This is a genomic window from Methylosinus sp. LW4 (genome assembly GCF_000379125.1).
Classification (GTDB): Bacteria; Pseudomonadota; Alphaproteobacteria; order Rhizobiales; family Beijerinckiaceae; genus Methylosinus.
The window spans coordinates 3,891,926-3,945,585 of record NZ_KB900626.1 but is presented as its reverse complement, the minus strand read 5'-3'; the positions used below and the strand labels follow the sequence as shown (position 1 = coordinate 3,945,585).

The window sequence follows — 53,660 nt, the reverse complement described above, 5'->3', positions numbered from 1 at the left end:
CCCGACCAGACCAATGTCGTCGATCTCACCTCGACCTCGGACCAGATGAAGATCATCGACACTCTGGCCACGGCTCAGGTGAAGGTCAGCGTCGTCGACGTTCGCGCCGGCGGGCTGGAGCCGGCCCTGCAGGCGCTGCAGGACACGGGCTTTCTCGATGCTGTGGCGGAAGGTGAGGTCGGCTTCATTCTGTTCCATGTGCTCGGATCGTCCATCGCCTCGCTCGACGAAATCGCAGAAGTCGCGCCCTATGTCGAGGACGCGGACTATTTCCTCGTCAAGAACCATGTCAACGACACCACATTTTTCGAATGGGACCCGGTGACGCACCGCAAATATTTCGAGAAAGTGGTGACGGCGGGCGAGATCACCATCCCCAAGCTCAACGAATTGTCCTATGAGCAGGTGGAGATCGCCGGCGCGCCTTTTTCCACCTTCGTCGCCAATCGGACGGCGGAAGGGGAGCCGGCGGACCATTCCTTCGTCCTTCGCGGCTATGTCCGCACCTGGCAGAACAGGATCGCCGACGAGTTCGACCGCATCCATCTGCTGGATCGGATCGCCGGCAGGGAGGGCGCATAGCGCCGAACGTGGTTGAGCGGCAAAACAGAGAGCCTCGGGCGGCGCCGAGAGAGTGAGAGATGAGTCGACGCACTTTGGTGTTCGTCGCCTGTTCCCCGCATCCGCGTTCGGGCGTTTCGACGACCGCGCGGCTGCTGACGGACTTCTATCTCTCGCGCCTCACCGAGGTCGAAGGCTTCGACACCGATCCGCATGCGCCGCGCTACCACGAATGGTTCCCGGACCGCGCGCGCGTCATCGACACGGCCGACATACGCGGACAAATCTCCTTGTTCGATCGGTTGCTGATCGATGACGGGACGCCCAAGATCGTCGATGTCTGGCAGCGCGCCTATGACCGTTTCTTCAAGACGGTGAAGGAGATCGGCTTTGTCGAGGAGGCGCGGGCGCGCGGCGTCCAGCCGATCCTGCTGTTCCATGCCGACCACACCGACTCCGCTCTCGCCAGCGCGAAATCGCTGTCGGCGGCATGGCCCGATCTTCCCATGCTGATCGTGCAGAATGAAGGCGCCGCGCCGCTCGGCGCCTATGCCCATGAGACGCTGGGACAATATCCGACGACGCGCCGTTTCCTCATCGGCGCGCTGGACGGCGCGGTGGCGAAGACTCTGGACGAGCCGGATCTGTCGCTGAGCCGCATGCTGGTCTCGCCGCCGCCGGACATGTCGATCGTCATTCGCGCCGCGCTCAAAGCCTGGATCGCGCCGATCTTCACGCAGTTCCGCAGCTTCGAGCTGCGGCACGAGCTCGACGGCGCGCAGTTCTTGAAGTAAGCGCCACCCTGCCCCGACAAAAAGAAACGAGCCTGAAGGCTCACGGTCCGAGGCGAGCGCTGGACCGCGAGCCTTCAGGCTCGCATTGCACATAAGAGCGCGGCCGGCGCCTGGAGACAGGCTCCAGGCGCCGATTTGCGTCAGAGGCCGAGAGCGGCCTTCAGCTCCTGGAGCTGGCCCAGCTTCTCCGAGGCGAGGCGGCGCGCCTCGTCGGATTTGGCGTCGGCCACATCCTCGCTGGCGTCCTTGATATCGGCGTCGATCTTGGCGGCGTCGAGCTCGGCCACCGGAATGGCGTATTCGGCCAGAATGGTGAAGCCGCCGAGCCCGACATCGGCGAAGCCGCCGCGCACGAACAGCTTTTCTTTCTTGCCTGCCCCGTCGATCTCGACGACGCCGGGCTTCAGCACCGTCATCACCGGCGCATGGTCTTTGAGAACCGTGAACACGCCCTCGGCGCCGGGGGCGACGACGGCGTCCACCTCACCCGAGAACAGAAGCTTCTCGGGAGAGACGAGTTCGAAGTGGAACGTGGCCATGAAGGGCTCCGTCGTCTATGCAGGATTTCGGAAAAGCGGGAACCGGCTTTCCGAGAAAATCTGCAAAACCAAAAAGCTCTGGGCGGACAGGCGTCGGCGGGCCGACGCGCGTCCGCTCAGCGATTAACGGATCAAGCCGCTTCCTTGGCGAGCTTGGCGGCCTTCTCGACGGCTTCCTCGATCGTGCCGACCATGTAGAAGGCGGCCTCGGGGAGGTGGTCGTACTGGCCTTCGACCAGGCCCTTGAAGCCCTTGATCGTGTCGGCGAGCGCGACGAGCTTGCCCGGCGCGCCGGTGAAGACTTCGGCGACGTGGAAGGGCTGCGACAGGAAGCGCTCGATCTTGCGGGCGCGCGCCACTGTCAGCTTGTCCTCTTCCGACAGCTCGTCCATGCCCAGGATCGCGATGATGTCCTGCAGCGACTTATAGCGCTGCAGAGTGGACTGCACCTTGCGCGCGACCTCGTAATGCTCTTCGCCGACGATCGCCGGGGACAGCATGCGCGAGGTGGAGTCGAGCGGGTCGACGGCCGGATAAATGCCCTTTTCCGCGATCGAGCGGTTGAGCACGGTCGTCGCGTCGAGATGGGCGAAGGAGGCGGCCGGGGCCGGATCGGTCAGATCGTCGGCCGGCACGTAAATGGCCTGCACCGAGGTGATCGAGCCCTTGGTCGTCGTGGTGATGCGCTCCTGCAGCGCGCCCATGTCGGTGGCGAGCGTCGGCTGATAGCCCACCGCCGAGGGAATGCGGCCGAGCAGAGCCGACACTTCCGAGCCCGCCTGGGTGAAGCGGAAGATGTTGTCGACGAAGAAGAGCACGTCCTGGCCCTTGTCGCGGAAGTCCTCGGCGACGGTGAGGCCGGTCAGAGCGACGCGGGCGCGGGCTCCCGGAGGCTCGTTCATCTGGCCATAGACCAGGGCGGCCTTGGAGCCGGCGGCAGAGCCGTTCTCGGGCTTCTTGTTGACGCCGCCCTCGATCATCTCGTGATAGAGGTCGTTGCCCTCACGCGTGCGCTCGCCGACGCCGGCGAAGACGGAATAGCCGCCATGCGCCTTGGCGATATTGTTGATGAGCTCCATGATGATGACGGTCTTGCCGACGCCCGCGCCGCCGAACAGTCCGACCTTGCCGCCCTTGGCGTAGGGCGCGAGCAGGTCGACGACCTTGATGCCCGTCTCGAGGATCTGCGCCTCGGTCGCCTGCTCGGCGTAGGACGGAGCCGGCTGGTGAATGGCGCGCTTGGTCGCCGTCACGATGGGGCCGGCCTCGTCGACCGGCTCGCCGATGACATTGATGATGCGGCCGAGCATCTCGTCGCCGACCGGGACGGAGATGGGGGCGCCGGTGTCGGTCACGGGCGTGCCGCGCACGAGGCCTTCCGTCGAGTCCATGGCGATGGTGCGCACGGAGTTCTCGCCGAGATGCTGCGCCACTTCGAGGACGAGGCGCGCGCCCTGATTGGTGGTCTCCAGCGCGTTCAGGATTTCCGGCAGGTGATCGTCGAACTTCACGTCGACGACAGCGCCGATCACCTGCGTGATGTGACCCGTGGTCGTGGGGGTAGCCATTGTCTCGTCCTCTCGACTGTTGTTCCGATCAGAGCGCCTCGGCGCCCGAGATGATCTCGATGAGTTCCTTGGTGATGATCGCCTGGCGGGACCGATTGTAGAGCGTCGTCTGCTTCTTGATCATGTCGCCGGCGTTGCGCGTGGCGTTGTCCATCGCGCTCATGCGCGCGCCCTGCTCGGAAGCGGCGTTCTCGAGCAATGCGCGGAAAATCTGCACCGATATGTTGCGGGGCAGCAGCGTCGCCAGAATCTCGTCCTGGCCGGGCTCATATTCGTAATAGGCTTGCGGGCCGGCCGCGGCGGCCTCGTTCTCATTGGCGGAAATCTGCGCCGGAATGAGCTGCAGCGCCGTCGGAAACTGCTGAATCACCGATTTGAAGCGCGAGAAGAACAGCGTCGCCACATCGAACTCGCCGCTCTCGAACAGCTCGATGACCTTGCGGCCGATCGCGTCGCCCTGCTCGAAGCCGAGCTGGCGCACGCCGCGCAGCTCGATGAGCTCGATGATGTTCTTCTCGTAATTGCGGCGGAGCTGGTCGTAGCCCTTCTTGCCGACGCAGAGAATCTTGACCGTCTTGCCCTGGCCCTGCAGGCGCTGAATGTGCTCGCGGGCGAGGCGGACGATCGAGGAGTTGAACGCGCCGCAGAGGCCGCGCTCGGCGGTCGCCACGACGAGGAGATGCGTCTCGTCGCGGCCATTGCCGGAGAGCAGCACGGGCGCGCCGGAGGAGACGCCCCCGGCGAGATTGGCGAGCACTTTCTCGATGCGCTCTGCATAGGGACGCGCCGCCTCGGCCGCCGCCTGGGCGCGACGCAGCTTGGCCGCCGCGACCATCTGCATGGCCTTGGTGATCTTCTGCGTCGCCTTGACGGAAGATATGCGGTTTCGAAGATCCTTCAACGAAGGCATGAGAGAACCCGTCTCATTCTGACCAGAACCACGCCGCCGTCATCGCGCGGAGCGAAGCGACGAAGCGAGCCGGAGCCGTGAGGCGACCCCTGGATTGCTTCGCTTCGCTCGCAATGACGGAGGCATTGTCTCTAGTCCTCGAGGTTGCGCGCGTCAGGCGAAGGATTTCGAGAAGGCGTCGAGGACGCCCTTCAGCTCGGCGGCCGTCGCATCCGGCAGATCCTTGGTCGTGCGGATCGTCTCGAGGATGTTCGGATGCTGCGTGCGCAGCAGCGCCAGCAGACCATCCTCGAAGGCGCGCACGCGAGCGACCGGTAGCGGATCGAGATAGCCGTTGACGCCGGCGTAGATCACCACCGTCTGCTCTTCCATCTGCAGCGGCGAGAACTGCGGCTGCTTCAAGAGCTCGGTCAGGCGCGCGCCGCGATTGAGCAGACGCTGCGTCACCGCGTCGAGATCGGAGCCGAACTGAGCGAAGGCCGCCATCTCACGATACTGAGCGAGCTCGCCCTTGATCTTGCCGGCGACCTTCTTCGTCGCTTTCGTCTGCGCCGAGGAGCCGACGCGCGACACCGAAAGGCCAACGTTCACCGCCGGGCGGACGCCCTGATAGAAGAGGTCCGTCTCCAGGAAGATCTGGCCGTCGGTGATGGAGATGACGTTGGTCGGAATATAGGCCGACACGTCGTTGGCTTGCGTCTCGATGACCGGCAGAGCGGTGAGCGAGCCGGCGCCGCGCTCGTCATTGAGCTTGGCGGCGCGCTCGAGCAGGCGGGAGTGCAGATAGAACACGTCGCCCGGATAGGCCTCGCGTCCCGGAGGACGGCGCAGCAGCAGCGACATCTGGCGATAGGCGACGGCCTGCTTCGAAAGATCGTCATAGACGATCACGGCGTGCAGGCCGTTGTCACGGAAATACTCGCCCATGGCGCAGCCGGCGAAGGGCGCCAGGAACTGCATCGGAGCCGGATCGGAAGCGGTGGCGGCGACGACGATCGAATAGTCGAGCGCGCCGCGCTCCTCCAGCACCTTCACGAATTGCGCGACGGTGGAGCGCTTCTGACCCACGGCGACGTAGACGCAGTAGAGCTTGGCCTTCTCGTCGGTTCCGTCGTTCAGCGACTTCTGGTTCAGGATCGTGTCGAGCGCCACGGCGGTCTTGCCGGTCTGGCGGTCGCCGATGATCAGCTCGCGCTGGCCGCGGCCGATCGGGATCAGCGCGTCGATGGCCTTGAGGCCGGTCGCCATCGGCTCATGCACCGACTTGCGCGGAATGATGCCGGGAGCCTTCACATCGACGCGCGAGCGGCTCTCGTAGAAGATCGGGCCCTTGCCGTCGATCGGATTGCCGAGCGCGTCGACCACGCGGCCGAGCAGGCCCTTGCCGACCGGAACGTCGACGATGGCGCCGGTGCGCTTGACGGTCTGGCCTTCCTTGATGTCGCGGTCGGAGCCGAAGATCACGACGCCGACATTGTCGCTCTCGAGATTGAGCGCCATGCCGGTGAGGCCGTTCTCGAACAGCACCGTCTCGCCGGCCTGGACATTGTCCAGACCATAAACGCGGGCGATGCCGTCGCCGACGGACAGAACCTGACCGACCTCTGCGACTTCGGCCTCATTGCCGAAATTGGCGATCTCATTCTTGAGGATCGCGGAAATCTCTGCGGCGCGGATAGCCATCAGCCGACCTCTTTCATGCGTGTTCGAATGGAATTGAGCTTGGTCTTCAGCGACGCATCGAGCATGCGCGAGCCGATTTTGACGACGAGACCCCCGATGATCGCCGGGTCGACCTTCACCTCGAGGTCGACGGCCTTGCCGCCGGTGACGCCGGCGAGCGCCTCGCGCAGCGCGCTCTCGTGATGAGAGGCGAGCGGCGCGGCCACTGTGACGTCGGCGCGCACGACGCCCTTGGCGGCGTCATGCAGCTTGCCATAGGCCTCGATGATGGCGGGGAGAACGAAGAGGCGACGTTTTGTCGCGACGAGCTTCACGAAATTGGCCGCGACGCCCGTGACGCCGGCGGCGTCGAGAATGGGAGAGAGAGCCTTGATCTGCGTCTCGGCAGAATAGACCGGGCTCTCGATCAGGCGCTCGAGATCCTTGCTCTCCTGGATCAGCGCGGCGAAGCCGCGCAGCGCCGTCGCGATCTCCTCCGTGGAGCCTTGCTCCACTGCGAGATCATAAAGGGCCGAGGCGTATCGCCCCGCTACACCGGATAGATCGTCTCCGCCTGAAGCCACTTGCGTATCGCTCTCGGATCGCCGTCACTCGAGGCGCCTCGCGCGCAACGCAGGTCTGCGTGCGACGAAATCCGCAATGGCCTCGAACAACGTATTGTCGGGGGAAGGAGCCAAGGGCGACGCCCCAGCTCCAAGGCGATCGTCCCCTAACACAGCATATTTTGCGGCGCAACCCTGCGACGGCTGCGGAGAGGGCAGTTTCGACGATCGCACAAAAAAGCGTCACCTCCGTCTCGGCGCGTGGAAACCCTCGGCTTGGCCTTTGACGACATTGAATTTTTTAGCGCTTCGCGATTTTTCTGCGCAGGCCGGCGCATTGTCGCCGCTTGCGCCTCGCGCGAGGCCATGGCACTGCGAAATCCTATCCACAGTCGGAGACGAAAGATGACGCGAGCGGTGGTGGGCATCATCGGAGGATCGGGCGTCTATCATCTGCCCGGCCTGCAGGATTTGCGCGAGCAGCGCGTGACGACGCCTTGGGGCGATCCGTCCGACGCTCTGCATTTCGGCCGCATCGGCGAGACGCAGGTGGTTTTCCTGCCGCGTCACGGTCGCGGTCATGTGTTCTCGCCCTCGGGCATAAATTATCGCGCCAATATTTTCGCGCTGAAGCAGGCGGGCGTCACCGATCTCGTGTCCGTCTCCGCCTGCGGCTCGTTCAAATCGGAACTCTATCCCGGCCTCTTCGTGCTGCCGGATCAATTCGTCGATCGCACCTTCGGCCGGCAATCCTCCTTCTTCGGCAATGGCTGCGTCGCGCATGTGTCGATGGCGCATCCTGTGGCGCCCTTGCTGGCGAAGCGCATCGCCGCCGCGGCGAAAGCAGAAGGCATGGAGCATTCCGTCGGCGGAACCTATGTCTGCATGGAAGGTCCGCAATTTTCGTCCTACGCGGAATCGCTGACCTATAAGGCCGCGGGCTATGACGTCATCGGCATGACGGCGATGCCGGAAGCCAAGCTCGCGCGCGAGGCGGAGCTCTCTTACGCGACCATCGCAATGGTCACGGATTTCGATTGCTGGCATCCAGAGCACGACAATGTCGATGTCGCGGCGGTCATCGCCGTGGTGCGCGACAACGCCGACAAGGCGAGCCGTCTTCTCGCGCGTCTGCTCGCGGATTTCCCACAAGAGCACGAGCCCTGCCCCATCGGCTCCGACCGCGCGCTCGACAACGCCATTCTGACGGCGCCCGAGGCGCGCGATCCGGCGCTGATGGAGAAGCTCGGCGTCATCGTCGCGCGGACGCGCGGCGCGGCCGGGTGAGAGCGGCAGTGTGAGAATAGCGTTCAGCCGCCGTTAATGGCGAAGCGGCGAGCATGGGCTCCGATAGAAGGAGCATTTTCATGCGAATATTTTCAGTCTTCGCCATTTGCGCGCCGCTGCTCGTCGCCGCCTCCGCTCATGCGTCGGAGCGAACGCATTGGGACTTTCCCGTCGCCGACGTGCATGGGATGGCGACGCAGGAGGTCACGCCCGATCGCGCCGACATTCAGCTCGGCGTTTTCGCCGATGAGCCGACGGCCGCGCAAGCGACGAGCGAACTCGCGCGCCTGTCCTCGGCGCTGATGCAGGACATAGAAGCGGCGGGCGTCGCGCGCAAAGACATTCGGTCCAGAAACGTGCAGGTCGCGCCGGTCTATTCCGAGGAGCGCGACCCGAGCAATCGGCAAATCATCAAGCGCAGCTTGACTGGATTTCGCGCTTCGACCGATTTCGTCGTCACGACGGCGGAGGTCGACCATGTGGGCGACATCATCGGCCGGCTTCTCACCGCGCACGCCAATCGCCTGAACAATGTGCGCTTCCGAGTGACCGACAGGGCCGACCGTGAGGAGCTGCTGCTCGGCAAGGCGATCGCCAATGCGCGTCATCGCGCCGAGCTGCTGGCCGAGGGCGCATCGATGCGGCTCGGCGAGCTGGTTGCGCTGGAGCTCAATCCCGAATTCGCGATCGGCGAGGCCGATTTGCCGAGCGCACGCCTCGAGCCGGGCCCACGCGCCATCGCCGTCGCCGTTCAGCCCGGCCAGGAGCGCATAGACGCGCATGTGCGAGGCGTATGGCGGCTGCTGCCCAAGTAGATGTGAGGGCGCGTCAATCCGCGCAATCGTCCAGCCACGCATCGGCGAAGCCGCGCCGCGCGCAGAGGCCGGCGAGATATTTCTCGATGCGGCGCACGCGCTCGGCGTTGGCCTGCGTGCCCGGCGCGCGCTCCATCGTCTCATCGCCGGCGGCGACGAGGGCGAGAAACTCGTCGTCGTCCAATTCCGCGAGCGGCTTGCCGAACCATCGGCGCGAGGCGGAATCGAATCCGCCCACATCGATGAAAGCGGCGATCTGCGCGCTCTTGGAGGCCAGCGGGCCGACGGCGAATTGCGCGATCAACGTTTGACGAATCCTGCCGAAGCCCGGCTTGAAATCGGCGAAATAGAGTTTCTTCGTCACCGATTGCGCGACCGTGCTGGCGAGCGGCGCGCTCCAATCGACGCCGCCATGGATCCAGAAGCCGGGGTCATGCACGGCGAGCAGCGTTTCTATGCGCTCGCGCGAGAAGCCGGGCGGCAATTTCGCGCCATGATCCGTCTCCGCCTCATAGCGCGCGAACAGCGACGGCGTGGCGATCCGCGCCAATGCGACAGAGACCGCCTCATAGCCGATAACGGCGGCGAAGGCCGCGCCGGCGAAGGCGGCCAGCGCCGAGCCGGCCGTCGCCGCCGCGAATGAGCGCGCCCGCAATTTCGCTTCCCGCATCACACAAGCTCCCGCCGCAACCAACTCCCCGCCGCGCCTCCCTCTCGAGAAGCTTTGCGAGGAAAAAGGGCGGCGGCGCGACACGGAAGCGGCCATCTCGCGGCCGCTTCCGACGCGATTGCGGCGGGACGAGCCGCGGGTCATCCCCCGCAGCTCTCCAGCCACACATCGGAAAATCCGCGCCGCTCGCAGAGGCCGGCGAGATATTTCTCGATGCGGCGCACGCGCTCGGCGTTGGCCTGCGTGCCCGGCGCGTAATCCTTGGGATTGTTGTTGGTCGCGACCAGCGAGAGAAACTCTTCGTCGTCGAGCTCCGCCAGCGTCTTGCCGAACCATTTTTGCGATGCGGGCTCGAATCCGTTCACATCGATGAAAGCGGCGAGCTGCGCATTCTTGGACGTCAGCGGCGCGACCGCGAATCGCGCGATCAGCGTCTGCCGGATCTTCGAGAAGCCCTTTTGGAAATTCTCGAAATAGAGCCGCTTCACCACGGATTGCGTGACGGTGGTGGTGGTGAGCGGCGCGCTCCAATCGACTCCGTCATGCGTCCAGAAGCTCGGATCCTGCACTTTGAGCAGCGTCTCGATTCGCTCGCGGGACAGCCCGGCGGGCAGGGAGGCGCCATTGTCGGTCTCCGCCTCATAGCGTGCGAAAATCTCCGGCGTGGCGACGCGCGCGAACGCCACAGAGACCGCCTCATAGCCGAAGAGACCGAGAAACCCCGCGACGGCGACCGCCGCCGCGACGTAAAAAATTCTGCGCTTTATGTCAGCCATGTGAAGAAATCCTCTCGAAAACTTGAACATCCTGATCTTTGCAGGGAAAATGGGCGCTGGCTCGGCGATCCCACGGCCACTCTGAGGCGGGCGGCGAAGATGCGCTTTAGCCGAGAATGAGCTATGAACCGACGAGCAGAACCCATTCCGACGAGATCTCGAACATGACCCTCGCCTCCTCGATTCGCACGATTCCCGATTATCCCAAGCCGGGCATCATGTTCCGCGACATCACCACCCTGCTCGGCGACGCCAGGGCGTTTCGCCGCGCGGTGGACGAACTGGTGCAGCCCTGGGCCGGCACGAAGATCGACAAGGTGGCGGGCATGGAGGCGCGCGGCTTCATTCTGGGCGGCGCGGTGGCGCATCAATTGTCGGCAGGCTTCGTGCCCGTGCGCAAGAAGGGCAAGCTGCCGCATGCCACCGTCTCCATCGCCTATTCGCTGGAATATGGCGTGGACGAGATGGAGGTGCACGAGGACGCCGTGGTGAAGGGCGAGCGCGTCATTCTCGTCGACGATCTCATCGCCACCGGCGGCACAGCGGAAGGCGCCGTGAAGCTGCTGCAGAAGATCGGCGCCGAGGTCATCGCCGCCTGCTTCGTCATCGATCTGCCGGAGCTCGGCGGCGCAAAGAAGATCGAGGCGCTCGGCGTGCCGGTGCGTCGGCTCGTCACCTTCGAAGGGCATTGATTTTTCTGTGGCGGGGCGCGCTTTTGGCCGCGCCTCGGCCGTTCCTTCGCCAATATCGCGTTTCGTAATGCGTTTTCACTGATTCCGTAACGACCCATGCCGTCGAAACCGTCGCGCCCCCTCCTCCTCGCCGCCGCGCTGGCTCTGAGCCTCGTCGAGATCGGCGTTTTCGTCGCCTTCGCCTCGCGCGGCCCGGCGCGGCTGGCGGAGACGCGCGAGGCCGTCACGGCAAGACGCTCAAATCCCTTCGGCGCGCTGGTGCAAAATCTGCGCGGCGCCATTGTCGAGACCGCGCGGCAAGAGGAGCCGGCGCCGAGCGAGGAGCCGCCGCCGGCGATCGCCGCCGCGCCGAGCGCGCGCCCGCCCTCCTTCCTCGCGGCGCTGCCTCCCCTGCGTCCCGCGGAGCCGGAGGCGGTCCTCGCCTTGCCGCCTGTCGATGCGCCGCTGCCGCCGGCGCGGCCGCGCAATCTCGCCGGCGTCGAGCCCGTGGCCACAGCCGAGACGCCCGCGGGGACGACCGCGCTGCCGCCCGTCGCGGTCTCGCCTCCGACACAGGCGCTCGCCCTCGCCGCCGCGCCGCCCAATGAGCCGCCGCCGCTGACGAACCGCGACGACGGTAATTTCCGCATGGGCTCCGCGGTCTATGTCCGCATCTTCAAAAAGGAAGGCGAGCTCGAGCTCTGGCGTCGGCAGAGCGGGCGTTTCGCGCTCTACCGGACCTATCCCATCTGCAAATGGTCCGGCCATCTCGGACCCAAGCTGAAATCCGGCGATTATCAATCGCCCGAGGGCTTCTACAGCGTCTCGGCGCGCCAGCTCAATCCGAACTCCCATTACCACCGCGCCTTCGACGTCGGCTTTCCCAACGCCTACGACAAGCAGAACGGCCGCACTGGCGGCGCGCTGATGGTCCATGGCTCCTGCAAATCGGTCGGCTGCTTCGCCATGACCGACAGAGTGATCGAGGAAATCTACGGCATGGTGGAAGCCGCGCTGCGCGGCGGCCAGCATGAGGTGCCGGTCCATATCTTCCCGTTCCGCATGACCGATGCGGCCTTGGCCAAGGAGACGCAGGGCGATTGGACCAATCTCTGGTCGGCGCCGCCGGAGCACCAGCAATGGAGCGGCTTCTGGCAAAATTTGAAGGAAGGCTACGACCTCTTCGAGCAGACCGGCGAGCCGCCGACCGCCTATGCCTGCGGATCGCGCTACGCATTCGGCGCCGCCGGCGGCTCCTGCCGCCGCATCGCCGGCTGGTGATCGATCGAATAAATCGAACGATTCAAGAAATATAATGCGTTGGACCGAACGGTCCGCGGCTGCGATCTGAACCGAGCCCTAAAAAAGGAGTTCGGTCCGATGGAAGCCGTTTCGACCTCGGCGCCCGCTTTCCCGAAAGCGCCCCCCTTCCTCCGCGCCCCGGCGTTTCTCGCCATCCTCCCCGGCGTCGCCCTCACCGCGGCCATAGCGGCGGCGGCCTATGGGCTTTGTCTGCTCCTGGCGATCGGCGCGCTCAGCCCGATGATCCTCGCCATTCTGCTCGGCGTCGGCCTGCGCAATCTCTTCGGCGCGCCGGCCTGGGCGGCCCCCGGAATCGCCTTCTCGCTGCGCAAGATCCTGCGCTTCGCCATAGCGCTGCTCGGCCTGCAATTATCGGCGGCGCAGATCATCGATGTCGGCTTCACGGGCCTCGCGATCATCGCCGCCACGCTCGTCGCCACTTTCTGCTTCACCACACGTCTCGGCCGCTGGCTGGGCGTCGAGCCCGAGCTCGCCCGATTGATCGCCGCCGGCACGTCGATCTGCGGCGCCTCGGCCGTGGTGGCGGCCAACGCCATCACCCGCGCCCGCGATGAAGACGTCGCCTACGCCATCGCCTGCGTCACCGTTTTCGGCACGCTCGCAATGGTCTCCTATCCGGCGCTCGCCGATCTCGCGCGGCTCGGCCCGCGCGCCTATGGCCTATGGGCCGGCGCCTCGATCCATGAGGTCGCGCAAGTGATCGCCGCGAGCTTTCAGCACGGCCGCGAGGCCGGCGATTTCGGCGCCGTCGCCAAATTGTCGCGCGTCATGCTGCTGGCGCCGACGCTGCTGACGCTCGCTTTCATGGCAGGGCGCGGCGCGCGCGGCGCGGAAAAGTTTTCGCCGCCCTTCCCCTGGTTCGTGATAGGCTTTCTCGCTCTCGTCGGCGTCTCCAGCATTGTCGCCATTCCGCCGGACGCGAAGGCCGCCATCGCGACAACGACGACGATTCTGCTGTCGATGGCGCTCGCCGCCATGGGGCTCGAGACCGATATCGCCGCGCTGCGCGCCAAGGGGCTTCGGCCTCTGGCGCTGGGCCTGGCGGCCTCGGTCTTCGTCTCCGGCTTCAGCCTCGCGCTCATCGAGGCGTTCTTTCGCTGAGGCGTCATGACGCTCGAGCAATTGCGCATTTTCGTCGCCGTCGCCGAGCGCGAGCATGTGACGCAGGGCGCGCGCGAGCTCAATCTCACCCAATCGGCGACGAGCGCGGCCATCGCCGCGCTCGAGGCGCGCTATGCGACGAAACTGTTCGATCGCGTCGGCCGTCGCATCGCGCTCACCGAGGCGGGGCGCCTGTTTCTCGTCGAGGCCAAGGCCGTGCTGGCGCGCGCCGCGGCGGCGGAGGCGGTTCTCTTCGATCTCGCCGGGCTCGAATGCGGCGCGCTGAGCCTTTCCGCCAGCCAGACGGTCGGCAATTATTGGCTGCCGCCGATCCTGCATCGCTATCGCGCGCTCTATCCGAAGATCGCGATAGAGCTGAAAATCTGCAACACGCTGACCGCCGCCGATATGGCGCGCGAGGCCATTGTGGATTTCGCCATCGTCGAAGGGGAGATCGACGACAAATCCCTCGCAGTGGAGCCGGTGGCCTGGGACGAGCTGAAGCTCGTCGCCTTCCCCGGCCATCCCTGGACCACTGCGGCGCCGAAGCGCGTCGAAGATTATCGATCCGCGAGCTGGGTGCTGCGCGAGAAAGGCTCAGGCACGCGCGCCATTTTCGAGGCGGTTCTGCGCGAGAAGGGTCTCGACCCCGCCGAGCTGCGCATCGCGCTGGAGCTGCCGACGCATGAGGCGGTCGCCGCGGCCGTGGCGGCGGGCGCCGGCGTCGCCATGCTGCCGAGCCTCGTCGCCGGGGCCTCGGCCGGGGCGCTGGCGACGGTCGACATCGCTCTGCCCAAGCGGCGCTTTCTCGCTCTGCGCCGCGAGGGCCGCCACATCACCCATGCGGCGCAGGCGTTTTTGGCGCTGCTGCGCTGAGAGGCGCGTCGGCGCGCAGATGACACGCCGACGCGCTGCCGCCGGACTCTTCCCGGCGTCCGGCGGTCAACGGAACAATTGCGACAATTGGTGCATCACGATGAGGAAGAAGGCGAGCACTCCGCCAATTCCCATCAAAGCTTTCACGACGCCCGCGCTGCTCGTCTGCATGGATCGAGTTCCTCGTTCGGTTGCGACGAGAACGAGGCTAGCGGAGCGAAAAAGGCGTTAAACCGCCAAGATTCGCGCACTGACGGGTCCAAAGACGCGCGGCGGCCCCGTCACTTGACAGAGCCGGCGCGGCCGGAGGAAGCTGCCGCCGGCCCTACGAAAAGAGCAATAATGCCGAATGGAGGGGTCCAATGTCGCGACCCTTCGCCTATAGCCTGTCGCGCGAGATCGATCCGCGCCGCGGCGCGCCCCTCTATCTGCAGATCGTCCATGCGCTCATTCACGATGTGAGGAGCGGACGGCTCGCGCCGGGCGCGGCGCTGCCCAGCAGCCGCGAGCTCGCCGAATCGCTCGGCGTCAATCGCAAGACCATCGTGCTCGCCTATGACGAGCTGGTCGCCCAGGGCTGGTTCACCACCCATGGCACGCGCGGCACTTTCGTCTCCGCCGAGTTGCCGGAGACGCTGCCGGCGCCGCGCAAAGCCTCCGCCGATCCGCGCACGCCCGGCTTTCCCTTCCGCGCGACGCCCGACCCCGCCTTTGTGCCGGCCGGCGAGGGGCTGGCCATAGACGATGGGCTTCCCGATGCGCGGCTCTTCTCGATCGACACTCTGCTCGGCGCCTATCGCGACGCCGGACGGCGCGCCGCCCGCTACGGCGGACTCGGCTATGGCGATCCGCGCGGAACCGGCGAGCTGCGCCGCGCCATAGCGGCGATGCTGGCCTCGCATCGCGGGCTCATCGTGGACGCGGAGGATGTGTGCGTCACGCGCGGCAGCCAGATGGGCATTTTCCTCGCCGCGCGCATTCTCGTCGCGCCGGGCGACGTCGTGCTGGTGGAAGGCCTCGGCTATTCAGCGGCGCGCGCCGCCTTCGCCGCCGCCGGCGCCGAGGTGATCGGCGTGCGCCTGGACGAGGACGGCGTCGATGTCGAGGATGTCGAGCGCCTCTGCCACGGGCGGCCCGTGCGCGCGATCTATGTGACGCCGCACCACCAGTTTCCGACCACTGTTCCGCTGACGCCGGAACGGCGGCTGCGCCTCTTGGACCTTTCCGCCAAATATGAGTTCGCGATCATCGAGGACGATTACGATCACGAATATCATTTCGAGCGCCAGCCGCTGCTGCCCATGGCGAGCTATGCGCCGGGGCGCGTGATCTATGTCGGGTCCATGTCCAAGCTGCTGCTGCCGGGATTGCGCATCGGCTATGTCGTCGCGCCGCCGCCGGTAGTGAAATCCCTGGCCAACGCCGCCGCCGGCGTCGATCGCCAGGGCAATGCGCTGACCGAGCTCGCCGTGGCCGCTCTCGTCGATTCCGGCGAGCTGCGCCGCCATGTGCGCAAGGCGCGCCAAATCTATGCGCAGAGGCGCGACGCTTTCGGCGCGGCGCTCGCCCGCGCCTTCGGCGACGCCATCCGCTTCCGCACGCCTGCGGGCGGCCTCGCCTTTTGGACGACCTTCCGCGACGAGGCGACGCTCGACGCGCTGGAGCGCGACGCCGCCGCCAATGGCCTGCGCTTCTTGCCCTCCACCTGCTTCGCGGCGCCGCCGCAGCGCGGGCGCGGGCTGCGGCTCGGCTTCGGCAGCCTCGACGCCGGCGAGGCGGAGCGCGTCATCGGGCGGCTGCGCCGCGCCGCCGGCGCGCAAAGCGCGCGACCCTGCTGATCGCCGGGCCGAACTGGACGAAGCCGGCCGCTCGAGCCACATTGAGGGCCTTCGAAGCGAGGAGACGCCGATGGGAGCGACGCAGGACAATAGCCGCGCGATCGTCGCCGACGCCACGGGTCGCGACGCGCTGTGGGAGCATATCCTCCGCGAGGCCGAGGACATGCTGGCGCGCGAGCCGGCGATGGCGAGCCTGGCGCTGACCTTCGTCCTCAATCGCCGCTCCTTCGAGGATGCGGTGGCGCGGCGTTGCGCGGCGCGTCTCGGCGGCGCGGTGACGGAGGACCTGCTCTTCGATGCCTTCGCCCGCGCGCTGGACGCCGATCCTGCGATCGGCGACGCTTTTCGCGCCGACATAAAGGCCGTCGTCGAGCGCGACGCCGCCTGCGGACGGCTGATCGAGCCGCTGCTCTTCTTCAAAGGCTTTCACGCGATCGAGACGCATCGGCTGGCGCATTGGTTGTGGACCAATGGCCAGACCGATCTCGCGCTCTATCTGCAGAGCCGCTCGTCGGACGCGTTTCAAACCGACATTCATCCGGCGGCGCGCTTCGGCCGCGGCATATTCCTCGATCACGCCACCGGCCTCGTCGTCGGCGCGACGGCGGTGGTGGAGGACGACGTCTCCATTCTGCAGAGCGTGACGCTTGGCGGCACCGGCAAGGAGAGCGGCGACCGTCATCCCAAAGTGCGGCGCGGCGTGATGATCGCCGCCGGCGCGAAGATTCTCGGCAACATCGAAATCGGCGCCTGCTCGCGCGTCGCGGCCGGCTCTGTCGTACTGCACCCCGTGCCGCGCAACTCCACCGTGGCCGGCGTGCCGGCGAAGGTGGTGGGAACCGCCGGCTGCGCCGAGCCGGCGCGCGACATGGATCAGTTTCTGAACGGCCTGTCCTACGATTCGTTCAGCTATTCCATTTGAGCCTCACTGCGGCGGCGTCTCTTGACCGACGCGGCCGGCGAGCTGCGCGAAGGAGAAGCCTTCGCCCGCCGCCGATTCGCGCAGAGCGAGACGCAGCAGCCGCGCCGGAAAGCAGATCGCCTCCACATTGGAGTCGCGCATGTCGCGCGGCCGCAGCGGATCATTGGCGAGCGAAAGCTCGACATCGACGAGCAGCGCGTCGATCTCCTCCTGTGCGAGCGCGCCCTTGTCGCGCAATGCGCCGAACAGCGCCGCGAGTATGGCGTAGACGCCTTCCAGCTGAAGATTGGCCGTATTCATATGTCGCCTCCGGCGCCCCTTCAGCGTAACCGCCGGCGCGGGGATTCGATCCATCGGCGCGAGAATATTTCGCGCACGGCAGTCACAGCGAAGAGTGAAGCGACAAAGCGATCCAGGAAACCACGAGGCGTCATCACGCGCGCTCCTTCTCCCACTCGTGGGAGAAGATGGCCCGGCAAAGCCGGGTCGGATGAGGGCCGCTCGGCAAAATCTCTGCAGTGGATAGAGCCCTCATCCGACCCTCGCTGACGCGAGGGCCACCTTCTCCCGCAAGCGGGAGAAGGGCGCGCCCATATCTTCAGTGTCACCTTCAGTTTCGCAATCTCGGCGAAGTGAATCACGCAGCGCTCCAGCGCAGCACGGGCTTGCGCGCGGCGGCGGCCTCGTCGAGGCGGCGGCGCGGGGCGTGGCGCGGCGCCTGCGTGAAACGGCGCGTTTCGCCGCGCTTCGCGCTGGCGATGAGATCGCGCAATGTCGCGACGAAGAGATCGAGCGAGCGTTTCGATTCCGACTCCGTCGGCTCGATCAGCATGGCGCCGTGAACGACGAGCGGGAAATAGATCGTCATCGGATGATAGCCCTCGTCGATCATCGCCTTGGCGAAATCGAGCGTGGCGACTCCCGTCCCCTCGAGGAAACTATCGTCGAACAAGACCTCATGCATGCAGAGGCGATCGCCGAAAGGCTGCGTCATCACATCGCGCAGCGCTGCGCGCAGATAATTGGCCGAGAGCACGGCGTCGCGCGACGCCTGCGCGAGCCCGTCCGCGCCATGCGACAAAATATAGGCGAGCGCGCGCACGAAGGTTCCGAACTGACCATGAAAGGCGGTGAGCCGGCCGAAGCTCTGCGCTCCATCGCCATGCTCGACGAGACGCAAAGTCTCGCCCTCGCGCAGCAGAAACGGAACCGGCGCGAAAGGCGCGAGACGTTCGGAAAAGACGACAGGGCCAGAACCCGGCCCGCCGCCGCCATGCGGAGTCGAGAAGGTTTTGTGCAGATTGAGATGCATGGCGTCGACGCCCAAATCGCCGGGCCGCGCCACGCCGGCGATGGCGTTGAAATTGGCGCCGTCGCAATAGAAATAACCGCCCGCCTCATGCACGCGCCGCGCAATGGCGACGATATTGCGCTCGAACAATCCGCACGTATTGGGATTGGTGAGCATGATGGCCGCGACATCGGGACCGAGCGCTCTGGCGACAGCTTCCTCGCTCACCACGCCATCGGCGCCGGCCTCCATCACGCGCGGCTGAAAGCCGAGCAGAGCGGCGCTCGCGGGATTTGTGCCATGCGCCGATTGCGGAATGAGAACCACCTTGCGCGTCGCCGCTTCGCCGCGCGCTTCCAGCGCCGCCTCTATAGCCATGAGGCCGCAGAGCTCGCCATGCGCGCCGGCCTTGGGCGAGAGCGCTATGGCGCTCATTCCGGTGAGCGTCAGCAGCCAGCGCGACAGCTCCTCCATCAGCGCCAGCGCGCCCTGCGCCGTCGATTGCGGCTGCAGCGGATGCAGATCGGCGAAGCCCGCGAGCCGCGCGACTTTCTCATTGAGACGCGGATTATGCTTCATCGTGCAGGAGCCGAGCGGATAGAGGCCCGCGTCGATCGAATAATTCTTGCGCGACAGACGCACATAATGGCGCATCGCCTCCGGCTCCGAGAGGCCGGGCAGGCCGATCGGCCCTTTGCACTCGAGCGCGCCGAGACGCGGCTCCAAATGCGCCGGCTCTTCGATATCGACGCCGCTCGTATCCGTGCGGCCGATCTCGAAGATCGGCGGCTCCTCCTGATCGAGCCCGCGATTTCCCGAGAAGGTCTCGAAAGCAGAATCTTTCGGATGATCGAGCATCAGAGCGCTCCTCTCATTGCGGCGACGAAAGCCTCGCGATCTTCCACCGTATCGACCTCTGTGCTGGCGACGATGAGGAGATCATCGAGCCCCGCTTGCGGCAGCAGGCGCGAGACCGGAACGCCCGCGAGCACGCCCTGCTCCGCCATGGCTTCGACGAGACGCGCGGCGTCTCCCGGAACGCGCAAAGTGAATTCGTTGAAGAAGCTCTCATTGAGCGTCTCGACGCCGCGCACAGCGGCGAGGCGCTCCACGAGATCGATAGCGCTCGCATGATTGGCGCGCGCGAGACGGCGCAGGCCGGCTTCGCCGAGCAGGCTCAAATGAATGCTGAAGGCGAGCGCGCAGAGATTGGAGTTAGTGCATATGTTGGACGTCGCCTTGTCGCGGCGAATATGCTGCTCGCGCGCCGAGAGCGTTGCGACATAGCCACGGCGTCCATCGGCGTCGACGGTCTCGCCGATGAGACGCCCCGGCGTCTGCCGCAGATAGGATTGCCGCGTCGCGAGCAAGCCGAGATAAGGCCCGCCGAATGACAGCGGATTGCCGAGCGACTGACCCTCGCCGACGACAATATCCGCGCCCATCTCGCCGGGAGACTTCAGCAGGCCGAGCGAGACGACCTCGGTGAAGACGGCGACGAGCAGAGCGCCATGCCGATGGCAGGCCTCGGCTATGGGCGTGAGATCGCGCAGATTGCCGAAGACATCCGGCGTCTGCACGATGACGCAGGAGACGCTGTCGTCGATCGCCGACGCAATATTCTCCCGCGCGCGCACATCCGGCGCCAGCGCGACGATCTCATCGCCGGCGAAATGAGAGATGGTGCGCAGCACATCCGCATAATGCGGATGCAGTCCGCCGGAGAGAATCGCCTTGCGCCGCTTGGTGATTCGATGCGCCATCAGCGCCGCCTCGGCGCAGGCGGTGGAGCCGTCATACATAGACGCATTGGCGATCTCCATGCCGGTGAGCATGGCGACCTGCGTCTGAAACTCGAAGAGATATTGCAGCGTTCCCTGCGATATCTCCGGCTGATAGGGCGTGTAGCTCGTCAGAAATTCCGAGCGCTGAATCAGATGATCGACGCTCGCGGGAATATGATGGCGATAGGCGCCGGCGCCGATGAAGAAAGGCGCGCTCGCGGCCGAGAGATTGCGCTTCGCCATCTCCGACAGCAGACGCTCCACCTCCATCTCCGATTTCGCGCGCGGGAGATCGAGCGGGCGATCGAGCAGCAGCTCAGACGGCACATCGGCATACAGCGCCGCGAAATCGGCGACGCCGATCGCATCGCGCATGTCTTTGCGATCAGCATCCGTCAGGGGCAGATAGCGCATGGCTCATCCCTCGCTTTCCAGAAAGGCGCGATAGGCGTCCTCGTCCATCAGCTCGGCCAGCTCGGCGGCGTCGGCGACGCGCAATGTCAGCAGCCAGCCTTCGCCGAGCGGCTCCTTATTGACGAGATCGGGCGATGATTCGAGGCGGTCATTGACGGCCACCACCTCGCCGGAGATGGGCGCATAGATTTCGCTCGCCGCCTTCACGCTCTCGATCGTCGCCAGCTGCTCGCCCTTGGCGACGCGCTTGCCCGGCGACGGCAGCTCGACAAAGACGATGTCGCCGAGCTGCGACTGCGCGAAATCGGAGATGCCGATGATCGCAATGTCGCCTTCGACGCGCAGGAAATCATGGTCCTTGGTGTAGCGCTCGCCGCTCATGATCTGTCCTTTCCGGCTGTGCCGCGGAAAAAGCGATGGGGAACGAAAGGCAAAGGCGCGACCTCCACCGCGACTGGCCTGTCGCGAAGGCGGCTCTCCAGCATGACGCCGGGCGTGGCGAAGGATGTTTCGACATAGCCCATGGCGATGGGACGCGAGAGCGTCGGCGAATGGCCGCCGGATGTGATTCGGCCGATGATTCGGCCATCCGGCGCCGCCAGCGCCGCGCCCTCGCGCAAGGGCGCGCGGCCTTCCGGCAGCAGGCCGACGCGCAGGCGCGCGGGGCCGTGCTCCAGAGCGGCGCGGATGCGCTCATAGCCGGGGAAGCCGCCCTGCTCGCGCCGGCGCTTGCCGATGGACCAGGCGAGCCCCGCCTCGACCGGATCGGTCGTCGCGTCGAGATCATGGCCATAGAGGCAGAGGCCCGCCTCGAGCCGCAGCGAATCGCGGGCGGCGAAGCCGGCGGGCGCGACATCGGGATGCGCCAGCAGAGCTTCCGCCAGCGGCTCGGCGAGATGATTGGGGACTGAAATCTCGAAGCCGTCCTCGCCCGTGTAGCCGGAGCGCGAGACGAATAGGCCGGCGCCGCGAAACTCGGCGGCGCGCCAGCCCATGAAGGGCATGTCCTCGAGCTCCGGCAGGACCGTCGCGAGCGCGGCGGCGGCGCGCGGCCCTTGCAGCGCGATCAGCGCGCGGCCGGTGAGAACCGAAAGAGCGAGCTGCGGCAGCTCCTGGCGCAGAAGCGCGAAATCTTGGGCCTTGGCCGCGGCGTTGACGATGAGCAGCAGCCGCTCGTCGCGCCCCGGCAGGCGCGTGATCATCAGATCGTCGAGAACCCCGCCGTCCTCCGCAAGCAGCTGGCTATAGCGCGTGCGCTCGGGCGGCAGGTCTGCGATGGCGGCGGGGACGAGAGATTCGATGCGCTCCGCGGCGCCGCGGCCGGCGAGGATCGCCTGGCCCATATGCGAGACGTCGAAGAGGCTCGCCTTCTCGCGCGTGTGAGTATGCTCGGCGACGACGCCGGCCGGGTAATGCAGCGGCAGCTCATAGCCGGCGAAGGGCGTCATTCGCGCGCCGAGAGCGCGATGCAGCGCATCGAGCGGCGTCTTTTCGAGCGGCGTGGGAATGCGTGGGGCGAAGCTTTCGCTCAAAGGGCGCTCCCGACAGATCGGCGTTCCGCATTGGGCGGATCGCTCCGCCCGGCTCGCGCCCCCTCTGTCTGGAGACCTGAGAGATTTCCCTGCAGCGCAGGTTACGCCCTTCGGTGGGCGCGGATGGGCCGCGCCGCTTTCCAGAGTGTCTCTTTCCTCGCGGTCCTTTTGCCTGAGCGTTTCCGGGGCGGTTGCGCCTTCGGCTCCGGCGCGAGCGCCGGTCTCTCCCGCGAAGATCGTCGAGACACTTCAAAAGATGAGATCGAAACGCGCCGTCGTCAAGCCTTGCCGGCGACGAGGGCCTGCGTCGGTCGGTCGCGCCCCGAAAGGGGCGGCCTCATTCTTCGCAGTCGGTGGACAGGACGACCTCGTCGGGCAGTCCCGCCATGACGCTTTTTTCCAAATTCACCCCGACGAGACGGGCCAAGGCTCCGTCTCCCTCGAGGATCACCACGGCTTCGCTCGGCATGTCCTTCAGCACTTCGATCAATTGCGCGACCGTCATCGAACATCCTCGCGTCCATTTTCCGACGCGCCGACTCGCGGCGCGTCGGTCGCTCTCAGCCGAATTTGAACAGCACGCCGTAGCCGCCGCGCGGATAATTCCACACGATATCGCCCTGCGGCTCGCAGAGAACACGACAAGTGCCGCATTCCAGACAACCGTCCGGCGTGATCTCGACCTGGCCCGAGGCGTTCTGCTCATAGCAGCCGGCCGGGCAGATCTTGGTCATCGCCACGAGATTCTTGGACGGCGTCGTGTGCGGCTGCACGACGATATGGGGTTTTCCTTGGTCGACGAGATAGCGGTTCTGGAACAGCTTCTCCTCGACTCGCGCAGCTTGCGTCGACATCGCGATTCCTCCTCTCAGCGCCAGGCGCGCGCCAGACGCCATGCATCTCCGAACAATCCCGTCAGCGAGCGCTTCTCACGGAAAGCGCGGACCGACGCCTTTTCCTTCTCGATCTTCGGCGTGCCGTCGACGCGTAGGAAATTCTCCATCGCCTTCGACACGAGTGTCGGATAGGTGAGGAAGAAATTCTGCGCCTGCGTGTGCAGCAACGCCGGCATGTCCTTGTATTTCTTCAGATCCTTCATGACGAAGCTGTCATCGAGGAATTTTTTGTAGAGCGCCAGATTCTGCTTCGTCATCGGATCGCGGCGGGACTTCACTTGGAAAATCGCCTCGCCCGCGAGCCTGCCGGACGTCATAGCAAGATTCGAGCCTTCTCTATGGATCGCGTTGTTGAGCTGCGCCGCGTCGCCGACGACGACCCAGCCATCGCCGAACAGCTCGGGAATCGTGTTGAAGCCGCCCTCGGGAATGAGATGCGCGGCATATTCCTTCACTTCCGAGCCCTCGAGCAGCGGCGCGATCGACGGATGCTTCTTGAAGTTCTCCAGCATGCCGTAGGGCGTCTCCTGGTTTTCGGCGAAATCCGACACCAGGCAGCCAAAGCCGACAGAAATGCTCTCTTTGTTCGTGTAGACGAAGCCCATGCCGGTCATCCCCTTGGAGATGGTGCCGGCCGCCTCGATCACGACGCCCTCGTCGCCATGCAGATTGAAGCGGGCCTCGAGCGTCTCGCGCGGCAGGAAGTGCATTTCCTTCACCGCGAGCGCGACATGCTCGGGCCGAGGCGTCGGCCGCAGCCCGGCGCGCGCGCCGAGCAGGCCGTTGACGCCCTCCGCCAGCACGACGACATCGGCGAAGACCGTGCCGCCGGCGCGATCCGTGCGCACGCCGATCACCTTGCCGTAAGCGTCACTGACGAGCTCGGTGACGGTGGTCTCGCTGATGACGATCGCGCCCGCGCCCTGCACCTGCTTGTTGAACCAGCGATCGAACTGCGAGCGGATGATCGTGTAGCGGTTCGGCTTCTCCTCGTTGAAGTCGTCCGAACGATATTGCATGCCCGTATGCGAGCGGTCCGTCATCATCCAGAACCGCTGCTCGATGAGATGCCGCTCGAGCGGCGCCTCCTCGCGGAAATCGGGAATGATCTTCTCCAGCATGTCGGCATAGAGAATGCCGCCCTGCACATTCTTGGAGCCGGCGTATTCACCGCGCTCCAGCTGCAGGACGTTCAGACCGCGCGAGGCCATCGTATAGGCCGCAGCGTTGCCGGCCATGCCGGCCCCGATGACGATCGCGTCGAATTTCTCTTCGATCATGATGATCTCCTCGGGTTAGCCGGCGAGCCGGTCTGCGTTCTCGGGCGAGAGACGTTTGCGGAAAGCTTCGGTCAGCGCCGGAAGCAGACGAATGGCGTCGGTCACTATGCCGATATGCGCGAAGTCGAAGATAGGCGCATTCTTGTCGGTGTTGATCGCGACGATGCAATCGGCGCCTTCGACGCCGACGCGATGCTGAATCGCGCCGGAAATGCCGGCGGCGATATAGAGCTTGGGACGGATCGACTTGCCGGTCTGGCCGATCTGACGATCGGAGCTGATCCAGCCTTTCTGCACCAGAGGACGCGAGCCGCCGAACTCGGCGCCGAGCACGGTCGCGAGATTGCGCACCAGCTGATAATTCTCCGCGCTCTGCAGGCCGAGCCCCCCGGCGACGACGACATCGGCGAAAGCGAGATTGCTCTTGGCCGACTCGCGGTCGGGGATGAACTTCAGCAGCTTGGTGATGATCGCATCTTCGTCGAGATCGGCTTTGAACTCGATCACGCGGCCGGTGCGCGATTCATCGCGCACAGGGGTCGGCAGCTGACGCGGACGCACGGTCGCCATCTGCGGCCGATAGTTCAACGTATAAATCGTGCACAGCAGCGAGCCGCCGAAGGTCGGACGCGTCGCCGCCAGCGAGCCATCGGCGTCCACCGCGAGCTCGGTGCAATCGGCCGTGAGGCCGGTGAGCAGAGTCGTCGCCACGGAGCCGGCGAGATCGCGCCCGAGCGTCGTCGCGCCGAGCAGCAGGATCTCCGGCTTATGCGTGTTGACGAGCTGCGTGACGGCCTTCGAATAAGGCTCGTTGCGATAATCGCCAAGGATCGGATTCTCGACGAGATAGGCGAGATCCGCTCCGTAGAAGAAGGATTCGTTGACGGCCTTGCGCGTGGCCTCGCCGGGCGCGCCGAGCACGACGGCGGCGAGATCGACCTTCAGCTGATCCGCGAGCTTGCGGCCGGCGCCGAGCAGCTCCCAGGACACCGGATGCACCTCGCCGCGCTCCAGCTCGACGAACACCCAGACGTGCTTGTAGCCGCGGAAATGCTCCGGGAGCTCCTTTTTCGCGCTGGCGCGGCTCTGCTGCGGCGCGGCGGGGGCGGGCTTGTCGGACATTTTCGCTTCTCCTTTAGAACCCACTGGCCAATTTCGTCATGTCTTCCTCGAGCGCCGGATGGCGCTTGAAGATCGCCTCGATCAGCACGTCGGCGGAATCGCCCGCGTTCTTGCCCGGCTCCACGAAGGCGGCGCGATCTGTGCGCTGCGGCGGCGCGAAGACCTTCTTCACGATCGTCGGCGATCCTTTCAGCCCGCATTTGCCGAGGTCTTCGATCTCGGCGTCCTTCGCGCTCCAGGTGATGATCTCGGCGCGAGCGGCGCGCAGCGAATCCGAGATGGAGCCGCGACGCACCTCGTTCGTGCCCTCGAGCATGGCGATGAGGCAGGGCATTTTCGTCTTGAGGACTTGCGTGCCGCCTTCCGCGCGACGCTCGATCACGACCTCGCGCTTCTCCTCATCGGCTTCGACGATTTTGGAGACATAAGTCAATTGCAGAAGGTTGAGACGCTTCGCCACACCCGGACCGACCTGCGCCGTGTCGCCGTCGATCGTCTGCTTGCCGGTGAAGACGAGATCGAGATCGCCCCAGGTCTTCTGAATCTTGCCGATCGCCTGCGCGAGCGCATAGGTCGTCGCCAGAGTGTCCGCGCCGGCGAAGAAACGATCGGTGAGCAAAATCGCGCGATCGGCGCCGATCGCTAGCGTCTTGCGCAGCGCGTCGGCGGCCATGGGCGGACCCATGGTCAATGTCGTGACCTCGCCGCCGAATTTGTCGCGCAGCTTCAGCGCTTCCTCCAGCGAGAAGAGATCATAGGGATTGATGATCGTCGGCACGCCCTGCCGCATGATCGTGTTGGTGACAGGATGCACGCGGATCTGGGCGCTGTCGGGAACTTGCTTGATGCAGACCAGTATCTTCATGAGTCTCTTCCTCTCGCCATCCCGACTGGTGTTTCGATCTTCATCCGTTCGACGTCGTGACCGTTGTGAGCGGCACGAAGGGCTTCTTCGGCTCCTCCTTCGGCTTTACAGCGTCCTTGTGCACTTTGAAAAGCCGTTCTTCGATCGGAGACGATTTCGTGAAGTCCTGATAGGCCTTCGCGAGAAACTCACGGCACGCTTCGCGCACCTCGTCGTCGGACGCGCCCTCGGGCGCCGCCTTGTGAAGATACTCGCCCATGCGTCGCAGAATATGCAGACGCGAGTGACGCACGATGTTGGGGTCGTATTCGACGCCGAGAAGATCGAAGAATTCCTCGGCCGCCGACAATTTGCGCAGATCGTCCAATATGCTCATGGCTTGTTGTCTCCGACTTGCCGATGGGAGCCTTCGCTGACGCGCACCTGAAGATGTGCGAGCCGCGCTTCGAGAAAATCGATGCGGTCGATGAGCACGGAGATCGCGTCGCCGACCGGATCGGGAATGAGGTGATGCTCGAGATCGATGCGGCCATCCACGCCCGAGCGGCGCCGCTGCTCCCGCACCACGCGGCCGGGAATGCCGACCACCGTCATCTCCGGCGGCACATCCTCGATGACCACAGAATTGGCGCCGATGCGCGCGCGCGGGCCGACGCTGATCGGCCCGAGAATCTTGGCGCCGGCGCCGATCAGCACGCCATCGCCGACCGTCGGATGGCGCCGGCCCGCGGACCAAGAGGTGCCGCCGAGCGTGACGCCGTGATACATGGTCACATCGTCGCCGATCGTCGCCGTCTCGCCGATGACGACGCCTGCGCCGTGATCGATGAAGAAGCGCACGCCGATCGTCGCGCCGGGATGAATGTCGATATTGGTGACGAGACGCCCGAACCACGAGAGCGCGCGCGCCGAAAACTTATGGCCGCTGCGCCACAGGCGATTGGCGATGCGATGCCATATCAGCGCGTGCACGCCCGGATAGAGCAGCACCACCTCGAGCGTGCTGCGCGCCGCCGGATCGCGCTGCGCGACGCAGCCGACATCCTCGCGAATCTGCGCGAGCAGTCCTTTGCTAGGCGCGACGCGCGGCGTGTCGACAATCGAAATGGGACTCATGACACGCCTCCGACATCATGCCGCGCCGCCAGCGCCGCTTCCGCCTGCGCACGATCGACGAGGCGAATGAGCTCGCCGCGATTGACCGGACGCTTCTGGTCCAGCGCGCGGCGCTTGACGTGAGCGAGCAGGCGCGCGGCCGTCTCGCGGTCGAGATCGACACCGATCTCGGCGCATTTCTTCTGAATCGCGCTCAAGCCCGAATGCTTGGCGATGACGATGCGGTGCCGTCGCCCCAGCCGCGCGGGATCGAGGCCCTGATAGGTGCGGACATCCTTCATCAGCGCCGCGACATGAATGCCCGATTCATGCGTGAATATGTCGGAGCCGACCACCGCCTTGGCGCGGCCGATCTTGCGGCGCGCCGCCGCCGCCACGAGCCGCGCGACGCCTTGCAGGCGCTTGAGATCGATATTGGTGCGGCCATGCGCGACGTGGCCGAGCGCCAGAGCGACCTCCTCGAGCGCCGCATTTCCGGCGCGCTCGCCGAGGCCGAGCATGGTGACGGAGGCATGCGTCGCGCCGCCGCGCACCGCGGCGAGCGTGTTGGCGGTGGCGAGCCCGACATCGTCATGGCCGTGAAACTCGATCGGCAGATCGGTCTCCTCGCGCACGCGACGTATCGACTCGTAGGTGGCGAAAGGATCGAGCGTTCCGAGCGTGTCGGCGAAGCGGAAGCGCGTCGCGCCGGCCGCCGCCGCGGCGCGGGCGATGCAGCCGATGTCGCGCGGATCGGCGCGCGAGGAATCTTCGCCGCCGAGCGCGACGGTCAGCCCCTTCGATCGCGCATAGGCCACGACCCGCTGCACCCGCGCCGCCGCGCCATCGACATCCGTCGACAGCTTGACGCCGATCTGCAAGCGCGACATGGGCGACGACACATTCACATGCGCGACATTGGCCGCGAGCGCCGCGTCGACGTCGCTCTCGCTCAGCCGGCACCAGGCCATCACCCGGCACGGCAGGCCGTCGCCAGCGATGGCGGCGATCGAGTCGATCTCGTCCCGGCCCATGGCCGGCGTCCCCGCCTCGATCTCATCGACGCCGAGAGCGGCCAGCGCGCGCGCGATCGCGAGCTTCTCCGCGGCGGTGAAGGCGACTCCCGGCGCCTGCTCGCCGTCGCGGAGCGTCGTGTCATTGATGAAGATGCGGGGTTGATCGCCGTTCACGGGAGCCGCCTGTCAAGCAAAAACGGGCTTGGAGTCGTTCGTCTTCTTCTCCGCGTCCGCCCAGAAGGGCGACATTTCGCGCAGCTTCTCGACAATCCCCGGCAGCGCCTCCACGACGCGATCGACGTCCTCCGAGACATTGTCCCGCGAGAAGGAGAAACGCACCGCGCCATGCAGCGCCGCCTCGGGAATCGCCATCGCCTTCAGCACATGGCTCGGCTCCATCGAGCCGGAGGTGCAGGCCGAGCCCGACGAAGCGGCGACGCCGCCGCGATTGAGATGCAGCAGGATCGCTTCGCTCTCGACATATTCGAAAGCGATATTGGTCGTGTTCGGCAGACGGTCATGACGATCGCCATTGACGATGCAATTGGGCACGCGCTGCAGAACCGCCTTCTCCAGCCGATCGCGCAGCTCCTTCACGCGGCCCTGCTCTTCCGCCATATGCTGAAGCGCCAGCTCCGCCGCTTTGCCGAGGCCGATGATCGCCGGCACATTCTCCGTGCCGCCGCGGCGCGCGCGCTCCTGATGACCGCCGCGGATCAGCGGCTTGAAACGCGCGCCCTTCTTCACATAGAGCGCGCCGATTCCCTTCGGGCCATGCAGCTTGTGGCCGGACAGCGACAACATGTCGATCGCGCTGTCCTTGAGGGAGATCGGCGTCTTGCCGACCGCCTGCACGGCGTCCGTATGGAACAGAGCGCCATGCTCCTTGGCGAGCTCGGCGAGGCCTTCGACCGGGAAGATCGTTCCGGTCTCGTTATTGGCCCACATCAGCGACACCACGGCCACCTTGTCCGACAGAGCGGCGCGATAGGCGTCTATATCCAGCTGGCCGGAACTGTCGACGCCGATGAAGTGCACCTTGGCGCGGCCAGTCTTCTCGAGATGCTCGCAGAGCGACAGAATCGCCGGATGCTCGACCTTGGACGTCACGATCTCATTGCGATCCGGCAGCGCATCGAGCGCCGACAGAATGGCGGCGTTGTCGCTCTCCGTCCCGCCCGAGGTGTAGATGATCTCGTGATCGTGCGTCGCGCCCAGCAGCTGCTGCAGCTGCTGCCGCGCGGCCTTCACCGCGGTCCCGACCTCCGCCCCGAACGAGTGAGCCGAAGAGGCGTTGCCGAAATGCTCCGTGAAGAAAGGAAGCATCGCCTCCACCACCGACGGATCGACTCGGGTCGTCGCATTATTGTCGAGATAAATCGCCTTCATGACGCACTCCTCAATGAGCGTTGCGACCGACGGGGATCACGCGGATCGGCACGCCCAATTTGGCCATGAGCCGCTCTTGAATTCCCGAGACGGTCACGCTCGCCATTTGACAGCCGACGCAAGCGCCCGTGAGGCTGACGAGCACATTGGAGCCGTCGACGTCGATCAGCTCGCAATCGCCGCCGTCCTTGCGCAGATAGACGCGGAGGTCTTCGATCGTTTCCTCGATCAGACGAATCTTCTTCAGATTCGTCATCCCGGCGGAAGGCGGCGGAAGCGGCGAGGCGGGGGAGAGCGGCGACGATTCCGCGGCTGGCCGCACGATCGGCTTCGCAGGGGCCGGCGCCGTCGACGCGGCCCGCACGGCGGCGCTGAAAAGATTGAGCGAGCCCGGCCGCGGCGCGACAGGAGCTGGCGCCGAAGCGGCCGGCGCCGTCTCTGGGCGCGCGACTTCCGCCGCCTGCGCGGCCGCCGACGCAGCAGAGGCAGCCGCAGCCTCGGTCGCGACCCGCAGCAGAATATCCTCGATCTGCTCATAGCAGGTCGTGCAGCCCGTGCCCGCCATGGTGAAGGCGCCGACCTGTTCGACCGTGGACAGCGCATTGTCGCGGATCGCCCGTTCGATCGCCCGGGCATCGACGCCGTGACATTTGCAGACGAGCGCCGCCTCCTCGTGCCGAGGCTGCGGAGCTTCGCCGCGAAAATCGGCGATCGCCGCCTGAAGCGCCTCATGCCCCATCACAGCGCAGTGCATTTTTTCCGGCGGAAGCCCGCCGAGAAAATCCGCTATGTCGCGGCCGGTGACAGCCCGCGCCTGCTCCAGCGTCTTGCCGATGACGAGCTCGGTCAGAGCCGAAGAGGAGGCGATCGCCGAGCCGCAGCCATAGGTCTGGAACTTGGCTTCGAGAACGATCTCCGTCACAGGGTCGATATGGAGCATCAGCTTGAGCGCATCCCCGCAGGAAAGGGCGCCGACCTCGCCGACCGCATTGGCGCCGTCGAGAGCGCCGGCGTTCTTTGGGTTGAAGAAATGCTCCTGGACCTTGTCGGAATATTCCCACATCGCCGCTCTCCCCGTAAGACGATCAGCCGAACGACTTGCCGCAGGAACAGCTGGATTTGGCCTGGGGATTGTCGAAGGTGAAGCCCGCGCCTTCGAGGCCGCTGACGAAATCCACGCGCGTGCCGTCGAGATAGGCGAGCGAGCCCTCCTCGATGAAAACCTTCACGCCATCGCGCTCGAAGACGTGGTCCGCGGGATTGCTCTCATTGACGAGACCCATGGTGTACTGGAAGCCCGCGCAGCCGCCGGCCTCGACCATGATGCGCAGTCCCTCGACCTCCTGCCCGGCGCCCGTAATTGCCGAACGCACCGCGTTCAGCGCGTTGTCTGTGAGTTCGATCATTTGCTTAACCTCTTCCCGGAAAATCATCCGTCATAGAGGAAGCAACCGCTATGCCACCCGGCTTTACCATCGTGAATCAGTCGATTCGAAGGGCTCGAGGCTGTTCGCATTCCCACATTGTCAGAGTTCCGACACGGATGGCGATTGTGCTGCTATTTGCACGAAATTCCGCGATTTCAGCGGCGTTTCACGCTGAAAAAGGCGCCAAATCTCGAGATCGATCAGGAATTCGAAGGCTTGCCGTGGGACAGCCGCGCCAGGGCGCTCTCGCCACTCTCATCACCGAAGCAGTCGTGGAAATCACTGCATTCCCGGCAGGTCGGCGAAGCGCAAAGGACGAAGCCTTCCATCTCGCACAAGGAGCGATAAAAGAACTTTTTCCACTTCATATGATTGACGTTGCGCGCAGCGAGGCTCGGAAAGCGCTCCTGCATCAGACGGCCGAGCTCGTCTCTTTTGGCGAGACCGAGATCCTGCCACAAATGCCGCGGCGACATAGCGCGCTTGGTGAGGATAGAGGCGAGCCAAGCGGTTTCCTCCGACGCGTCCCCGCGAAACCTCAGCAGCAATTCACGAATTTGATCTTCTTCATCGTCCAGCGCGATCGTCTCGGGCTCGGATGCGAGATCGAGCAGAGAGGTCGCTTCGGGCGCCCAACGCTCGATCAGCCGCGCCAGCGCCTCGCGCCCGAGCGCGAGCGACTGAGCGAGCCCTCCGGGCCGCCCAGCCGCCTCGCTCAGACCGAGAGCCAGCACGCAACAGAACACATGGGCGGTAAAAGGATCGTCGCGTCCGAAATCGCTCGGACGCGACCGCAAGCGCACGTAAATGTCCGTCGCATCCAGGCCGGGCTGCGGAAGCCTGCTCTCCGCTCGACGATCCTCGGAGAGAAAGGCCATCGGATCAGCCGACCAGCTGGTCCACAGGGACGTGCGTCTGGCAGTCCTTGGGACAGACCTTCGAGCACGCCGAGCAGCCGATGCAGTCCTGCTCCCGCTCGACCTTCATGATCTTGCGATTGAGCTCGCCGTCGAAATCATCGTCGTCATCGTCGGTGACGATGCCGAGGATGGTCCCCTCCGCGTCGACGCCGTAGAGCGCCATCACGTCCTGAGGGCAAACCTTGAAGCAACGCCCGCAACCGATACAGGTCGCGGGGTTGATGTCGGTGAGATAGGACGGCGTCCAATCGGCGCCGCCTCTGGTCTTGAACGCCCCCATCACGCCGTCTCCAATTCCTTGAGCTTCTGGCGCGCGGCCTCGAGAGCCGAATACGCCTCATAGGTCTCCTGCGCGACAGTGAGAATCGTGCCCCAATTGATCGGCAGCTCTTCCGAAAGGTCGTGCAGATTCATCTTCATATTGGTCGCCTTGGCAGAGAGTTTCTTGATCTCGGCCTTCAGCTCGTCGACGGAGCTCATTTTCCACTCTCCTTCGAAATCAGTAACGGGCGACTTCCGGGAATTTCTCCACCATCTCGACGCCGGCGTTGACGAGCTTGGTGCCTTCCTCGGACAGCTTGTCGAGATTGTCGAAGCCGAAGCGATGAACGTCGCGCAGCTGCTTGTTGACGACGATGAGACGCCCGGCGATGAGAACCTGACGGCCGAAACCCTCATGGCTCATCTTGATCATCGGCTGAACCATCACGCCGGTGGCGCGCTCGATCGACAGAGCGACGGCATTGTAGAAAAGCTCGACGCGCCAGAGGATCTCGGGGTCGGGATCGCCGATCAGCGGCAGCGCCTTACGCGCTTCCTTGTCCACGATATACGGCTTGATGAGATCGAGATCTTTCTTGTTCTCCCAGGTGCCGTGCGTATCCTGCGCGCGCCACTGCTTGATGAGCTCCTTGATGAAGATGCTCTCAGCGGCATTAGTCGCCGTAATCGTCTCGGTCTCAGCCATTTGCAGCCTCTTCCTCGAAATCGAAGGTACGTTCCTGCCCCTTCGTTATCACCTTGCGCAGCCACGGCGGCGGCGCGCCCTGCAGGACAACCTTGAGCTTTTCCAGCAGATCGACAATGTTCTCCGGCTGCGGCACCTTCATCGGATGAATGCCGGAGGCGACGACACGCGCCGCGCCCGAGCCGCCGATCGCCGCGATGTAGAGAATCGCGCAATCCTTGATCGCTTCGAGCTTGGGCTGAAGCTTGTCTTCGTTGCCGTCCTCTTGCAGATCGCCCTGGAACTGGATCGTCTGGACCAAGCTATATCCATCGGCCGTCAGCTCGTAGATCGCGATATTCTTCGCCCAACCGAAATGGGCGTCGACGCGCTCGAGGTCTTGTGTGGCGAATGCGACTTTCATGCTGCCTCCTCGTGGTCAGGCCATCGCGGTAAGTTGGACGAGCTCGGGGGACGGCTCGCCCCCGAAATGAGTGACATTCTCATCGTCACGGCGCCATGTATCGGGGTCGGGCTCATGCGCCTGCGAGATGAACATATTGCCGATATTGAAGATCAGCGTCCGGGTGCCTCTGTAGCCGACCGTCAGCTCGTGACCCGCGCCGAGGCGATCGAATGTCGGAAGGCCGAGTCTGAAAAGCGGCACGCCGAGACGTTCCGACGCCTGACGCCCATGCGAATGGGTCATCATCAGATCGGCGCCCTTCGAACGATTTTCCAAATCTTCGAGATCGCCGATCAAAACCTCGTCGATCGCCAGCTTTTCGAGCACGGCGGAATGCGTCGTCGTTACCGCCGCCGTGACATGCGCGCCCATCTCGATCAGCCAGGATCCGATCGCGAACAAAAGATCCGGCTCGGCGCCGATCGTCACCTTTTTGGCGCCGAAATGGAAATGCCCGTCGAGCATGGCGTCGACGAGCTGCCCCCTCTGCCGTTTGAACTTCACCGGAACCGGGCGGCCGCTGATGCGGGACAGAAAGGCGATCAGCTCGTCATTGGGCGCGAGGCCGGTGAGACGATCGAAGAGCTCGAAGGGAACGCCGGCGCGACGCTCCAAGGTCGTCGCCGCGAGCCGCATCTGCTCTCCGACCGCGATCGTCCATGCGGCCGAACCCATTTGCGACATCGCCTCGCGGGACGTTCCGCCGAGCGTCGTCGGCGTGAAATCCTCCGGCAGATGCCCGTCGAGCGAGCCCGAGAGATCGGGCAAGAAAGTCGGCTCGAGCCCAAAGCTCTCGATGATGTCGCGCAGCTCGTCGATATCGCCGGGCGTGAGATGGCAACCGGGCAGAACGTTCACGCGCTGCGGAGCCCTTTGCGCAGGCGTCTCGTTCGCCGGCACGAAAGCCTCGATCAGCTTGGCGACGGTCTTGCCCCAGCCATCCTGAAACGCATCCTTGAAGTCGGGAGTCGACACATAGACGATGCCCATGTGATCGAGCTCTGGATGACGCTGACGAATGAGCTGAATATATCCGTCGACGTCATCGCCTTTGGTCTCGGTCACGCCGGTCGAGCAAATGCCGATGATCTCCGGCTTGGCGCGTTTCGCGATATTGACGACTGCTTCTTCGACATTCTCCAAACCGCCGAGCACAGTGGCGACTTCGCTCATCGCGGTCGTCTGCAGCGGAATGGCTTCGCGAAAATGTCGAACGAACAGCACGAGCCCAAAAGATGTGCATCCCTGTGACCCATGCAGCAGCGGCATGCATCCCTGAACGCCCATGAAGGCGAGCGCGCCGCCGATCGGCTGGCTCATCTTCAATGGATTGACCGCGCAGGCCTTTTTGGAAACTTCGACTCTAGCCATCGGAGCGCCTCACGCCGCTTTCGATGCAGGAACCGCGCCACCGGCGTTGGCTGCCTCGATCATTTGTTCCATCGTGTCGCGGCATCCACCGCAACCCGTGCCGGCGTGCGTCGCCTCGGCCAGCGCATCGACTGTGGTCAATGAGCCGGCGGCGATCGCGTCCTCGAGGGCGCCGACGTTCACGCTGTGGCATTTGCACACGCGCTTCTCGCGGCGCACCTGCTCGGCCTTGACCGGATCGGCGGCGAGTTCGGCCGCCTCGGCGGCAATTGCCTCATTCGCACGCTCTTCCCAGGTCTTCTCCTGCCACGGCGGCGCTCGACGAACTTGCTCCCAAACCGGATTGAAGAGCGCCTTGTCGATCTCGTGAACCAGCTCGACCATGCCTTCATAACCGGCATAGGCGTGATGACGCTCCTGGTTGATGTCGAGCCAGGGCATCTTGGCCTTGAGCGCAATGAACTGCGAGCGGCCGCCCGACAACATGATATCCGCCTGCGCGTCTTTGAGCATTTTATACATTTCGCGCGGCGTCATATCGTCGATCATATGGGCGTCCTGACCCATCAGCTCCTTGATGCGCTCCTTGTCCTCCTTGGTGGACTTCTTGACGCTGGTGCCGACGAGCTCCATGCCGGCTTCCTGCAATGCTGCGACGACGGACCAGGATTTGACGCCGCCCGTGATGAGCAGAACCTTCTTGCCCGTGAGGCGCTCCTTATAGGGAGCGATACGCGCCCAGGCGCGCGCCTCCTCGCGCTCGATGAGCGCATCGGTCCGATCCTTCAGCTCCGCCGGCGCGCCCCGCTCGATCAGCAGACGCGCGATCTCGCGAAGCGAGTCGCTCATATCGCCTATGCCGTAGAACGACCCTTCGAAGAAGGGGATGTCGTAGCGCTCCTCCATCTTGCGAGCGACGTTGATCATCGCCTTGGAGCACACCATCATCGACGCTTTGGCGCGATGGGAATAGGCGACCTCATTGTATTTGCCGTCGCCGGAAATGCAGGACAGGATGCGAATGCCGAGCTCGTCCAGCAGCGGCTTCACCTGCCACAGCTCGCCGGCGAGATTATATTCGCCGATGATGTTGATATCGTAGGGAGTCGTATACTCCGGCTCCTGCGTCCCGATCACATGCTCGAGAATAGCCTCGCCCGCGAGCTTATTGCCGAGATTCTTCGGCCCGACGAAGCCGGGCGAGTTCACGGGAATGACAGGCTTGTTGAATTTTTTCGCAGCGGCCTTGCAGACCGCATCGATATCATCGCCGATCATCGCCGGAACGCAGGTCTGATAGACGAAGACCGCTGGCGGATCATATTTGTCGATGATCTCTTTGATCGATTTGTAGAGGCGCTTCTCACCGCCGAAGACGACGTCGGTCTCGCCGATATCCGTCGTGAAACCGGTGCGGTAGAGGCTGGAGCCCGATGTCTTGGCTCCGCGATTGTCCCAGGAATTGCCTTCGCAGGCGATGGGACCATGAACGAGATGGGCGACGTCGGTGATGGGCTGAAGAGCGATCTTGGCGCCATCGAAAGCGCATCCGCCGGCTGCGGCGCCCGGCGCCAATTGCTTCGTGCAGCCCTTCTTTCGCTCTTTCTCGGATTTGCCCTTGTTCTTGTCGCAACCGGGCTCGTTAAAAACTTCTTGAACTTTTGCGGCCAGCGTGCTCATCCGCGCCTCCTGCAACGGCCATCGCCTCCCACACTGCGCACTCATTGCGCCGGCGCGGCGATCGACCCGACGGATCAGGCTCTCATTGTTCCGCCGGGTCGCTCGCGACCCGGCGGAAGCTCGTGAACGTCAGCGAATAATGTCGAAGCTGTAGTCCGACTTCGCGACGACGTTGGTGTTGCGATCGATCTCCTCGAAGACCTTATCGAGCAGCCACACCAGGACGTTCAGGCCGCCCTGATAGCCCCACACCGGATAGCGGTGATAGTGGTGGCGATCGAAGACCGGGAAGCCGATGCGGATCAGCGGGGTGCCGGTGTCGCGCTCGAGATATTTGCCGTAGGTGTTGCCGATCAGGAAGTCGACCGGCTCCGTGAACAGCAGCGAACGCATATGCCAGAGATCCTTGCCAGGATAGGCCTTGCAGTTCTTGCCGAACGGCGAGCTGGCGAACAGCTCGTTCATCTTCTCTTCCCACACCTTGCCGCCGTTGCTGGCGAGCACGGTGATCGGCTCGGCGCCCAGCTCCATCAGGAAGGCGGAGAGGCCGTAGCAGAGGTCCGGGTCGCCGTAGATCGCGAAACGCTTGCCGTGCAGATGCGCGGAAGAGTCGGCGATGGCGTCGACGAGGCGGCCGCGCTCGCGCGTCAGCTCCTTGGAGATCGGCTTGCCGGTGACTTCCGAGACCTTCATCAGGAACTCGTCGGTCGCGCGAACGCCGATCGGATGATGGAAGGAATAGGTCTCCTGGCCGCTCGCGGCGATCAGCGGCAGCGTCTTCTCCGTGGAGAAATGCTGCATCGAGAAGGTCGCCTTCGCGTTGATCGCGTTGGCCGCGTCCTCGAGCTTCGTTCCGCCGTCATACATGCGGAACTCGCCATCGGTAGGCGTATCCCACACATCGCTCGGATCGCCGAAGATCGTGTATTCGACGCCCATGGAGTCGAACATGCGCTTCACTTCGCGGATGTTGCCGACCACATAGCCGTCGAAGCCGCCGATGAAGTTGATCGAATTGTTCGGAACGCGCTCGAGCTTGGGAGCCGTGCCGGCCTTGCCGTTCCAGAAATGCTCGACAATGCCCTTCATCACATTGTCGTAGCCGGTCACGTGGCTGCCGACGAAGGCCGGGGTGTGAGCGAACGGAACGTCGTAATCGGCCGGGACGGAGCCCTTTTCCTTCGAGGTCTTGATGAAGGCGTTGAGGTCGTCGCCGATGACTTCCGCCATGCAGGTGGTGGAGACGGAGATCATCTTCGGCTTATACATATTGTAGGTGTTGGCGAGGCCGTCGATCATGTTGTTGAGGCCGCCGAACACCGCCGCGTCTTCCGTCATCGAGGAGGAGACGCAAGAGGTCGGCTCCTTGAAGTGACGCGAGAAGTGCGAACGATAATACGCCACGCAGCCCTGCGAGCCATGGACGAACGGGATCGTCTGCTCGAAACCGAGCGAGGCGAACACCGCGCCGAGCGGCTGGCAGGCCTTGGCCGGATTGACGGTCAGAGCTTCGCGAGCGAAGTTCTTTTCCTGATACTCTTTCGTCTTGGCCCACTCGCGAACGCGCTCGACTTCGGCGTCGGGGTGATGATTCTCGAACTCTTTCTTCTTCTTCTCGAACATCTCGAGATATTCCGGCTGGCGGAATAGGTTGAAATGGTCGAGGACGTTATCTGCATTCTGTGGCATGTCGATTCCCCTCGTTGTCCGCGAGCGCCCGCCCTCTCGGACCGAGGCGGCGACCCGGCCTCGGTCTCTCGAACGCGAACGGGGAGAACCCCGTTCGCGAAGAGAGCGTTTGCAACTCAGTCGATCAAGCCGCCCACGGCGCCTTGGCGAATTTCCAGACCGGCGAGTTGATCGCCATGTCCATGTCGCGAGCGAAGATCGCGAAGCCGTCATAGCCGTGATACGGGCCGGAGTAGTCCCAGCTGTGCATCTGGCGGAAAGGAACGCCCATCTTCTGGAAGACGTACTTTTCCTTGATGCCGGAGCCGACCAGGTCGGGCTGGATCTTCTCGACGAACTTCTCGAACTCGTAGCCGGTCACGTCGTCATAGATCAGCGTGCCGTCCTTCACATAGTGAGTCGTGCGCTGATAGTCGTCGTTGTGGCCGAACTCATAGCCAGTGCCGACGATCTCCATGCCGAGATCCTCGTAGGCGCCGATCACGTGACGCGGGCGGAGTCCGCCGACGAACAGCATGACCTTCTTGCCTTCGAGACGCGGACGGTACTTGGCGATCACCGCGTCCATCAGCGGACGATACTTGGCGATGACGCGCTCAGCGCCTTCCTTGATCTTGTCGTCGAAGTGGCTGGCGATCTTGCGCAGCGACTCTTCGATCTTCGACGGACCAAAGAAGTTGTACTCGACCCACGGAACCCCGTACTTTTCTTCCATGTGACGGGAGATGTAGTTCATCGAGCGGTAGCAGTGCAGCACGTTGAGCTTCGCGCGAGGCGTCGCCTCGAGCTCGGCGATCGTGCCGTCACCCGACCACTGCGCAACGACGCGGAGGCCCATTTCCTCGAGCAGAATGCGCGAAGACCAGGCGTCGCCGCCGATGTTGTAGTCGCCGATGATCGCAACGTCGTAAGGCGTCGCTTCGAAGAGAGCGGGCTTGCCCTCCATCTTGTCGAACACCCAGTCGCGGATCGCGTCGTTGGCCAAATGGTGGCCGAGCGACTGCGACACGCCACGGAAGCCTTCGCAGCGAACCGGAACGATCGTATGGCCGTTGTACTCCTTGGTCTTCGCCTTGGAGACGGCCTCGATGTCGTCGCCGATCAGACCGATCGGGCACTCGGACTGGACGGAGATGCCCTTGTTGAGGGGGAACAGCTCCTGGATTTCGTCGATCAGCTTGGCGAGCTTCTTGTCGCCGCCGAACACGATGTCCTTCTCCTGGAAGTCCGAGGTGAACTGCATCGTGCCGAAGGTGTCGATGCCCGTCACGCCGATGTAGTAGTTACGACGAGACGCCCAGGAATACTGACCGCAGCCGACCGGGCCGTGGCTGATGTGGATCATGTCCTTGATCGGGCCCCACACGACGCCCTTCGAACCGGCGTAAGCGCAGCCACGGATCGTCATCACGCCGGGGATCGACTTGATGTTGGACTTCACGCCGCAGTCCGGCTTGCCATCCTCGAACGTGCCGAGGTGCTTCGCGCGGCGCTTGGCGGTCTTTTCAGGATAAACTTCGAGAACCTCTTTGATCAGCGCCTTATTGCGCGCCTTGAGGTCTTCGATGGATTCGGGTTGAGCCAGGCTCATGACGCCATCCCTTTCTGATTAGTCCTAGCTTGAAAGATCGGCCCGGCCCCGTTCGAGGCCGGGCCGCTAGCTTTCAAACGGATTACGCGATCGCGGCGAGGTCCGCAGCGGTCTTGCCGACCTGCGACTCGTCGACCTGCTTCATGATGCCGTGCTCCATGAGGAGGTCTTCGAGCTCGTCCATGGTGATCGGGGTCGGGATGATGCCGTTGCCCTTGTTCGCATGGACCTTCTCGGCCAGGTTGCGGTAGTGCTGAGCCTGACCGGACTCGGGAGCGTACTCCACGACGGTCATGCGGCGCAGCTCGGCGTGCTGAACGATATTGTCGCGCGGCACGAAGTAGATCAGCTGGGTGCCGAGCTTCTTGGCGAGAGACTCCGCCAGCTCGTACTCCTTGTCGGTCTGGCGCTCGTTGCAGACCAGCCCGCCCAGGCGCACGCCGCCGGAGTTGGCGTACTTCAGAATGCCCTTGGAGATGTTGTTGGCCGCATACATGGCCATCATCTCGCCGGACATGACGATGTAGATTTCCTGAGCCTTGTTCTCACGGATCGGCATCGCGAAGCCGCCGCAGACCACGTCGCCGAGCACGTCGTAGGAGACGTAATCGACGCCGTCATAAGCGCCCTGCTCCTCGAGGAAGTTGATCGAGGTGATAACGCCGCGGCCAGCGCAGCCGACTCCCGGCTCCGGGCCACCGGACTCGACGCAACGGATGTCCATGAAGCCGATCTTCATGACGTCTTCGATCTCGAGGTCCTCGACCGAGCCGGCCTCGGCGGCGAGCGACAGGATGGTGTCCTGGGCCTTGGCGTGGAGGATCAGGCGGGTCGAGTCGGCCTTGGGGTCGCAACCGACGATGAGGATCTTCTTGCCCATCTGGGCGAGAGCCCCGAGGGTATTCTGGGAGGTCGTGGACTTGCCAATACCGCCCTTGCCGTAGAACGCGATCTGTCGAAGTTCTGACATCTCTGTCTCCTTAAGATACCGTTTCATTGCGATCGGCGCGCACGGCGCGCAGGCCGAAGTCGTCGTTACCGACCGAGCCCGGCGCCGGTTGCTTGATCGCCCCCTTGGTGATCGGGGCCGCCCAATCCGCAGCCACTCGCCTTGCGGGCCCTGTCTCGCAAGCAGCGTGCCAGCCCTCATGCGCGGTCTTTAATATCGGGAAATCAATTATTTAAAGCTGACCGCCGTGGCCCCCGAGGGGGGTGTGTCAAAGCCGACAGTCATGCGCGGAATCGGACGAAGGGCTTTTGGCCGACTGGCTCGTTCGGAACTATTGTAAGATTCGGACGCGCATCGTGGTCATTGTCGGAATCGGCACGGCATGTCGATTGCTTAGAAAGCGGGCAGTCAAACTACGGAGCAGACGAGATGCAAATCGGCGTCGAAACGTCCAGGGCGGTCGAAAACAAGCGCATTTTCGTCGTCGACGACGACGAGATCATTCGGGCGGCGCTTCAGTTCATGCTGCACGACGAATATGAGACCCACGAGATCGGGAGCCTCGAATCCGCCATCGACAAGGCGGCGTCGGCGAAGCCCGATCTTTTGATTTTGTCGGAAAATGTCGTGAAAGCGGCGGGTCTTCCCGTGCTGAAGGAAATTCCCCAACGCATTTCCGGCGTGAAGGTGTTGGTGATCGTCGACTCGCTTCAGAGCGGCTTCGGCAAGGAGAGCCAGGCGGCCGGCGCTCACGGCTATATCGTCAAGCCGCTGACGGTCGAGTTCGTTCGACAGAAAGTGGACGTTCTTCTCGGCCGGCGCCAGGGAGTCGCCATTCCGTTGACTGTTCTCTGACATCGCGCGACGAGGATCAGTCGATGATCTAGGCCGGAGCCCTCGCTCCGGCCTTTTTGTTTTCGGATGTGGTTTTTTTCACGGGTCCGACAAATAGAAAACGCCCGCGGCGACCGCGGGCGTTTGCAAATTGTCTCGACGTCGGCGTCAGAGCTGCGGCACGATGATCAAGCGCTCGACGGGATTTCCGTCGATGAAATGCGATTGAACGATTTCATCTATGTCCTCCGGCGTGCGCGGCGCATACCAGACGCCCTGCGGATAGACGACCATCAGCGGGCCCGCGCGGCAGAATCCGAGACATCCCGTCGCCGTCATCGAGACGTCGGGCAGCGGCTGCGCGCCGAGCTTGGCCTGCAGACGATCCCACAGCGGCTTCGCGCCGGAAGTGGTGCAGCTGCCGCGCGGATGTCCCGGCGGACGCTGCTGGAAGCAGGTGAACACATGGTATTTGAACACGACCGGAAGTTCTTCGAGCATTGTCTTGTCCTGAATTACACTGATCTGCGACGGCGCCGGCGCCGATCAAGCCGCAGCGTCGGCGGTCGTGACGACGACAGGCTGGCCGGTGAGGGTCGCCACGAATTCGGCGAGCGGCGTCTCGATACGCGTGATGTTCTGCTCGGCGAGGAACTTCGCTTCATTCTTCGTCAGCGGGCCCTCGATCACGGCCCAATGCTGGTCGGAAGAGCGCTTCATGATCTGGCGAGCGAAGTTGCGCTCGAGCTGAGTCGTGAAGCGGCAACCGAGGAAGAGGAAGCTGCGGCCCTTGCGGATCGACTGGACCGCTTCGGGGATCGGCGTCTGAATGTCGATTTCTGTCAGCACCTCGACATAGTCGGAGTCCGAGATGACGAAATTCGCCGCCGGCGTCACCGAGCCGATCGGCTGATAGAGCAGAGTTTCCCAAGCCAGAGTCTCTTCGGGAGCCTCGGCGGGAGCCTTCGCGCCGGACCCGTCGCGGATGAATTCCTTATTGGGCACGAGCGAGAAATCAGGCCGGAAATAATTCACCCAATAGCCGAAATGTTCGGCTTGCGACACGCCTTGCACAATGCCCCAGCCCTTGCGGCCCGCGAGGGATTTCTGCGGCAGATCGTCGTACCAGGCGTTGACCACCAGCGGCAAGCTCGGCTGCTCGGCGATCCACTTATGCAGGACGCTAGGATCCGGCGACTCCTCGAAAGCCTTCTTCATCGCAGCCGATATGGTTTTGCGATGCTTGAAGTTCTCGATGTATTGAGCGGCAGCGGTGAGATTATTGCGGATTTTGTGCGGAACGGTCGCCGCCTTCGTCAGCTGCACGACCAGCTCTTCGGGAGAGGCGGGAACCGGGTTCCCGCCCGTCGCCAGCGTCAGCACGCCGGGTCCGAGATAGGGTATCACGAGGCCTCGCTCAAACCCCGTTTTGATTGCGCTCAGCACTTGTGTTTCTCCTCTCGTCGAACCCGGATTGCCTGCTTTGTCACTGAAGCGTGGCGCTCTTGGCGACGTCCAGCTCTTCGGGCGTCAGCTTGAAGGCGCCGCGGCCGCCCGAAAGCGCCATGTAGTCCATGGCGTAGGCGTTGGTCAGCTTGGTGAACCACTCCTGGCTGGACAGGCTCGCGGGACGCTCGCCGATCTCCTGCACGGAGCCGTCATTGTAAAAGCGGACATGAATGATGACGGATTTGTCGCTCATCTTGATTCCCCTCCGGTTTTCAGCGACCCGAGTCGAAGCCCAGCAGCTCGACCGTGACGTTCTCGGTTCCGAAATTGGCTTGGCAAGCGAGACGCGATTTCGAGCCCACGCCGACGATCGAGTCCAACTGCTCGTTTTCGGCGCGAGTTGTCTTCGACAGGCTCTTCTTTCCTTCCTGGACGAAAAGATGGCAGGTGCCGCACTTGGCCTCGCCACCGCATTTGCTTTGGATCTTCTCTTCCGCTTTGAGAATCGCGTCCAGGAGTCTGCTGCCCGGCTCAACTTCGATGGTTTTGCCCGACGGCAGAATGGTCAGTACCGGCATGTCGTTCACTCCTCCTTGCCAAAGGTCCTCACACCGTCTTTCCAGCAAGTTTCGAACCACTCTAAATTTCGTGCAGCTGCGCGCGCGACAGCGCGCATCGCGGGCGAAAAAGCGCAGCGTTCCGGGTGTGATGGGGTTTTTGTTCGCGCGATTGGGCTGCTCTCGGCCACTCGCGACTTCGGTCACGTCCGTTTCTGGACAATGACATGACGGCAATGGACGCGCCGGCCCGAGGCCGGCGCGTCTTTCACAGATAAATAGCGGCGCCCGCGCCGATATTGATCGAAGCGTCCTTCATCGTGCCGACGATGAAAGCGATCTGATTTTCGGTGAGATGAGCGTGGAAGGGCAGCGCGACCGCGCGATCCGCGACTTTCTCGGTCACGAAGAAATTGCCGCGCCGATAGCCGAGATCGAAGTAGTAGCGTTGCAAGTGCAGCGGATGCGAATAGGCCGCCGCGTCGATCTTCTCTGTCTGCAAATCTTCGATGATCTGATCGCGGCTGGAGCGTGAGAAACGCGTGCCGAGATGCACGACATAGAGGAACCAGTGAACTTCCTCGACGTCGGGCGCGATATAGGGATCTTTGATCCCCTCGAAGGACTTCACATATTGGTAGAACCAGCGCTCGACTCGGGTGCGGCGAGCCAGCAGCAGCTCCAGGCGCCGAAACTGCGCGAGACCGAGCGCCGCGGTGATGTCGCTCATCGCCGCCTGCATGGGAGGATAGGCGCCGAGCACCACAGAGGATCGCTCCGCGATCCGGCGGCTACGAAGATTGCGGATCGCCGAGGCGCGGTCGTCGTCATCGGTGACGATCATGCCGCCCTCGCCGCAGGCGATGACGCCCGGCTGCGAAAAGTCGAACACGGAGCAATCGCCGAAGGAGCCGACCAGCTTGCCCTTGTAGATGGAGCCGATAGCCTCGGTCGAATCTTCGATGAGGATCAGCTTCTTCGCCTCGGCGAGCTGGCGAAAGGGCTCCCACGGGGCCGGATGGCCGTTGGTGTTGCCTGCGACGATCGCCTTGGTCTTGTCAGTGATGACCGCTTCCGCCTTTTCAGGCGCCAGCGTGCCGGCCCAATAGTCGATGTCGGCGAACACCGGCCGCGCGCCCGAGAGCGCGATCGCATGCGTCGTCTCGCGGAAAGAATGGGCCGAGGCGACGACCTCGTCGCCGGGGCCTATGCCATAGGCGCGCAATGTCAGCAGAAGGCCGATCGTGCCGCTGGACACGGCGATCGCATGCTTGCGCCCGAGATAGGCGGCGAACTCGGCCTCGAATTCTTCGACTTTCGGTCCCGCGGACAGTCGCGGGGACGTGATCGTCTCGACGACCGCATCCAGATCACTCTGGGCGAGATCTGGATCATTCATCGGCAGAAGGGACGTCTGCATGCTCGCTCACCTTTTCGGGGCAACCACCAATCCTGTGGCGATGGTCGGATCCGCTGTGATCTTGACGCAATGATCGCGGGCGTCGATCAGGAACAAATCGCAGTTCTCATAGGTGCGAAACGGCGTCTCGTCCTGAATATCCGCCTTGTCGCATCTCATCGCGGTGAGGCCGGGTGCGACTTGTCTCAGAGCGGAAACGGCCGCCTGATCGGCGGCCGCCGTCGCGAGCGTCGCGTCGATCGCCTCGAGTTGCTCGGTCGCGATCGGCATTTTTCAGTCTCCACTTACTTTCTTGGCTTCGACCGTGATCGGCAGCGAAGTTTCCGCCGCCATCTCCGGCAGCTGAAGCACCCAACCATTGGCGAGCGTCACCGTGCCGCCCCACAAATTGGGGCTCTCCTGTTCGACGATCGGCTCTTCGAGATCCTTCTTCGGCACATAGGCCGAAAGAATGCCGTCGGAGCCTCTGCGGATCATGACTTTCACACTGCGCCTCGCTGTTAGGTTGACCCTTGTCGTTTAGCAATGTTCATACCGCGAGTCGTGCGAAAAAATCACCGCGTCAAACGGGCTCGATCTCCTCCTCGAAGCAGCCGATCACCGTCTTCTCGCCGAACTCCACGATATAGACGGGCGTGTCGCTCTCGACATGCTGGCCGATCTGCACGATCTCGCCGGGATCGCCCGCCTTCACGAGCAGGGCGTCCGGCTCATGCCCCGGGTGCGAGCCGTCGTTGAACAGATCGACGGTGGCGCGCACCCGCATGCCCCAATCATATTTGATCATTGAGCCGCCTCTTGGGTCACGACCTCGACGGGCTCGAGCTCCTTTTTGCGCATGCCGACCTTATAGCCGGTCTCCACGAACTCGACGCCGTAGATGTAGAATTGCTGCAAAAACGTGCCGATGCTCGAGACGTAGCCGATCTCGCCTTTTTTGACGAGAATCTCGCCGACGTCCTTGCCCGGGAAGGTTCCGTCGTTTCGCACCACCTTCTTCGACTTGACCTTCTCGCCGTAGTTGAAGGCCGGCGGATCGTTCAGCTCGACGGCGCCGTCGTCACGGTTGATGTTGCTCATATCCGTTCCTCGATGTGGCTGTGGTTGCGCTCCAAGACTTTCCGGCCGGATGGATCGGGCGTCTCGCCGAGCCGCGCTTCCGCGGTCTCGCGCACGATCGGATCCTCGTCGGAGAGAAGAAGTCGAATGTCCGTGAGGGCGGCGCGCTGCGCCACCTCGTAACGCACGCGCCAGTCCGGGTCGCCGATGAGATCGGGAAGCAGCGCGGCGTCGAGCCGTTGCGCGGCCTCGAAGCGGACTGTTGCGTCCGGGTCGGTCGTCATGCGTTTCAACGCCTGCGGCGCAATGCGCTGAGCGACCACGCGCCGCACCTCGATCTCGTCGTCGTCGATCATCAGCACGAGCAGATCGGGCGAAATTCGACGGGCGACGACCTGACGAACATAATAGTCGCGGTCCTCGATCATCGGCAGAAGATCGACGGGGTCGAGCCGATGCGCGACCCTGATCCTCACCTCGCGATGCGGATCATTGCGAAGCTTGAGAAGATAGCGGTCCGGCAGGCGCCGCGCGGCGCTCCAGCGCACGGTCTCTTCGGGATCGTCCAAAAGCGCCGGCAGCAGGAATATCTCGGCGGCTTTTGCGGCCCAGGCGCGCACCTCGAAATAGGGATGCGCGAGATAAAGTCGCGCCAGCTTCGGATTCCAATCGAAGAAGCGATCGATCCGACGCGCATAACGGTCGAAAACGCAGGCGCGCAGCGGCTTGCAGCGGCCCTCGGCCAGAAGCTCGCCATGCGGACATTCGCCGCAATCGACGGGCGCGCCCCGCCAGTCGATGGCCTCGTCGATCTCGTCAGTCGACATCCTCGGCCTCCCGTTGCGCGAGCACGGTGAGCAGCAAGGTCGCGCCGACCTTGTCGGTCGGATCGAGCTCGAGGAGCTTTTGCGCGGCCTCTCGTCCCTCCTCATGCTCGCCCATGCGCATCTGCAGATAGGCGTAGCCTTTGAGCACGAACATGAAGAAGCGCGGCAGCACGGCCTCGTAATTGGCGAAGTCGGCGTCGCCCTTTCTCACCTCGCGCCAGTCGAGCGGCAAAGAATTGTCGATCGCGGCTCGAGTGAGGCAGGTTTTGGCGATCTCAAGCGTGTCCTCGAGTCGATTTTTGTAGAAGTAGAATCGGTAGAGACCGATCAGCACCGCCACATGAGTCGGCGCCGCGCGACGCGCCTCGAACAAATGCTGTTCTGCGACGTCGCCGAGATGGTAGGAAAGCGCCGCTTCGCGGAGATGACGCTCGGCTTCCGCCGGCAATCCGGCGCCGAAGACAGGAGAAGAGAGAATCTCGTCTCCCGTGTCGAAGGCCTCATTGCGTAGAGCGCCATCTCCGTTCAACATGAAGCGTTCCTATCCACTCACGCCACGGGGAGCTCCGGCAGCTCGACGACCGTCTGCGTCGTCGAGGAGCACCCGCAGGCCTTCGCCTTGGGATCGATGAAGGAGAAGCCAGTGGAGGTGGCCGTCTCCTTGAAGTCGATCGTCACGCCATCGAGCAGCAGGCGGCTCTGCGCCGGCAGAAACAGCTTGAAGCTCGGGAAGTCGAACGCCTGCTCGCCTTCGCGCGGAGCCGGCTGAACCGAGAATTCCGCGCTCATGCCCGAGCAGCCGCCCGGGGAGACGTGGAGGCTCAGGCCAAAGCCCGGACCGCCGTCGAACATGACGAGGCGACGGATGAACTTCTCCGCGGCGGGAGTGAATTGAATGTTCATGCCGCGCCCCCGGCAGCCTGATAACGCGGCAGCGAATTGTCGATGACGCAGGTGTCGTCGACCGGGCACACCGCGACGCACTGCGGCACGTCGAAATAGCCGATGCACTCGGTGCACTTCTTGGGATTGATGACGAAGGTTCCGTTCTTCTCGGAGATCGCCACATTGGGGCATTCCGCCTCGCACGCCGAGCAGGACGTGCATTGCGAAGCAACGATCTTGTAGGTCATTTGCTTGCTCCTCCATCGAGCCGTCACTGAGCCGGAGAATCGCCGATTCTCACGAGCCCTAATTCTCCGCGCATCCGCGGTCTTGAGTGAAGCGCGGGCCGCTCGGCGGCTCGCGCTTCCTTGGTGGCGAATGCCGATCGCTTCCGTATCAGGCCGTGATGAAGGCGCCCTGACGCAGAGTCGCGTCGCCGCGCTCCTTGTGCTCGATCTCGCCGCTCTTCACCTTGTCCAGATAGCGCTTGAAGTAGGTGATCGCCGACTGCTCGATGAACTCGAAGGCGAACTCATCGACCGGATCGATGCCGGCCTTGACGAGATCGTTCTTCGGGCAACCGCCGATCTTGGCCACGAACACGGCCGTGCAATCGTTGATCGCGCGGATGATCGTGTCGAGGCTGTCCTCCTCGCCATAACCGCCCTGGCAATACAGGTCGACGCGACGATGGCCGACGAACTTCGCGCCATGGGTGCTGAGCTCGTAGATCTGGAACTCCTTGGCGTGGCCAAAGTGCTCGTTGACGCGGCCGCTGCCCTTCGTCGCCACCGCGATCAGGATCTTGATGTCGACATTGTCCTCGCCGGCGAGCGTCGCCAGCTCGGCGTTCTTGGCGGCAGCCACCTTCAGGCGCTCTTCCTCGACCTTCGTCTGATAAGCCTTGCGGCTCTCGAGATCATAGGTCACTTCCATGGCCATGATCTTGTCGGTCGTGAACTCGGCGCTGCGATCCTCGCCCAGCAGCCCGACCGCGTCGGCGCGGCACTGGCGGCAATGGCGCATCATGTTCATCTCGCCTTCACAGCTGTCCTGCAGCGCCTTCAGCTCTTGAGCCGTCGGGCCACGCTGGCCGTTGAGGCCGAACACGGTGCCGTGCTCGGGGGACGAGATGAGCGGCATGATGTTGTGCAGGAACGCCCCGCGCGACTTCACGGCCTTGTTCACCTCGACGAGATGCTTGTCGTTGATGCCCGGGATCATGACCGAATTGACCTTGCACAGAATGCCGCGCTCGGTCAGCATCTCGAGGCCGCGCATCTGGTGCTGCGTCAGTATCTCGGCGGCCTCGCGGCCATAGATGCGCTTATGCTGCCAATAGATCCAGGGATAGATCTGCGCGCCGACGTCAGGATCGACCATGTTGATGGTGATGGTGACGTGATCGACGTTATATTTGGCGATCGTGTCCACATGCTCCGGCAGAGCGAGACCATTCGTCGACAAGCAGAGCTTGATGTCGGGAGCGGTCTGCGAGATCAGCTCGAAGGTCTTGAAGGTCTTCTCGGGATTGGCGAGCGGGTCGCCCGGGCCGGCGATGCCGAGAACGGTCATCTGCGGGATCGTCGACGCGACGGCCAGAACCTTCTTGGAGGCCTGCTCGGGCGTCAGCTTCTCCGAGACGACGCCGGGGCGCGACTCGTTGGCGCAATCATATTTGCGATTGCAGTAGTTGCACTGAATGTTGCACGCCGGAGCGACGGCGACGTGCATGCGGGCGTAGTGGTGATGCGCCTCCTCGCTGTAGCAAGGATGGTTCTTGACCTTGTCCCAGATTTCCTGCGGAAGATCGTTCTCGCCAGCCGCCGTGCCGCAGCTCGCCTTGCCGCTGCCGCCGGAGGTGCCGCAGCCCTTGTGCTCGGCGATCTTCTGCATCACGTCATCGATCGATTCAGCCCCGCCGGCCTCGACGGTTTCAGTAGATAGAGATTCCATGTTCGGTTCCTCACGATTTGAAGAGTTTCAAACCCTTGCGGAACGCAGTCGCGACATATCCGTCTGCCAATGCACCGGCGCTGTCGCGGAAGCGGTGTCCGGGCACGAGGTTCGCAACAAGCATGCCATGCCGAAACAGGCTCCTAAAGACCTGAAATTATGAGATAAGCTCTGTTTGTTTGGAACCTGTCCAAATGCCGACACATGTCGGAAAGCGTCGGAACCAGCTGTCGCGAACGCGACACTTCGACGCAAAACCCCCGCAAGCCCAACGATAAAGCCGCGAAATCGCGCTTCTCGGGCGCCTTCCGCTCGGGCGCGGCGGCCGTGGGCGCGAATTGCCGCCTCCTCGCCCGTCTCGCGCGCGGCCGGCATTGGCGCGCAGCTTGCTTGCGGGCGCGTCATGAACGACCTCACCCGTGAAAACGATCTCGTCGACTTCGGCGAGCTGTCGCCCGCCGTCAACGAGCTCTTGCAAAAAGGCGTCCTCGCCTATCGAAGCGATCGGACGCGCGCGGACGAATTGTTTCGGGAGGCGCTGGAGCTGTCTCCCCACGAGCTGCCCGCCTACTACTGCCTTTACAAGATTCATACTTATATGGGGAATCTGGAGGTCGCCTGGACCGTGGCCAATCAAGGCTTGGCCGAGGCGACGCGGCAGGCCGGATGGGCGCTCGATCCGCATAGCTGGCCGCTGAAAGAAACGGCGCCGGGCTCGGCCGAGCGCTTCGCATTGTACACTTTAAAGGCTTTGAGCTTCATTCAGCTGAAGCGCGGCAACAAGGCGGAAGCGATGGAAAACCTCGGGATTTTGCAGCTGCTGGACCCACCCGGCCATGTCGGCTGGACGGTTATTTACGAGCTTGCGCAGGGAGTTGCCTGAGGCCGTGCGCGCGTCGCCGGCGAGCGGCGCGTAGAACCGTCACGGCGACGGCATGTTAGTTGCTAAACATTCCAGGGTGAACTATCGATTCCCGCGGAACGTCAGGCACGTCTATGGGATACGAAGCTGGAAGCAGCATGAACACGGCTCAGGCTCGCGCGTTCGACCCGAGCGAATCTGCTCTCGTCGGAATCTACGAAATTTCGAAACTACTGGCCTCGCCCAACCGGCTCGAGAAGACGCTGGCGGGTGTGCTGGCGCTGCTGTCGAGCTTTCTCGACATGCGCCACGGCCTCATCGCTCTGCTCGACACGCATGGCGACCCGGAAGTGGTCGTCGGCTCGGGCTGGAGCGAAGGCAACGCCAAGAAGTTCTTCGAGCATCTTCCCGAGCGGGCGGTCGGCCAGATCGTCGCGACCAAGATGCCGCTGGTGGTCGAGAATGTCGCCGCCTCGCCTCTGTTCGAAGGCACGGATCTCTCCGAATGGGGTCCGACCGACGGACAGCCCTTCTCCTTGATCGGCGTGCCGATCAAGGAGGCGGATGCGGTGGTCGGCACATTGACGGTCGATCGCGTCTATAGCGACCGGTCCTCGGTTCGCTTCGATCATGACGTTCGATTCCTGACAATGATCGCCAATCTGGTCGGCCAGACCTTGCGGCTGCACAAGCTGATCGCGCGTGATCGCGAACGGCTGATGCAGGAGAAGGCGCGGCTGGAGAAGGGCGATCGGCCGGCGGCGCATCATATAGAGGCGCGGCTCGACGGCATCAAAGGCATCGTCGGCGAGAGTCCGGCGGTGCGCGCCGTCGTCGACAAGATCCGCATCGTCGCCAAGGCGAAGTCGACCGTGCTGCTGCGCGGCGAGTCGGGCACCGGCAAGGAGCTGTTCGCGGCCGCGATCCACAATCTCTCGCCGCGGCAGAGCAAGCCTTTCGTTAAGCTGAACTGCGCCGCTTTGCCGGAGAGCGTGCTGGAATCCGAGCTGTTCGGTCATGAGCGCGGCGCCTTCACCGGCGCGGCGGCCCTGCGCAAGGGCCGTTTCGAGCTCGCCGACGGCGGCACTCTGTTCCTGGACGAGATCGGCGACATCACGCCCGCCTTTCAGGCCAAGCTGCTGCGCGTGCTGCAAGAGGGCGAGTTCGAGCGCGTCGGCGGCTCCCGCACGATGAAGGTGGATGTTCGCTTCGTCTGCGCCACCAATCGCAATCTCGAGGAAGCGGTGCAGAAGGGCGAGTTCCGCGCCGATCTCTATTACCGCATCAGCGTCGTTCCGATCTTCCTGCCGCCGCTGCGCGAGCGCAGGGGCGATCTGGCGCCGCTCGCCAATGAGTTCCTGCGTCGGTTCAACGGTGAGCAGAATGTCCATCTGACTTTCTCGGAGTCGGCGATGGAAGTGCTCAACGAATGCAGCTTCCCCGGCAATATTCGCGAGCTCGAGAATTGCGTCTATCGGACGGCGACGCTGGCGCGCAACGACTCGATCGTGGACAAGGACTTCTCTTGCCGCAACGACGGCTGTCTGTCTTCGGTGCTGTGGAACGGCTCACGCGAGTCGACGATCGGCGGATTGCACCCGCCGAGCTTCACGCCTCTCCCGATCGTCTCCAAGCCGCAGACGCCTCCGCCGCCGGCGCGGCCGCCCGTCGTGGCGCGGCCGCCCGTCGTCGAGGAGCCGGTGGTTCCCATCGTCGCGGCGCAACCCGCGGCGGCCTGTCCGGGGGCGGAGAACTGTACCGTCATCGAGACGGATCATCGCTCCGATCGCGACAAGCTCATCGAGGCGATGGAACAGGCCGGATGGGTGAAGGCCAAAGCGGCTCGCCTGCTCGGACTTACCCCTAGACAAATCGGCTATGCGCTGCAAAAATATGACATCCCGGTAAAGAAGTTTTGATTCCTGGAAAGAAGACGGCTCGCCAATGGCCGCAGAACCAGAAAGAATAAGCGACGATCCGCTCGACTGGCGCGGTCGCCCCATACGCTGCAGGGAATGCTCCCATGTGGCGCTCAATCTTGAGGGGCTCTGCCGCAAGGGATCGGCCTGCGTGCGCGACCGCAGGGCGAAGCGTGTCGATCTCTTCTTCCGCGGACATCCGCATCTCGCGGATGCCTATCTCGATCACGTCTATTTCGAGGTGCGCGCCCGTGCGGCGCGCTACGCCTCGGTGCTGCGTCTGCCGCCTCTGCTCGACGATCCCGAGCCAGAGGTGCGCGCGACGGTGGCGTCACGCCTTCCGGCGTCGCGCATCGCCCGTCTCGCGCATGATCCCGAGCCGCGCGTGCGAATCGTCGCCGCCAATCGGCTCGAAGGGGCCGCCCTGCTCGCCATGTATTCGGACCCGGATTATCTCGTCCGCATCCATGTCGTGCGGCGCCTGTCGCCCGATTTGCTGACCATCGCCGTCCATGACGAGGACCCGGAGGTGCGCCGCTGGGTCGCGCGCCGCATTCCGCTGGAGCGGCTGCATCTTCTCGTGAAGGACCCCGAGCCTCTGGTGCGTCTCGTCGTCGCCGAGCGGCTGCCGGAGGATCGCCTCGCCGCCATGAGCAAGGACGAGGATTTGCGTGTCCGCTTCACGGTCGCCGAGCGATGCTCTGTGGAGCTGCTCCCCTCTTTCCTCGATGACGAGGACGAGCTGGTCCGCGCCTGCGCGCAAGCGCGTCTGGAAGGCGACTGACCACCACTGTCGATCAACGAACCATGCCGGGCGCATTCTGACAATCGTGTCGGAATGCGCGCATGGCGTTTCTCGCCCGCCCTCTCTCGCCGCAAAAAAAAGCAATCCAGAGCCGAGCGGCCCCTGGATTGCGTGATCATTCCCGAGAGGAGACGGTCGCGTCAGACCGGACGATTCTCGTTGCGGTTGCGCACCGGACCCATGACTTCCAGGCCCTTCTCGAAGGTTATCTTCTCGAACTTCTGGTCGAAGGCGATGCCCGCATTGGCGACGGCGTCGATCTTGCCGGCGGTCGTGGATTTCTTGAGATCGTTCTTCTCGATGTAGAACAGCTCGAGCAGCTCGTTATAGACCGTCGATTCGTCGATCGGCAGCACGTAGTAATTGATGCCGTCGAGCTCGACCTGATATTTGCTGAGCAGATCGATATTGTTGGCGAAGATGAAATATTTGCCTTCCGGGCTCAGCAGTCCCTTCAGCACCTCGTGGACATTGCCCAGATGCTCGAA

General features: G+C 63.9%; 61 protein-coding genes, 1 pseudogene and 1 riboswitch (2 of these 63 running past the window's edge). Of the genes and pseudogenes, 14 read left to right on the top strand and 48 right to left on the bottom strand.

What is annotated here, in order from left to right; translation table 11 throughout:
* A protein-coding gene (locus METLW4_RS0119720; RefSeq protein WP_018267964.1) for a hypothetical protein crosses the window boundary here: on the top strand, positions 1–582 show its 3' portion. Its footprint begins 252 nt before the window's first position; the window shows 582 of its 834 coding nt (coding positions 253–834); its start codon lies off the left edge, out of view; its stop codon occupies positions 580–582.
* Between the two features lie 59 nt (positions 583–641).
* Positions 642–1,355, top strand: coding sequence for a hypothetical protein (locus METLW4_RS0119715; RefSeq protein WP_026191656.1), 714 nt, complete (start codon positions 642–644; stop codon positions 1,353–1,355).
* A 140-nt stretch (positions 1,356–1,495) separates the two neighbouring features.
* On the opposite strand, the gene METLW4_RS0119710 is transcribed toward METLW4_RS0119715, so the two are convergent.
* The 5 genes and pseudogenes from METLW4_RS0119710 to METLW4_RS0119685 all read right to left on the bottom strand — a co-directional run bounded on the left by METLW4_RS0119710 (position 1,496) and on the right by METLW4_RS0119685 (position 6,618).
* Positions 1,496–1,894, bottom strand: a complete 399-nt coding sequence (locus METLW4_RS0119710) for a F0F1 ATP synthase subunit epsilon (protein WP_018267962.1) — start codon at positions 1,892–1,894, stop codon at positions 1,496–1,498.
* A 131-nt stretch (positions 1,895–2,025) separates the two neighbouring features.
* Positions 2,026–3,441 (bottom strand): annotated as a pseudogene (gene atpD, locus METLW4_RS0119700) (F0F1 ATP synthase subunit beta); the annotation flags it as partial.
* Between the two features lie 49 nt (positions 3,442–3,490).
* Positions 3,491–4,372, bottom strand: a complete 882-nt coding sequence (locus tag METLW4_RS0119695; protein ID WP_018267959.1) for a F0F1 ATP synthase subunit gamma — start codon at positions 4,370–4,372, stop codon at positions 3,491–3,493.
* 153 nt (positions 4,373–4,525) lie between these two features.
* Positions 4,526–6,055 carry a F0F1 ATP synthase subunit alpha gene (gene atpA, locus METLW4_RS0119690; protein ID WP_018267958.1) on the bottom strand — a complete coding sequence of 510 codons (1,530 nt, stop codon included), beginning with the start codon at positions 6,053–6,055 and terminating at the stop codon, positions 4,526–4,528.
* A complete protein-coding gene (locus METLW4_RS0119685) occupies positions 6,055–6,618 on the bottom strand; it encodes a F0F1 ATP synthase subunit delta (protein WP_026191655.1) in 564 nt (187 codons plus the stop codon). The genes atpA and METLW4_RS0119685 overlap by 1 nt, the downstream gene beginning before the upstream one ends.
* 384 nt (positions 6,619–7,002) lie before the next feature.
* On the opposite strand from METLW4_RS0119685, the gene METLW4_RS0119680 reads away from it, so the two are divergent.
* The gene (locus tag METLW4_RS0119680) at positions 7,003–7,884 is read left to right on the top strand and encodes an S-methyl-5'-thioadenosine phosphorylase (protein WP_018267956.1); all 882 of its coding nucleotides are present in this window, start codon (positions 7,003–7,005) and stop codon (positions 7,882–7,884) included.
* Between the two features lie 80 nt (positions 7,885–7,964).
* Complete coding sequence (locus METLW4_RS0119675; protein WP_018267955.1) at positions 7,965–8,699, top strand: SIMPL domain-containing protein; 735 nt, start codon at positions 7,965–7,967, stop codon at positions 8,697–8,699.
* Between the two features lie 13 nt (positions 8,700–8,712).
* Here METLW4_RS0119675 and METLW4_RS25450 read toward each other — a convergent pair whose 3' ends face one another.
* Positions 8,713–9,369: a hypothetical protein gene (locus tag METLW4_RS25450; RefSeq protein WP_018267954.1), complete on the bottom strand. Its 657-nt coding sequence runs from the start codon at positions 9,367–9,369 to the stop codon at positions 8,713–8,715.
* 140 nt (positions 9,370–9,509) lie between these two features.
* Positions 9,510–10,145 (bottom strand): transglycosylase domain-containing protein, encoded by a 636-nt coding sequence (locus METLW4_RS25445; protein WP_018267953.1) that lies wholly within the window; start codon positions 10,143–10,145, stop codon positions 9,510–9,512.
* Positions 10,146–10,309: 164 nt separating this feature from the next.
* Between METLW4_RS25445 and METLW4_RS0119660 the strand changes: the two genes are divergently transcribed.
* The 6 genes from METLW4_RS0119660 (at position 10,310) to cysE (METLW4_RS0119630) (ending at position 16,876) form a co-directional block, all read left to right on the top strand.
* A complete protein-coding gene (locus METLW4_RS0119660; protein ID WP_026191654.1) occupies positions 10,310–10,837 on the top strand; it encodes an adenine phosphoribosyltransferase in 528 nt (175 codons plus the stop codon).
* A 96-nt stretch (positions 10,838–10,933) separates the two neighbouring features.
* Positions 10,934–12,097, top strand: coding sequence for a L,D-transpeptidase family protein (locus METLW4_RS26655; protein ID WP_018267951.1), 1,164 nt, complete (start codon positions 10,934–10,936; stop codon positions 12,095–12,097).
* Positions 12,098–12,196: 99 nt separating this feature from the next.
* Positions 12,197–13,240 carry a YeiH family protein gene (locus METLW4_RS0119650; RefSeq protein ID WP_018267950.1) on the top strand — a complete coding sequence of 348 codons (1,044 nt, stop codon included), beginning with the start codon at positions 12,197–12,199 and terminating at the stop codon, positions 13,238–13,240.
* Between the two features lie 6 nt (positions 13,241–13,246).
* Positions 13,247–14,116, top strand: coding sequence for a LysR family transcriptional regulator (locus METLW4_RS0119645; RefSeq protein WP_018267949.1), 870 nt, complete (start codon positions 13,247–13,249; stop codon positions 14,114–14,116).
* A 362-nt stretch (positions 14,117–14,478) separates the two neighbouring features.
* A complete protein-coding gene (gene pdxR / locus METLW4_RS0119635) occupies positions 14,479–15,954 on the top strand; it encodes a MocR-like pyridoxine biosynthesis transcription factor PdxR (protein WP_018267947.1) in 1,476 nt (491 codons plus the stop codon).
* A gap of 70 nt (positions 15,955–16,024) precedes the next feature.
* On the top strand, positions 16,025–16,876 hold the full coding sequence (gene cysE / locus METLW4_RS0119630; protein WP_018267946.1) for a serine O-acetyltransferase: 852 nt from the start codon (positions 16,025–16,027) through the stop codon (positions 16,874–16,876).
* A 3-nt stretch (positions 16,877–16,879) separates the two neighbouring features.
* Here the strand turns inward: cysE (METLW4_RS0119630) and METLW4_RS0119625 are convergent, their stop codons facing one another.
* From METLW4_RS0119625 to nifH, 26 genes are all read right to left on the bottom strand, one after another.
* The gene (locus tag METLW4_RS0119625; RefSeq protein ID WP_018267945.1) at positions 16,880–17,176 is read right to left on the bottom strand and encodes a hypothetical protein; all 297 of its coding nucleotides are present in this window, start codon (positions 17,174–17,176) and stop codon (positions 16,880–16,882) included.
* Between the two features lie 337 nt (positions 17,177–17,513).
* On the bottom strand, positions 17,514–19,025 hold the full coding sequence (gcvPB, locus tag METLW4_RS0119620; protein WP_018267944.1) for an aminomethyl-transferring glycine dehydrogenase subunit GcvPB: 1,512 nt from the start codon (positions 19,023–19,025) through the stop codon (positions 17,514–17,516).
* Positions 19,025–20,365 carry an aminomethyl-transferring glycine dehydrogenase subunit GcvPA gene (gene gcvPA / locus METLW4_RS0119615; RefSeq protein ID WP_018267943.1) on the bottom strand — a complete coding sequence of 447 codons (1,341 nt, stop codon included), beginning with the start codon at positions 20,363–20,365 and terminating at the stop codon, positions 19,025–19,027. Before gcvPA ends, gcvPB begins: the two co-directional genes overlap by 1 nt.
* A gap of 3 nt (positions 20,366–20,368) precedes the next feature.
* Complete coding sequence (gene gcvH, locus METLW4_RS0119610; RefSeq protein WP_018267942.1) at positions 20,369–20,746, bottom strand: glycine cleavage system protein GcvH; 378 nt, start codon at positions 20,744–20,746, stop codon at positions 20,369–20,371.
* Complete coding sequence (gene gcvT / locus METLW4_RS0119605; RefSeq protein WP_018267941.1) at positions 20,743–21,897, bottom strand: glycine cleavage system aminomethyltransferase GcvT; 1,155 nt, start codon at positions 21,895–21,897, stop codon at positions 20,743–20,745. Before gcvT ends, gcvH begins: the two co-directional genes overlap by 4 nt.
* A gap of 150 nt (positions 21,898–22,047) precedes the next feature.
* A riboswitch (glycine riboswitch) is annotated at positions 22,048–22,137 on the bottom strand.
* A gap of 97 nt (positions 22,138–22,234) precedes the next feature.
* The gene (locus METLW4_RS28380; protein WP_018267940.1) at positions 22,235–22,402 is read right to left on the bottom strand and encodes a hypothetical protein; all 168 of its coding nucleotides are present in this window, start codon (positions 22,400–22,402) and stop codon (positions 22,235–22,237) included.
* 55 nt (positions 22,403–22,457) lie between these two features.
* Positions 22,458–22,751: a ferredoxin family protein gene (locus tag METLW4_RS0119595; RefSeq protein ID WP_024881116.1), complete on the bottom strand. Its 294-nt coding sequence runs from the start codon at positions 22,749–22,751 to the stop codon at positions 22,458–22,460.
* A gap of 14 nt (positions 22,752–22,765) precedes the next feature.
* Complete coding sequence (locus METLW4_RS0119590) at positions 22,766–24,073, bottom strand: FAD-dependent oxidoreductase (RefSeq protein ID WP_018267938.1); 1,308 nt, start codon at positions 24,071–24,073, stop codon at positions 22,766–22,768.
* 15 nt (positions 24,074–24,088) lie between these two features.
* Entirely contained in the window at positions 24,089–25,195 is a 1,107-nt protein-coding gene (locus METLW4_RS0119585; RefSeq protein WP_018267937.1) for an electron transfer flavoprotein subunit alpha/FixB family protein, read from the bottom strand.
* Positions 25,196–25,208: 13 nt separating this feature from the next.
* Positions 25,209–26,060 carry an electron transfer flavoprotein subunit beta/FixA family protein gene (locus METLW4_RS0119580; RefSeq protein WP_018267936.1) on the bottom strand — a complete coding sequence of 284 codons (852 nt, stop codon included), beginning with the start codon at positions 26,058–26,060 and terminating at the stop codon, positions 25,209–25,211.
* Positions 26,061–26,100: 40 nt separating this feature from the next.
* Positions 26,101–26,436, bottom strand: coding sequence for a nitrogenase stabilizing/protective protein NifW (nifW, locus tag METLW4_RS0119575; protein WP_018267935.1), 336 nt, complete (start codon positions 26,434–26,436; stop codon positions 26,101–26,103).
* Positions 26,433–27,176 (bottom strand): serine O-acetyltransferase, encoded by a 744-nt coding sequence (gene cysE, locus METLW4_RS0119570; RefSeq protein ID WP_018267934.1) that lies wholly within the window; start codon positions 27,174–27,176, stop codon positions 26,433–26,435. Before cysE (METLW4_RS0119570) ends, nifW begins: the two co-directional genes overlap by 4 nt.
* A complete protein-coding gene (gene nifV, locus METLW4_RS0119565; protein WP_018267933.1) occupies positions 27,173–28,345 on the bottom strand; it encodes a homocitrate synthase in 1,173 nt (390 codons plus the stop codon). The genes cysE (METLW4_RS0119570) and nifV overlap by 4 nt, the downstream gene beginning before the upstream one ends.
* Before the next feature lie 12 nt (positions 28,346–28,357).
* Positions 28,358–29,560 carry a cysteine desulfurase NifS gene (gene nifS, locus METLW4_RS0119560; RefSeq protein WP_018267932.1) on the bottom strand — a complete coding sequence of 401 codons (1,203 nt, stop codon included), beginning with the start codon at positions 29,558–29,560 and terminating at the stop codon, positions 28,358–28,360.
* 10 nt (positions 29,561–29,570) lie between these two features.
* The gene (nifU, locus tag METLW4_RS0119555; RefSeq protein ID WP_018267931.1) at positions 29,571–30,623 is read right to left on the bottom strand and encodes a Fe-S cluster assembly protein NifU; all 1,053 of its coding nucleotides are present in this window, start codon (positions 30,621–30,623) and stop codon (positions 29,571–29,573) included.
* A 22-nt stretch (positions 30,624–30,645) separates the two neighbouring features.
* On the bottom strand, positions 30,646–30,966 hold the full coding sequence (locus METLW4_RS0119550; protein ID WP_018267930.1) for a HesB/IscA family protein: 321 nt from the start codon (positions 30,964–30,966) through the stop codon (positions 30,646–30,648).
* Positions 30,967–31,187: 221 nt separating this feature from the next.
* On the bottom strand, positions 31,188–31,865 hold the full coding sequence (locus METLW4_RS0119545) for a nitrogen fixation protein NifQ (RefSeq protein ID WP_018267929.1): 678 nt from the start codon (positions 31,863–31,865) through the stop codon (positions 31,188–31,190).
* A 4-nt stretch (positions 31,866–31,869) separates the two neighbouring features.
* A complete protein-coding gene (gene fdxB, locus METLW4_RS0119540; RefSeq protein WP_018267928.1) occupies positions 31,870–32,187 on the bottom strand; it encodes a ferredoxin III, nif-specific in 318 nt (105 codons plus the stop codon).
* A complete protein-coding gene (locus METLW4_RS0119535) occupies positions 32,187–32,387 on the bottom strand; it encodes a CCE_0567 family metalloprotein (RefSeq protein ID WP_018267927.1) in 201 nt (66 codons plus the stop codon). The genes fdxB and METLW4_RS0119535 overlap by 1 nt, the downstream gene beginning before the upstream one ends.
* 19 nt (positions 32,388–32,406) lie before the next feature.
* Positions 32,407–32,874, bottom strand: a complete 468-nt coding sequence (locus tag METLW4_RS0119530) for a NifX-associated nitrogen fixation protein (protein WP_018267926.1) — start codon at positions 32,872–32,874, stop codon at positions 32,407–32,409.
* Complete coding sequence (gene nifX, locus METLW4_RS0119525) at positions 32,867–33,277, bottom strand: nitrogen fixation protein NifX (RefSeq protein WP_018267925.1); 411 nt, start codon at positions 33,275–33,277, stop codon at positions 32,867–32,869. The genes METLW4_RS0119530 and nifX overlap by 8 nt, the downstream gene beginning before the upstream one ends.
* Before the next feature lie 15 nt (positions 33,278–33,292).
* Positions 33,293–34,690, bottom strand: coding sequence for a nitrogenase iron-molybdenum cofactor biosynthesis protein NifN (gene nifN / locus METLW4_RS0119520; RefSeq protein ID WP_018267924.1), 1,398 nt, complete (start codon positions 34,688–34,690; stop codon positions 33,293–33,295).
* Between the two features lie 9 nt (positions 34,691–34,699).
* A complete protein-coding gene (gene nifE / locus METLW4_RS0119515) occupies positions 34,700–36,370 on the bottom strand; it encodes a nitrogenase iron-molybdenum cofactor biosynthesis protein NifE (protein ID WP_026191651.1) in 1,671 nt (556 codons plus the stop codon).
* Positions 36,371–36,499: 129 nt separating this feature from the next.
* A complete protein-coding gene (gene nifK, locus METLW4_RS0119510; protein WP_018267922.1) occupies positions 36,500–38,059 on the bottom strand; it encodes a nitrogenase molybdenum-iron protein subunit beta in 1,560 nt (519 codons plus the stop codon).
* Between the two features lie 124 nt (positions 38,060–38,183).
* Positions 38,184–39,650, bottom strand: coding sequence for a nitrogenase molybdenum-iron protein alpha chain (gene nifD / locus METLW4_RS0119505; RefSeq protein WP_018267921.1), 1,467 nt, complete (start codon positions 39,648–39,650; stop codon positions 38,184–38,186).
* Between the two features lie 82 nt (positions 39,651–39,732).
* Positions 39,733–40,620, bottom strand: a complete 888-nt coding sequence (nifH, locus tag METLW4_RS0119500; RefSeq protein ID WP_026191650.1) for a nitrogenase iron protein — start codon at positions 40,618–40,620, stop codon at positions 39,733–39,735.
* A 408-nt stretch (positions 40,621–41,028) separates the two neighbouring features.
* Between nifH and METLW4_RS0119495 the strand changes: the two genes are divergently transcribed.
* Entirely contained in the window at positions 41,029–41,454 is a 426-nt protein-coding gene (locus tag METLW4_RS0119495; RefSeq protein WP_018267919.1) for a response regulator, read from the top strand.
* 147 nt (positions 41,455–41,601) lie between these two features.
* Here METLW4_RS0119495 and METLW4_RS0119490 read toward each other — a convergent pair whose 3' ends face one another.
* From METLW4_RS0119490 to nifB, 14 genes are all read right to left on the bottom strand, one after another.
* Positions 41,602–41,934: a (2Fe-2S) ferredoxin domain-containing protein gene (locus tag METLW4_RS0119490; protein ID WP_018267918.1), complete on the bottom strand. Its 333-nt coding sequence runs from the start codon at positions 41,932–41,934 to the stop codon at positions 41,602–41,604.
* A gap of 45 nt (positions 41,935–41,979) precedes the next feature.
* Positions 41,980–42,879, bottom strand: a complete 900-nt coding sequence (locus METLW4_RS0119485; RefSeq protein WP_043331930.1) for an SIR2 family NAD-dependent protein deacylase — start codon at positions 42,877–42,879, stop codon at positions 41,980–41,982.
* A gap of 40 nt (positions 42,880–42,919) precedes the next feature.
* On the bottom strand, positions 42,920–43,135 hold the full coding sequence (locus METLW4_RS0119480; protein WP_018267916.1) for a hypothetical protein: 216 nt from the start codon (positions 43,133–43,135) through the stop codon (positions 42,920–42,922).
* A 19-nt stretch (positions 43,136–43,154) separates the two neighbouring features.
* The gene (locus tag METLW4_RS0119475) at positions 43,155–43,460 is read right to left on the bottom strand and encodes a 2Fe-2S iron-sulfur cluster-binding protein (RefSeq protein ID WP_018267915.1); all 306 of its coding nucleotides are present in this window, start codon (positions 43,458–43,460) and stop codon (positions 43,155–43,157) included.
* A gap of 247 nt (positions 43,461–43,707) precedes the next feature.
* On the bottom strand, positions 43,708–44,859 hold the full coding sequence (locus tag METLW4_RS0119470) for a DegT/DnrJ/EryC1/StrS family aminotransferase (RefSeq protein WP_026191648.1): 1,152 nt from the start codon (positions 44,857–44,859) through the stop codon (positions 43,708–43,710).
* Positions 44,860–44,865: 6 nt separating this feature from the next.
* Entirely contained in the window at positions 44,866–45,129 is a 264-nt protein-coding gene (locus tag METLW4_RS0119465) for a hypothetical protein (protein ID WP_018267913.1), read from the bottom strand.
* A gap of 3 nt (positions 45,130–45,132) precedes the next feature.
* The gene (nifT, locus tag METLW4_RS0119460) at positions 45,133–45,345 is read right to left on the bottom strand and encodes a putative nitrogen fixation protein NifT (RefSeq protein WP_026191647.1); all 213 of its coding nucleotides are present in this window, start codon (positions 45,343–45,345) and stop codon (positions 45,133–45,135) included.
* A 76-nt stretch (positions 45,346–45,421) separates the two neighbouring features.
* Positions 45,422–45,646: a nitrogen fixation protein NifZ gene (locus tag METLW4_RS0119455; RefSeq protein WP_018267911.1), complete on the bottom strand. Its 225-nt coding sequence runs from the start codon at positions 45,644–45,646 to the stop codon at positions 45,422–45,424.
* Positions 45,643–45,939 (bottom strand): nitrogen fixation protein NifZ, encoded by a 297-nt coding sequence (locus tag METLW4_RS0119450; protein ID WP_018267910.1) that lies wholly within the window; start codon positions 45,937–45,939, stop codon positions 45,643–45,645. The genes METLW4_RS0119455 and METLW4_RS0119450 overlap by 4 nt, the downstream gene beginning before the upstream one ends.
* Positions 45,936–46,745, bottom strand: coding sequence for a 4Fe4S-binding leucine-rich repeat protein (locus METLW4_RS0119445; protein ID WP_018267909.1), 810 nt, complete (start codon positions 46,743–46,745; stop codon positions 45,936–45,938). Before METLW4_RS0119445 ends, METLW4_RS0119450 begins: the two co-directional genes overlap by 4 nt.
* Positions 46,735–47,277 (bottom strand): hypothetical protein, encoded by a 543-nt coding sequence (locus METLW4_RS0119440; RefSeq protein WP_018267908.1) that lies wholly within the window; start codon positions 47,275–47,277, stop codon positions 46,735–46,737. Before METLW4_RS0119440 ends, METLW4_RS0119445 begins: the two co-directional genes overlap by 11 nt.
* A 17-nt stretch (positions 47,278–47,294) precedes the next feature.
* Positions 47,295–47,648 carry a HesB/IscA family protein gene (locus METLW4_RS0119435; RefSeq protein ID WP_018267907.1) on the bottom strand — a complete coding sequence of 118 codons (354 nt, stop codon included), beginning with the start codon at positions 47,646–47,648 and terminating at the stop codon, positions 47,295–47,297.
* Positions 47,645–47,878: a 4Fe-4S dicluster domain-containing protein gene (locus tag METLW4_RS0119430; protein ID WP_018267906.1), complete on the bottom strand. Its 234-nt coding sequence runs from the start codon at positions 47,876–47,878 to the stop codon at positions 47,645–47,647. The genes METLW4_RS0119435 and METLW4_RS0119430 overlap by 4 nt, the downstream gene beginning before the upstream one ends.
* A gap of 148 nt (positions 47,879–48,026) precedes the next feature.
* Complete coding sequence (gene nifB, locus METLW4_RS0119425) at positions 48,027–49,586, bottom strand: nitrogenase cofactor biosynthesis protein NifB (protein WP_026191646.1); 1,560 nt, start codon at positions 49,584–49,586, stop codon at positions 48,027–48,029.
* Between the two features lie 403 nt (positions 49,587–49,989).
* On the opposite strand from nifB, the gene METLW4_RS0119420 reads away from it, so the two are divergent.
* From METLW4_RS0119420 to METLW4_RS0119410, 3 genes are all read left to right on the top strand, one after another.
* Entirely contained in the window at positions 49,990–50,469 is a 480-nt protein-coding gene (locus METLW4_RS0119420; RefSeq protein WP_018267904.1) for a hypothetical protein, read from the top strand.
* 137 nt (positions 50,470–50,606) lie between these two features.
* A complete protein-coding gene (gene nifA / locus METLW4_RS0119415) occupies positions 50,607–52,367 on the top strand; it encodes a nif-specific transcriptional activator NifA (protein WP_018267903.1) in 1,761 nt (586 codons plus the stop codon).
* 25 nt (positions 52,368–52,392) lie between these two features.
* Positions 52,393–53,151 (top strand): 4Fe4S-binding leucine-rich repeat protein, encoded by a 759-nt coding sequence (locus tag METLW4_RS0119410; protein ID WP_026191645.1) that lies wholly within the window; start codon positions 52,393–52,395, stop codon positions 53,149–53,151.
* A gap of 161 nt (positions 53,152–53,312) precedes the next feature.
* Here METLW4_RS0119410 and METLW4_RS0119405 read toward each other — a convergent pair whose 3' ends face one another.
* Positions 53,313–53,660: the 3' portion of a hypothetical protein gene (locus METLW4_RS0119405; RefSeq protein WP_026191644.1), read on the bottom strand. 243 nt of this gene lie beyond the right edge of the window; 348 of the gene's 591 nt are visible here — the last part of the coding sequence; the start codon falls outside the window, past its right edge — the gene reads right to left on this strand; the stop codon is at positions 53,313–53,315.

What these genes read in the sequence shown, in the direction of transcription:
- nifB (WP_026191646.1), bottom strand. Translation starts at nt 49,586, where the DNA reads ATGGAATCTCTATCTACTGAAACCGTCGAGGCCGGCGGGGCTGAATCG.
- gcvH (WP_018267942.1), bottom strand. Translation starts at nt 20,746, where the DNA reads ATGAGCGGCGAGCGCTACACCAAGGACCATGATTTCCTGCGCGTCGAA.
- METLW4_RS25445 (WP_018267953.1), bottom strand. Translation starts at nt 10,145, where the DNA reads ATGGCTGACATAAAGCGCAGAATTTTTTACGTCGCGGCGGCGGTCGCC.
- nifW (WP_018267935.1), bottom strand. Translation starts at nt 26,436, where the DNA reads ATGAGCATATTGGACGATCTGCGCAAATTGTCGGCGGCCGAGGAATTC.
- METLW4_RS0119410 (WP_026191645.1), top strand. Translation starts at nt 52,393, where the DNA reads ATGGCCGCAGAACCAGAAAGAATAAGCGACGATCCGCTCGACTGGCGC.
- cysE (WP_018267946.1), top strand. Translation starts at nt 16,025, where the DNA reads ATGGGAGCGACGCAGGACAATAGCCGCGCGATCGTCGCCGACGCCACG.
- METLW4_RS28380 (WP_018267940.1), bottom strand. Translation starts at nt 22,402, where the DNA reads ATGACGGTCGCGCAATTGATCGAAGTGCTGAAGGACATGCCGAGCGAA.
- METLW4_RS0119715 (WP_026191656.1), top strand. Translation starts at nt 642, where the DNA reads ATGAGTCGACGCACTTTGGTGTTCGTCGCCTGTTCCCCGCATCCGCGT.
- METLW4_RS0119450 (WP_018267910.1), bottom strand. Translation starts at nt 45,939, where the DNA reads ATGAGCAACATCAACCGTGACGACGGCGCCGTCGAGCTGAACGATCCG.
- METLW4_RS0119710 (WP_018267962.1), bottom strand. Translation starts at nt 1,894, where the DNA reads ATGGCCACGTTCCACTTCGAACTCGTCTCTCCCGAGAAGCTTCTGTTC.
- pdxR (WP_018267947.1), top strand. Translation starts at nt 14,479, where the DNA reads ATGTCGCGACCCTTCGCCTATAGCCTGTCGCGCGAGATCGATCCGCGC.
- METLW4_RS26655 (WP_018267951.1), top strand. Translation starts at nt 10,934, where the DNA reads ATGCCGTCGAAACCGTCGCGCCCCCTCCTCCTCGCCGCCGCGCTGGCT.
- cysE (WP_018267934.1), bottom strand. Translation starts at nt 27,176, where the DNA reads ATGAGTCCCATTTCGATTGTCGACACGCCGCGCGTCGCGCCTAGCAAA.
- METLW4_RS0119430 (WP_018267906.1), bottom strand. Translation starts at nt 47,878, where the DNA reads ATGACCTACAAGATCGTTGCTTCGCAATGCACGTCCTGCTCGGCGTGC.
- METLW4_RS0119550 (WP_018267930.1), bottom strand. Translation starts at nt 30,966, where the DNA reads ATGATCGAACTCACAGACAACGCGCTGAACGCGGTGCGTTCGGCAATT.
- nifE (WP_026191651.1), bottom strand. Translation starts at nt 36,370, where the DNA reads ATGAGCACGCTGGCCGCAAAAGTTCAAGAAGTTTTTAACGAGCCCGGT.
- METLW4_RS0119545 (WP_018267929.1), bottom strand. Translation starts at nt 31,865, where the DNA reads ATGGCCTTTCTCTCCGAGGATCGTCGAGCGGAGAGCAGGCTTCCGCAG.
- nifN (WP_018267924.1), bottom strand. Translation starts at nt 34,690, where the DNA reads ATGGCTAGAGTCGAAGTTTCCAAAAAGGCCTGCGCGGTCAATCCATTG.
- METLW4_RS0119490 (WP_018267918.1), bottom strand. Translation starts at nt 41,934, where the DNA reads ATGCTCGAAGAACTTCCGGTCGTGTTCAAATACCATGTGTTCACCTGC.
- METLW4_RS0119480 (WP_018267916.1), bottom strand. Translation starts at nt 43,135, where the DNA reads ATGAGCGACAAATCCGTCATCATTCATGTCCGCTTTTACAATGACGGC.
- METLW4_RS0119445 (WP_018267909.1), bottom strand. Translation starts at nt 46,745, where the DNA reads ATGTCGACTGACGAGATCGACGAGGCCATCGACTGGCGGGGCGCGCCC.
- METLW4_RS0119680 (WP_018267956.1), top strand. Translation starts at nt 7,003, where the DNA reads ATGACGCGAGCGGTGGTGGGCATCATCGGAGGATCGGGCGTCTATCAT.
- METLW4_RS0119535 (WP_018267927.1), bottom strand. Translation starts at nt 32,387, where the DNA reads ATGAGCTCCGTCGACGAGCTGAAGGCCGAGATCAAGAAACTCTCTGCC.
- nifX (WP_018267925.1), bottom strand. Translation starts at nt 33,277, where the DNA reads ATGAAAGTCGCATTCGCCACACAAGACCTCGAGCGCGTCGACGCCCAT.
- nifU (WP_018267931.1), bottom strand. Translation starts at nt 30,623, where the DNA reads ATGTGGGAATATTCCGACAAGGTCCAGGAGCATTTCTTCAACCCAAAG.
- METLW4_RS0119455 (WP_018267911.1), bottom strand. Translation starts at nt 45,646, where the DNA reads ATGATCAAATATGATTGGGGCATGCGGGTGCGCGCCACCGTCGATCTG.
- METLW4_RS0119625 (WP_018267945.1), bottom strand. Translation starts at nt 17,176, where the DNA reads ATGAATACGGCCAATCTTCAGCTGGAAGGCGTCTACGCCATACTCGCG.
- METLW4_RS0119660 (WP_026191654.1), top strand. Translation starts at nt 10,310, where the DNA reads ATGACCCTCGCCTCCTCGATTCGCACGATTCCCGATTATCCCAAGCCG.
- gcvPB (WP_018267944.1), bottom strand. Translation starts at nt 19,025, where the DNA reads ATGCTCGATCATCCGAAAGATTCTGCTTTCGAGACCTTCTCGGGAAAT.
- nifD (WP_018267921.1), bottom strand. Translation starts at nt 39,650, where the DNA reads ATGAGCCTGGCTCAACCCGAATCCATCGAAGACCTCAAGGCGCGCAAT.
- gcvPA (WP_018267943.1), bottom strand. Translation starts at nt 20,365, where the DNA reads ATGCGCTATCTGCCCCTGACGGATGCTGATCGCAAAGACATGCGCGAT.
- METLW4_RS0119475 (WP_018267915.1), bottom strand. Translation starts at nt 43,460, where the DNA reads ATGCCGGTACTGACCATTCTGCCGTCGGGCAAAACCATCGAAGTTGAG.
- METLW4_RS0119495 (WP_018267919.1), top strand. Translation starts at nt 41,029, where the DNA reads ATGCAAATCGGCGTCGAAACGTCCAGGGCGGTCGAAAACAAGCGCATT.
- METLW4_RS0119440 (WP_018267908.1), bottom strand. Translation starts at nt 47,277, where the DNA reads ATGTTGAACGGAGATGGCGCTCTACGCAATGAGGCCTTCGACACGGGA.
- METLW4_RS0119465 (WP_018267913.1), bottom strand. Translation starts at nt 45,129, where the DNA reads ATGCCGATCGCGACCGAGCAACTCGAGGCGATCGACGCGACGCTCGCG.
- fdxB (WP_018267928.1), bottom strand. Translation starts at nt 32,187, where the DNA reads ATGGGGGCGTTCAAGACCAGAGGCGGCGCCGATTGGACGCCGTCCTAT.
- METLW4_RS0119580 (WP_018267936.1), bottom strand. Translation starts at nt 26,060, where the DNA reads ATGAAGATACTGGTCTGCATCAAGCAAGTTCCCGACAGCGCCCAGATC.
- nifK (WP_018267922.1), bottom strand. Translation starts at nt 38,059, where the DNA reads ATGCCACAGAATGCAGATAACGTCCTCGACCATTTCAACCTATTCCGC.
- nifH (WP_026191650.1), bottom strand. Translation starts at nt 40,620, where the DNA reads ATGTCAGAACTTCGACAGATCGCGTTCTACGGCAAGGGCGGTATTGGC.
- METLW4_RS0119645 (WP_018267949.1), top strand. Translation starts at nt 13,247, where the DNA reads ATGACGCTCGAGCAATTGCGCATTTTCGTCGCCGTCGCCGAGCGCGAG.
- nifS (WP_018267932.1), bottom strand. Translation starts at nt 29,560, where the DNA reads ATGAAGGCGATTTATCTCGACAATAATGCGACGACCCGAGTCGATCCG.
- METLW4_RS0119435 (WP_018267907.1), bottom strand. Translation starts at nt 47,648, where the DNA reads ATGAACATTCAATTCACTCCCGCCGCGGAGAAGTTCATCCGTCGCCTC.
- atpA (WP_018267958.1), bottom strand. Translation starts at nt 6,055, where the DNA reads ATGGCTATCCGCGCCGCAGAGATTTCCGCGATCCTCAAGAATGAGATC.
- METLW4_RS0119595 (WP_024881116.1), bottom strand. Translation starts at nt 22,751, where the DNA reads ATGTCGACGCAAGCTGCGCGAGTCGAGGAGAAGCTGTTCCAGAACCGC.
- METLW4_RS0119585 (WP_018267937.1), bottom strand. Translation starts at nt 25,195, where the DNA reads ATGTCCGACAAGCCCGCCCCCGCCGCGCCGCAGCAGAGCCGCGCCAGC.
- METLW4_RS0119675 (WP_018267955.1), top strand. Translation starts at nt 7,965, where the DNA reads ATGCGAATATTTTCAGTCTTCGCCATTTGCGCGCCGCTGCTCGTCGCC.
- METLW4_RS0119470 (WP_026191648.1), bottom strand. Translation starts at nt 44,859, where the DNA reads ATGCAGACGTCCCTTCTGCCGATGAATGATCCAGATCTCGCCCAGAGT.
- METLW4_RS0119530 (WP_018267926.1), bottom strand. Translation starts at nt 32,874, where the DNA reads ATGGCTGAGACCGAGACGATTACGGCGACTAATGCCGCTGAGAGCATC.
- METLW4_RS25450 (WP_018267954.1), bottom strand. Translation starts at nt 9,369, where the DNA reads ATGCGGGAAGCGAAATTGCGGGCGCGCTCATTCGCGGCGGCGACGGCC.
- METLW4_RS0119590 (WP_018267938.1), bottom strand. Translation starts at nt 24,073, where the DNA reads ATGATCGAAGAGAAATTCGACGCGATCGTCATCGGGGCCGGCATGGCC.
- METLW4_RS0119650 (WP_018267950.1), top strand. Translation starts at nt 12,197, where the DNA reads ATGGAAGCCGTTTCGACCTCGGCGCCCGCTTTCCCGAAAGCGCCCCCC.
- METLW4_RS0119420 (WP_018267904.1), top strand. Translation starts at nt 49,990, where the DNA reads ATGAACGACCTCACCCGTGAAAACGATCTCGTCGACTTCGGCGAGCTG.
- nifA (WP_018267903.1), top strand. Translation starts at nt 50,607, where the DNA reads ATGAACACGGCTCAGGCTCGCGCGTTCGACCCGAGCGAATCTGCTCTC.
- METLW4_RS0119695 (WP_018267959.1), bottom strand. Translation starts at nt 4,372, where the DNA reads ATGCCTTCGTTGAAGGATCTTCGAAACCGCATATCTTCCGTCAAGGCG.